The sequence below is a fragment of the Dictyobacter arantiisoli genome (genome assembly GCF_008326305.1).
Classification (GTDB): Bacteria; Chloroflexota; Ktedonobacteria; order Ktedonobacterales; family Ktedonobacteraceae; genus Dictyobacter; species Dictyobacter arantiisoli.
The window spans coordinates 1-55,086 of the sequence record NZ_BIXY01000046.1; the positions used below are offsets into that span (position 1 = coordinate 1).

The window sequence follows — 55,086 nt, forward strand, 5'->3', positions numbered from 1 at the left end:
GAAAACGATCATCACCCTCCTTTTCGTGGTAGTATATCGCAGAAAGACAGGCTCCTTCTCACCCACCTCTGCAGATACGATGAGGGAAAACAGGGCCGGGTCTCGATGACGGAAAACCATACACCCTGCCTGCTGACGGAGTCTGGGTACGGATCCTGGCGTGCTTGCAAGCGTTTTTTTGGGTGCACTACCATACCGCTTCATGAAGAGGAATGAAGGCGAGAGGAGCCATCCGTAGGAACCACCCTTCACGGGTGGAGGGCCACGACGCTCTCGCACTGGCACTCCTTCCCGCCTGCTCTGGTGCGGCTTTGGGGCGTGATGGCAATGCCCCTCCACCCGTGAAGGGTGGCTTCTACGGATGCATCGGCATTCCATGGTAACCATCTTTGTCGCGACTGATCTCAAACTGCGCCGTGCCCGTGCCCGCATTCGGGATGTAGAGGAGCGTGGCAAGCCCCTGGCCGAATTCGAAGGCTGCCGACACTTCGTCGAGATTGGTGAGCGGCGCTGGGGCCTGGCACAGCAACAGGCTGCCGACTGTATTCTCGACATTCATCATACCTTCTCCTACGATGCTTTTTTTCATGCTAGTATCTTGTCCTGATGTCGTTGATTAATAACGTGGTGATACCTTCCTGGTAGGCCCATGTGCCGGTGGCCTGGATGTGGGCGCTCAGGGGCGCAAATGTGCCGCTAAAGTGGCCCAATTTTTGTAGATCGCTGGCACTGGCCTGGATACCACCAGCTTGTAATGCGCTGGTATACGCCTGGATATCCATCTGCCAGAGTTGGCTGCGCTGTGGATGGAGCTCTAACAGATAGCTGGCGATTTGTAGCCCTTTCAGGTCGAAGTCCCCATTATAATAGATGTGTGCGCTGTCAGTATTGGTGACGAGCATTTTTATGAGTTTGATGGCAGCGAAACTCGGCCAGCCAGCAGTACAGATGATGGTGGGCCAGTGTGTACTGTTTTGTCTGCTTGCTTGCTCGGCAAGGAGGCTGGCGACCAGTTCTTCAAAGACCTGGGGATTTTCGAGTACAAAGATGGTTGGTTGGGCTGCACGACAGGTTTGCCATTGCGTGAGCTGGCTGAGCGGCAAAAGCAGGGTACGCGCTCCTGCGGCGCTGATAAGTTGATCCGTTGTCCCGGCTGGATAGGTGGCGCTGGCGAGGTTAAAGACCGCGACAGAGGATGAGATGGTGTCGACCAGCAGGTTGGCCTCTTGATAAAGCTGTAGCTCCTGTTCACGGCCCTGTAAGCCAGCGGTCATATTTTGACCATAGAGATCGGACAGGGCCAGTAAAAAGAGCCGTCCGGCTGGTTGTGGGGCGTCGAGATAATGGGGATTCCCGCTGATGCTCTGGGCAAAGATGGCGAGGCGCATTGGCTGATCGGGTGTTGGTAGCTGGTTGATAGCTTCGGTGATACTTTTGATGAGCTTGAGTTGCTGCTGTTGTTCGTCGGAGGGGCTGTTTTTGTAGCGTGCGAAGAGCCATGGCAGGCCATGCGATCCTTGTTGGAGCCAGCTAGCGCCACGCGTGGTATCCGATAGGGCATGTTGTATCGCCAGTAGTTGTTGATAAAATTGTGCCTGCTGGTCTGCTCTGGCTGCGCGCTGCTGAGGCCGAGTGATAAGTTCCTGTGCTGGAAAGGCTGCGACGAGCATTTCTGGCAGGGTACAGCTAAAGCCGCTGTTTTGCAGGGCTGTGTCGATATCGCGGAGCCTGACTTTGATATTGTCTGTATAAGAGGGCGGTCTGGCAAGAAAGCTTGCCAGCTCACGCCGTTCCACCTGGGTACTTGCTGTTAACACCACCTGACCCCCTACCTGTCCCTGTTCCACATATTTTTGGCGTAGTAGCTCTAGCAAGCGTGCCAGGGCGGCTTGCTGGAAAAACGTTGCGGCACGTTCAGCACATGCAATACGCCTGGCCCGTTCGCCTGCTTCGCCAGATATCAATGTTGCTCCTCTCCGGTGGATAGCGCCTGTTGATCCGCTTGACGATCACTCCAGAAGGAGGCCGAGGCGGTGGCGACGGGTGAACCTTTTTCATGGATCATCAGGTAGCGGGCGCTGGCGGCGATGCGGGAGCCGGTCCCGCTAACCTGTGGCCCGGTCATGATCCATTGAAAATCCTGCGAGACCAGGAATTCCATGATGCGCCGGGTATTAGCGGCGCTGACCTTGTCAAAGGCTTCATCCAGGGAGAGCAGGCGAGGTGCGCCTGGGGCGGCATTGCGATAGAGTGCGCCCAGCGCGGCGAAGAGGGGCACATAGAGCGCGAAGAGCTGTTCCGCGCCACTTCTGGTGCCCGCCACGCGATCAGTCAGGCGCTGGCGCTGTCCGCCAATCGGTGTGACCCAGACATCGAAATGGAACCATTCGCGATAATCGAAGACTTGCTCAAGGGCCTCCATAAAGTTGGTATCGGGATGTTCCTGTTGTCTGAGGCGTACCGCTTCAATTTCTCTCCTGAAGGCACTCATCAGCGTCTCAGACTCTTCACGGGTCAGAGTCTGGGCCGACTTGCGGAGCAGGCGATACTGCTGGGCGAGATGGCTACCCAGGCGGGTCATATCATAATCGTGCGGTGGCTTCCATTGCAGGGAATAGTGCTCTCCAATCATGGGCAGGTTGCTGAGGACTTGATTGATTTCCTGTACCCATTCTTCAGCTTCGAGGATCTGACTGCGGATCGTCTCGGCGATCTCCTGTAGCAGGAAATCCTCGAATAGCTGGCGTTCTTCCGCTCCCAGTAGCGTGCGTTGAAGCTCGATACGTTCACTCAGGATCTCCAGTAGATCAATTGGGCGGCTTCTGTTTTCGTTGAGAAAGTGGACCTGTCCCTGATCATCCATGTCGGGTCCATATTCGAGCAAGATTGATTGTTCGTGATTGAAAGTACGCGAGAGCGCGCTGTAGGCTTCACGGTATTCATTTTCGAGGGGGTCTTTGCGTGCGGCGGCCTCGCTCTCGCGCTGGATCTCTCCCAATAGTTGTTGAGCGGCTTGCATAGAGTTCTTATTTTCATCAGTGATCGCTTGCAGGATGTGCAGCAGTTGTTCGACAGGATACGCGTTCAGGCTGGCTGATAGATAGCTTTGTTTCTCCTGACGGCTCTGTTGGGCAAGCTCTAATTGTTCCTCGAACTCGCTGAGCGTGGTAGAGAGATTGTTGAGGCGTTCGTCGATGCGGGTATGGTTGAGCCGCGCCGTTTCGAGTTCGCTGCTAAGGATGTTGAGGCGTTCACGTAAGCGATGCAGGCGTTCGCTCAGCTCCTCTGCATCAGCGGCAGCGGCGATCTGTTGGAGTTCGCTCTGTTCCGCCTGGATCTGTAGTGCCTGCGTGCGTACGCGTTCATAGAGGCTGCTGACATTGCTGGCATTGGCCTCGGCCCGCTCCAGGGCTGCCCGTTCGCTGTGATATTCACGCCAGATGTGCCCGATGGCATTGAGCTGATTGAGGACGGTCTGGGCCTGATTTTTTAAGCGAATCATAGCGAGGAGCGCGATCTGGATGCGTCTGGGATCGCTGATTAGCGCATGGTTGCCTTCGCTGCTCTGTTCCAGTTTTACCAGCAGCGCATTGTAGCGTTGCCGCAACTCTTGCGTTTGTTGGTGGGCTTTTTGATATTTTTCGCGGCTATTTTCCAATGTCAGGCGTGTCTGCGTCAGTTCGGGATAGGATGTTTCCAGGCCGCTCTGTGAGAAGAGCTTGCGCAGTTGAGATTGTTGGGTCTGGATCTGTTCTATCTGTTGTTCATAGGCGATCAGCCGGGTGATGATCTCGTTTAAATCGGCTTCCAGCCGGGCTTTGTGGATATCGAGAGCGGCGATTTCGCGCTGGCGCGCCCGGATACGCGTCGCCTGTCCAATATATTTTGCCAGACCTGGACCAGCCTGTCCTTTCAATAAACCGTGCGTCCACTGTCCAGAGTCGTCTAGATGGAAGTTACCCTCCGTGGTTGAACCCGTGGCGTATTGGAGCACTTTGAGCAGGTGATCGGTAAGCATTTCCCAGTGTGTGATATCGGCGCGGCCGGATAAGGCGGGATCAAGGCGGAGCAATTGCCGCTGATTGCCAGCTGGATGGTTGTTCTCCGCATATTTGTGTTGGATAGTGAGCAGGTCCAGGCGGCTATCGCTGAGCCCCTCGGCACTTAATAGACTGTCCGCCTGGGATATCTGAGTGGGGGATATCACCAACGCATCAAGGAGTCCAGCATCTTCTAATGCTTGCTCGACATGACCGGCATCCACTTCGGACGTTCCGGGAACGAAGTCGAGGAGGGCATAGAGAGGGATGGCTGTGATGCCGTGCTGACTGAGGCTGGCGCGGGCCTGCTGGCGGCGTTCCGAACTGGTGGGCGTGTATTCTGGTTCAGCCAGCTTTTGCTGATAGCGTTCCTGGAAGGCAGCGATTTCTTGTTGTTTGCCACCGACCAGCATCTGAAGCTCACTGAGTTCGCCCTGTGCCGTGTCCAGTGCTTCAGCCAGATCATTTTCGAGCGTCTCAATCAACGTGCGATAGGCTGTCAGGGCAGTGGAAATCTGCGCGACAGCGATCTGTGTGGAGGTCTCTTCTTCATCGCGAGCCTCTTCGGTCGAGCTATCAATCTCGGCCAGCATTTCGGAGAGTCTCTCGTCAGTGATAAAGGGGATGAGCAGATTATGGAGTGTCTGGCAGGCTGTTTCACAGCGATCCCATGCATCCTGGAAGTGCCGTCGGGCCTCATCGAGTTCCTGGAAACGGGTGCCCTCCAGATTGCGGGCGTTTTGGACCTGCGCATCGAGTTTCTCGCCCTGTTTCTGGAGGTCTTCCAGCCGTTGCAGCCAGTGAATACGCTCCTCCGTGATTTCTCCGCTCAGTGTGTGCAAAGCTCTAGGAATCTCTGGCGCATGCTGAGATTCCGCTGTGCAGGCGGCGAGTTGCTGTTGAGCTTCATCTAATTGAAAGACTGCCAGTTCCCACCAGGCTTCATCGCGAGCGATCGTGGTCAGGGTTTGTAACTGGCGTTGATTATCCATGTTAAGTTGCTCAAAGTGGGTCTGTTGTTGTGCGAGATGCGTGCTGATTTCGCGAATGGATTGTTGCGCGGCGGCACGATTTTGTTCCTGGAGCTTGAGCTGAATCTCGATTTCCTGGAGACGTTCACGCACCGCTGTCAATTGGGTTGCTACCTGTAATCCTTCGCTGGCTTCCAGGGCATTGATCTGTCCGCTGACCTGCGATTGTTCAGTTTTTCGCTCCTCGATCAGGTCAGCGGCCTGGGTAAGGTCATTGCTGGCGTTACGTAGATCGCGACGCAGGCGATTGACACGTTGTAGGATCGCGTCTTCAGCCAGTTGTGCGACTATATATTCGCAGGCCGCCAGACGGGTGCGGGCCAGTGCCAGTTGTTGACGGCTGCCATGAATACGGTCGGCAGAATTATAGGCTTCTTGAATATGTTCAATCTCATTCTGGATCGCGTCGATGCGTTCGATTGTGCCGATGACGCGTGAGGTGGTTTCACCAGGAATCTTGCGCAGCGACATTTTCAAATAGTCATGCACACGTGAAAAGTTCAGTTCAGTACTTAGATTCGGTCGGCGCAGCACCAGCAACAGATTGATAAGCTTTTCAAAGTCTTTGATATCCTCATAACCAAAGACATAGCGTGCCACCTGTCGTTCATAATCTGCCTGTGAATCGCAGATAATGCCATGGCCTTCCATAACCTGCTTAAAGCGCAAGTGATCGTACGCACGCTGCTCATGGTGATTCCCGGTTTCATAGACCGTGTCCAGTTCATGGCCCAGTCGTGAACCGTCCGTGATCAAGAAGCGCAGGGGGCGGATACGTTCTGTCGTATTCGCGTTGCCAGCAATGCTCACCCCGATGGTCAAAAAGCGCGTCGAGATCCGATCTCCATTTTCCCAGCGCTGGCGTATCTCCGGGGCGATAGGAGGATGTTCATCGTCGCACCATTCAAATTCCAGGGCGATATAGGCAGTGCGGCGTTCGTGGCTAAAGGGCGTGGCTGATTCGGTACCACCAAGCACATAATATTCGATCCGTCGTTCTCGTCCACCAAAGGTATCCAGACGATTGGGGCGCAGATCGCCATCCAGGCCAAGGGGCAGGGCGGCTGTCAGGACGGTTGATTTGCCGCTGGCATTTTCGCCAGCCAGAAAGACACGTCCGTGGGGAATCTCGAATTCCTGTCGCCCATAAAGCCAGAAATTTGTCAGGATGATACGGCGCAGGCGATAGCCCTTCGGGCCGCCATCCAGAGCTTGAAGCATAGTGACGAAGGTGGTGATTTGCGCCTCGGCGCTGGTAGCCCGGCTGCCATTGCTGCCGGGTGCCTGAGCTACAAAATCCTCAAATGTTTTTTGCATCTATCTTATCTATCCTTGTCTTATCTCAGTGAAGTATCCCTAAACTACCTATGTGCTATCCGCTTAAAGCTCTAATGGGCCTGAGGCGCCTGATCTTTTTTTCGTTTTGTGTTTGCCTTGTTGCGCGTACGGGGATTACTCTTTTCCTGTTCTTCAAATTTATCGTAGCTGGCTTTAAAGCGAGCCGCCGTTGGGAGGATGAGCAGGTGTCCACTGGCATCTGGTCCGCGCATTACGCCAAGCTGACGCATTTTGCGATAGACATCGTTCAGCAGGCTTTGGGCGCTTTTATGGCGCGCCTCATTGCCCCAATTTTCTCCATATCGTTCACGTACCGCATCAAAAAGCTGGACCATATCCTCGGTGGCGACGACGACACAACCATAGGAGTCGGGCGTATTCCATGTGCCGCTGCGAACCTGTTCGCGCAACGCGTTACAGAGCAAGAGAGCGATTTGATCGTTGCTTCCATAGGGTGTGAGCAGGTTTACCGGGCCGCTGGAGCTACCAGCCGGGCGCACAATACAGGCGTAGTCGCGCTGAAGATCTAAGAGCCAGCCAAAAGTATTCAAGAGTTCTTCTGCGATCTGTGAGCTTTGCTGTTGCAGGGCATGAAAGGCTACTGGATCATCAAATTTACAGAAGGCCGGACCAAGCAAGAGGACGCGCCAGGCACGCGCCAGCGGTTGTGTCGTATCATTTTCGGCGATGTACGTCGGTTGGATGCTTGTATGTGGATCATTGAGTCGTTGGGCCACTTGCGTCACGCGCCGGGCATCCAACGAGGAAACGAGCGAGCGTGCAATATCAGTAAATTCATACAGCACATCGGCATCGGGGGATTGTTCCACCCATTCACGCGTCTGTCCATCCACCAGTTGTAGTCCTCCCAACCCTTCAAGATAGTTCAACGCCCGCTGAATGCTATAGCGATCCCCGGGGCGGCGAAAATCGAATGGCTCATTGCCTTCCGCCTCCTGAGCCGATTGCTCTTGAATTTGTTCCGCCAGGTGTGAGAGCAGAAATTGCTGATCATTGCCGCGTCCACTTAGCTGACGCTGTTCGGCATACCAGAGAATCCAGGTCAGGCAGGCAAAGTCACGTGGCTCTTTGATGCGTTCATAGAGATAGCCCGGCGTGGTTGTGCTCAGAGTGCGAATCAAGCGCATCACCGTGCTGCTACGCTGAATGCGCCAGCCTGTATGTCGATCATGCCAGCTTTGCAAACGATGATAATGATGTTGGACCAGGCGAAAATGATCTCCTTGTGTGGAGAGCAAGACCCTGTGTTCCAGCAGCGTCACATGTGCTTTAATGATATCGCTGCTGGCTGGCTGTGTATTATCCCTGGCAAGCATGGTACGTTGGCTTGTGATTGGTTCCTGCGCTAACTCTTCTTGTTGTATTGCCTGAACTTCCTGTGGCACTTGTTCGACCATTCCCAATCCTCTCTACGTCTGTGTCCTGTAACTGTGGAGCTAAATGGCTAAATTTATTCTATCTGCCCGTCTTGTTCTGGCACATAGCTGTCGGGCCGCGTTGTACCGGCGCGTCGTTCCAGAAGGTAACGCGGCAGAAACACCAGGCCATCAGTGGCCTGGAGGAGCGTATAGGTGGTTTCACGTGGATTGAGCAGTACCACGACACTGTTATCCGGGGCGCGAAATTGCTGTTCATGATGGCTCAGGCAGCTATCGATCACTTCCAGGAGCAGATCGCGCATGGCTGGTTCTAGGATGGGCTGTGCGCCGATGTCGAGTTGGGTTGAGGAGAAAAGGCGTGCGAAATATTCGCGTTGTTCCTGGATTTTTTGTTCATACTGCACAATCAAATGGCGGATAATGGTGCGATTATCAATGATGGGATCTTCATGCGGCAGTTCGTTGCGTCCCGCGCGATTGACTGGTCGCAGATAGAGTATTTTACGAGGATCATCCAGCCAGGCCGAGGTTTGATCCTGTTGATAGCTATCGCTGGGTGTTCCGGCCAGCCCTTCTGGGAGATGCATGGGGAGCTGATTGGCAAAGGCGAGAGCAAAGAGCTGTTGCGCCGTCTCGCCATCCCGGGCGCGCAGGAGTTGATGGGCCAGGGTATTAAGCTGATTGGCATAGTTGGCATTTGGACGGGCCGCCGCAGCCAGGGCTGCCGCACGCCGAACCACCTTATCCACCTCGGCCAGCGCATTGCGACGGAATGAATCGGCGTTTTTGCCTGGTGCAAACCAGAGTACCAGCGCATCCATCTGATGGCGAGCATCCTGTTCTATCTCTTCAAGCGGGCGCATCTGTTCCATGTTGAGAGCGGGTGGATCAAGATGGGCGGCGATGATGCTGATCAGGCGTTCTTGCTGGCCTGAGACATGCCATACGCGTATCTGCTCGCGAATGCGGGGACCATAGTGGGTCAGTGCCTGTGCGAAACCATGCACATAGGCCACCACAGCCGCTTTATACTGTTGATAGGCCTCAATTTCAGGCTTGCTGAGTTGCGAGGCACTGATCATATTTGCCAGATACTGGGCGGCTTCCCGCGCCATCGTATTCCAGATCTCAAAGGCGCGCTGCCATTCCTCTGCCAGCTCTCGCGTCTGAGTGGTTGTCAGGGACGCTGCTGGCAATTGTAGGGTCTCGTCAACGCGTTGTAAGGCTTGCCAGAGTCGATCCAGATCACCCTGGCGCAGAGAACCACTGGCGGCGTTTGCACGCGCCTGCTCGGCCAGAAACGTCTCGATAGACATTGCTTCAGGGGTAGCCTGATAGAGCAAGGCAGGCGAAAGGAAACTGGCGATAGAGGTAGCACGACTTGAATCGTAAATAGTGGTCACATTGCCCCATTCTTTCAGGGCCGTCAGATCATTCTGACATTGTTCAAGTGTATAAGTAGGGTCAAGCTGCTCGCGTACCGCATCCCGCACCTCGTGGGCTGTCAACTGGTAGCGATAGAGATTACGATGGCTGTGCCAGAAGGTGCGCATGATATGGCGATACCAGTTGACACGATTCGATGAAACCAGATAACTGAATATGGGCAATCTGTCGGTAAGATTAAATGCTGTTGTGGATATATTGTTTTCTGCCGTAATATCTATAGTTGACAAATCTCTAAACGCCCTTTCCACCATCCTATATTATTATTGCCGTGCCGCTGTGCTTATCCAGGCTAACCATCTTGAAGCCTTATTATATCATGCTTCCTGAATGGTTTGGCAATAGGAATTACTACCTATTTTTGGATTGATCGAGGCGAGCCTACGGATATAGGTTTTTTGGGATGAAACAAGATATGCAAAGAAAGCCCGACCGCAAGGGATCGGGCCTTCTGTTATACCGTACAGCCCTCGATCAGCGCACCTTGACCTTGAATATCAATGGTTCGCCCATCTCTGCCATTGGCTCGCAGATCCCCTATGTACACATCCTGTTCTATTATCATTAATACATGTGGTAGGGAGCCCGTCTATCTGTGATCCTTGCGGATAACGGGCTTGCGACTGGTGTTTGAACACGTCGTTAACGTTAACAGCCTATACTGTTTCATTGTGAAGAATAGAGAGCAATTCTTTTAGTATGAGCGCGTTATCTACATCGGCGGTCAACTCTTCAAACCAGGGCGTAGCGCCTTTCAGCTGTGAGGTGATGCGTGTATAGGTGGGGCCAACCTCAATATGCGCGATTTCATCCCAGGCCAGCATATCCTCCTCCTCGTTATTGGGGTGGATATGAGTGATGCCTTCCTCATTGAGGATCAGATTGCCGAATTCTAAATCCTCGCCGAGGTTATAGAGTTCAAGCATGCCGGGCCGGCGATAATCGGTGTAGGCTTGTTCAATCTCATCGCACAGTTGCATACGTTGCTGCACTTTTGGTTCAAAGATGATCACAATATCTTTATCAGTCATAAATGAGAGATTGTCGCGTGAGACTCGTTGGGGATGTTTGGGGTCCAGTGTCCCACGCATCAGGCTCTCAATCTCGTCCCAGCGTAGCGCATAGGCATGGTTACGTCCCTCCAGACACACAAAACCATCCTCAAAGATATGAACCTGTTCACGTTGATGATATTGATATTCACGTAGATTGCGCCATCCCTGTAAAAAGCAGCCAAAGAGTACAACCAGACTAATTACTCCGATTGCCCCGATTGAGCGCAATGTTGGTGGATCGCTTAAAGTCGACTGTAATGGAATTTTACGTAGTGCATCAATTAAAAAGAAGAGCCCCAGCAGGCTCACTGCAAACCAGACAATGGCGTTAACGAGTACACGTGTGCCGCTGGTGGTCGATTGGGCATAAGATGAGCATCGTGGACCCAGGTTATGATCGCTGGCTAATTGTTGGACTTCCGCATAGAAGGGTGGGGAAGATTCGCTATCGACATTCTGAGTATCTTGCTGTGACTTCACGCTTTGCCTAGCCTCCGTTCGTAAGACCTACCATTTGTCGTATTATAGCACTATCAATCTATTGCATATATGATGGGTATTACTTTGAGTCTGGAAACGAGCTATCTGTTATGCGTGTAAGCAAGCAAGCGAGGGAGGGAAGGAGGGGCGGGATTGCCGCCCAGCCCTCTTGCTTTTCAATGGATGATAGGAAGTTGGTCGAGGCGCTCAGGAGGGATTAGTGGCGAATTGGTAGCCAATGCCAGGTTTGGTTATGATGTAGCGCGGATGAGCGGGATCAGGTTCGATCTTGCGGCGCAGGCGGTTGACGTTGACCTGAAGCATGTGGCTTTCGCCGACATATTCGTTGCCCCAGACATGTTCGAGCAGGAGATCCTGCGTGATGACACGGCCCGCATTTTGGATCAGATAGGATAAGATGCGGTATTCCGTTGGGGTGAGGATGATTTCTTGTTCGTGAATGGTGACTTTGCGCTGGGCGTAGTCGATGGTTACATCGCCAATGGTGGTAATGGTGCGAACGGCATGGGGCTGCTCGGGTGTTAAGAAGTTAGTACGACGTAGCACAGCGCGGACGCGAGCCAGTAATTCTTCGATACTAAACGGCTTCGTCAAATAATCATCCGCGCCCAGATCGAGTCCCTTGACTTTATCGCTATCCTGACCGCGTGCGGTAATAATGATGATCGGCACAGCAGAGAACTCGCGTACCTGCTGGCACACGGTCAGCCCATCCATTTTAGGCATCATGACATCCAGCAGGACGAGATCAGGATGGCTCTGCTCAATCTGTGTCAATGCCTCCTGTCCATCCCTGGCTGAGATCACATCGTAGCCATCGAATTCCAGGTTACGCGAAACGAGGCGTAACAACTGTGGATCGTCATCGGCTGTTAAAATAGTGGTTTTTTTTGAGGTCATCGAACTCAATCCTTTACTGTATTGTGTATTAAGTATGTGTTTTGGGCCAGCGTTGTCTCTGTGGTGCGTGGTAAAATCACAGAGAAGGTGCTTCCGCTTCCCAATGTGCTTTCCGCCCAGATCGTACCGTGATGCAATTCTATAATATGTTTACTGATCGTTAAGCCCAGACCCAGCCCATGTATCTCATGGATCAGATTCATCTCGATCCGATGCAGGCGTTCAAAAATACGTTCCAACTGGTCAGGAGGAATGCCGTTGCCATAATCGCGAATGGTTACGGAAAGCAGTTCAGAAGTGTCTGCGCGGCCATTTAGTGATGGCTTCAAGTGCTTGCTCACTTGCTCCCTCTGTACAGGCATGATGGTAATATCGATAGGACTGCCAGTCGGTGAATATTTAAATGCATTATCCAGCAGGTTCTTAAAGGCTGTATGCAGGCGTGGCTGTTCGGCCAGGACCAGATAATCTTCAGCCGTTGTCGTGCCATCCGCCTGTATTTGCCGCAGGTTCACGGCATGCTCACGTTGCAGGATAGCTTGTTCCTGTTCAACCTCTTCTGTTACTGTCCGCAAGAGCTGGAACAGGTCTACCAGGGCCGGTCGTATGATCACTGATCCATTTTCCAGTTGCGTCAGTTCCAGGATACGATCAATTGTTTGAGCCAGACGGTCGCTACCCTCATTGATGCTGTGCAGGAAGTCGAGACGTTCCTCTGGTGTGATCATCTGGTCATACAGTAAGAGGGAGGTAACATATCCTTTAATGATCGCCAGGGGACTGCGTAGCTCGTGGCTGAGAGTGGCGAGCAGTTCCGTCGGCAAAAAGACATCAGGACTGTTGATTGGGAGTGTGGTTCCTTCCTGCGCTGCTTCTTCCTGATGCTGTGTCATATTTTTTCCCCCAGCATTGTCTGTGGCTTGCAGATGTTTGACGCTGGTTATAAGCTATTGAGCGTGATGATGTCAAAAAGAATTGCCAGTCCGACATCTCCATGCTCAGGTTCAAAAAGCCAGCGTGATGGGCAGAAAGAGGTACAAACCCCTTGTCATGTCATACGCTTGTGCTCTACTATAGATTATAGATGGCTACACTGCAAAGGGGAAGTGCAAAATGGCTTTGTTGCGTCACAATGTAATCACAATGCCTGGAAAAGAGAAGTTTTATGGGACAATTCAAGCAGAAGACTGCTTCTTCCGAGGCGGATCGTTTTGAAGCTTTAAGCCGTATCAGTATCGCTTTGATGAGTGAGCGCGATGAGGCCAGTCTTCTCCATCTTATTGCTCAGACAGCGGTTGACTTAACTGGAGCGACCTATGCTGCCTTTACGTTGCGTCCTACCAACGAGCAAGGTGAGATCACCGCACCTTCTGAAGGCAGCCTCTTTTATCTGGCTGCTATTGTAGGGGTCACCGAGGAGGAAAATGAGTATTTCCGCCATTTGCGCCTCGGGGGAGAAGGATTACTGGGTCCCATTTTCAGGCATGGTGTTGCAGTGCGAATCGGGAATATTCCACGCCTGATGCATGAGAGTACGACAGAATATGGTGTCAGGCGGAATGAGGCGCGGGCGGCGGCCTTTGAGTTTGCCCATGGGCAGGTGCCAGCGGATGGATTACGAACGATTGGCATGCCTCATGGTCATCCGACGATGTGTAGTTTTCTGGGTGTGCCACTGTTGAATCGGGATCAAGTCGTACTGGGCGGGCTGTTGTTGGGACATCCCGAGCCGGAGCAGTTTACCGAAAATGATGAGCGTTTACTGGTCGGCATGGCGGCTCAGGCAGCGGTGGCTCTGGAAAATACGCGCCTCTATCAGGCGACCTATATGCAGGCGCAAGAGGTGAATGCGGTCTTTCAAGAGATTGCTGATGGTGTGACGCTGGTCGACCAGAATAGTTGCATTGTGCGCGAGAATGCCCGTGCCCGGCACATGCGTGAGCGTCTCCTGAAGGATGGTCATACGCAGGCGCTGGAAGAGATGTTGTATGCCCCGGCGGCCAGAGCATTAGCGGGACAGCCTGCTAATACTCTCTCGGTGCAGGTTCCTGATGATCATCAGGAGAAGCGTGAATATGTTGTCAGAGCAACCCCGCTCCACTTTCCAGAATTTACACGCCGTTCGGCTCCTCTGGGTAATTTGTCCCAGAAGCAGCGTACCAAGCTATTCCCACAGGCCGTTGTAGTATGGCATGATGTGACGGAAGCACAGCGTCTCATGCTAGAACAACGCATTCATGCGGAGACCGAGGCACAACGCTCATTGTTACAGACGATATTGGATGAACTGCCCAGTAGCGTCTATCTGGTGCGTGGGAAAGATGCCCGCCTGGTCCTGGCAAACCAGGCGGCTAAAACCGTCTGGGGAGCGGAATGGCCGCGCGATAAGCCAATGCAAGAGTTCTTAGACGAGAATCAGATCAGCATTTTTATGGATGATGGCCGTCCTTTGCCGTTTGCACAACTAGCAACCTTGCGGGCCGTGCAAAAGCGCGAAACCATCTATCAGCACCAGGAAGTCATTCATTATGCGGATGGGACAACCCTCCCCGTCCTGGTCAATGCGATTGCTCTGGCGGAGGGTAAGCTCACTATCAACCATCATGCCAGCCCTGCTGATAGATCAGGCGTTAGCGAAGACGAAATTGCAGCGATTGTCGTTCATCAGGATGTCTCGGCATTAAAAGAAGCAGAACGTCTGAAGGATGACTTCATTGGGATTGCGGCTCACGAGTTGCGTACACCGCTGGCGATCCTGCGGGGAGCCGCGCAGATGCTGGTTGTACAGACCTTGCGTGGCAATGGATCGACGTTAGAGGCCTGGCAAATGGAATCCTTACAAGATATTGACCAATCCACAATGCGTCTGGTCGAGCTAACTGAAGATCTATTGGATGTCACACGCTTACATGCTGGACGTCTGGAACTCCACCTGGAACCCTCCGATATGGTCGCGCTTACACGGCGCGTGTTGAAGCGTATTCAGGCAAGCACGCAACATCATCAATTACAGATGACCAGTCTGACCGATTATCTGATTGCCAATGCTGATCAGCGCCGTATCGAGCAGGTATTGGCCAACATTATTAATAATGCGATTAAATATAGCCCCGCTGGTGGTCTCATTGAAATTGAGATTACGCAAGATGCCGCGCAACAGGTAGGATATATAGCTATCAAAGATCATGGAATTGGGATTCCACTTCAGCAGCAGGCGCACATCTTTGGACGTTTTGTGCGTGCTGATAACGCTCGTAATATCAGTGGTACAGGACTGGGATTATATCTTTGTCGGGAGCTGATCGAGCGGCATGAAGGGCGAATCTGGTTTGAGTCGCGAGAAAACCAGGGAAGCACCTTCCATATTGCATTACCGTTGCTTGTGGATCTTGACAGGTAAGCATATGTTGGGGTACTGGAAATGGGTGTGATATGGGTATGAACACGACGCGGATGCTCGTCTCGTACGGCCAAGCGCACCCGTAGGCTCAGATCCCATCATGTCAGCGCGTTGGGGCGAGAGGGTGGTACGTGAACGGGAAAGCGCACCTCGGTTGCGACCTCGGCACGCACCTACATCGCTCCCATTTCATGGTTCAGGGTGCTCCTATAGGAGCATGGCTTATTGAAGCGTATTGCCCTCTTCCCTCCTGCCTACCAGCGAGCATTGCTGACAATGGCGTCAGTATATGCTATATCAGGAGAATGCTTAGTTATAGTGTAGGGATCAGCTTGACTGTGAATCATCAATAGTGTACTACTTATATGCTTAGTAGTGTGTCGATTGATAAAAGTACCTGAGCTTTTTAGGGATGGTATCCTTTGTTTGTTTCCTTATTCTGAGACTTCTTAGGATGACGATACTATGACACAACACAATAGACGCCCTTTGTTTCGCGAACATGCCCTACAACACTACATGCAAAGGCGCGAAGAAGATGTCCTGCCACGCATTGTGTCTCCACCTGTCTTTCTCATTGTCTGGATTCTTTTTGCGCTGGTGATCGCAGGTGGTGTGATTTCCTGGCTCGCGCGTGTGCCTGTCTATGTGAATGGGACTGGTATTGTGCAGTCAGGTGAGCAGAGGGTGAATGCACAACAGAGCGTTGTGAATGTGCTGATCTTTGTACCGGTCGATGCCAGTAACCATGTGCGAGCCGGGATACCTGGAAAAGCACAATTTAGCTCATCCGGACAACATTATGATGGCACTATCACAAGCATAGAGCCATTGGTGTTGAGCCCGGAAGCTATTCAGACGCATTATAAATTGGGATGTAGCGTGGCGCAAATGGTAACCGAGCCGTCGGTTGCAGCCCATATGCGTGTGCTTGTGCCAGCCAATGATCGTTTGTTTTCCGGCACCCCTCTTCAGGCGCAATTGCAGACCGGCACACAACGCTTGCTCTCTTTATTGCCTGTTTTTGATGGTTTGATGGGAGGTTCCTAAATGCAACCTATGGCAGAACAAAACGGCGCTTCACAGGAGCCTCGAGGTCCTAGAGATGAGCAGGCACAATCAAATAAGGCTGTCCGGACGCGTGCTCGGGGCATTTTGGCCCTTTTCCCTCATCCAGGCGATTGGGAAGAACGCTTCAGGTTCTTGCGCCAGAAAAAAGTTCCTGTAATTACACAGATGAATATTGTTGAGTGTGGGGCGGCCTGTCTGGCGATGCTGCTTTGCTATTATGGCCGCAAAACGAGCGTCAATGATATTCGCAGACAATATGACATCGGGCGAGATGGGCTTTCCGCCCGCGTGATCGTCCAGGCAGCCCGCAACTATGGCTTACGGGTGCGTGCTATCTCTATCCAACAAAACGATTTCCGCTTCGTGACCTTGCCAGCGATTGTGCATTGGGAATTCAATCATTTTATTGTGGTCGAGCGTTGGACTCCCCAATACGTGGACGTGATAGATCCTTCCTCGGGACGCAAGCGCCTGACCGCTGAACAGTTCAATGATGGTTTCACTGGCGTTATCCTGATGATGGAGCCTGGCACTAATTTTTCTCACCAGGGGGACAAACGCACGTTTACCCTGCGTTCGTATGGTGCTCAATATATCAAACGCGCTCCCGGCGTGCTGATACAGGTCTTCCTGGCTTCCTTATTGCTTCAGGGTTTTGGTCTGGTCGTGCCATTATTGACCAAAGTAATTATTGATCAGATCTTACCACTGCATCTTACCACCGTGATGCCCATTCTGGGACTGGGTATGATTGTATTGATCATTGGGGAAAGTCTGGTTCTCTTCTTACGCGCTTTACTGGTCATTTACTTGCAGAATCGTATTGATACCAAGATGTTGCCCAATTTTTTTGAGCATCTGCTGCATCTGCCACTGGACTTTTTCCAGCAACGTTCCAGTGGAGATATGATGACACGTGTTTCCAGTAATAGTGTGGTACGTCAGCTGATCAGTACTCAATTAGTTGCCAGCCTGTTGGATGGCGCACTGGTGATTGTCTATATGTTTGTGCTTTTCTGGCAGTCCTGGTCGTTTGGGGTGCTGGTACTGGCGATTGGTTTTATTCAGATTATTCTCATGCTGGCGTCTAATCGGACGATTCTCCGTTTTTCCAAGCAAGAATTGGAGGCGGCCGGTAAAGCTCAGGGATATGTGACAGAGCTACTGATGAGCGTTGAAACTGTCAAATCTGCTGGTTATGAAATGCAAGCCTTTCAGCAATGGGCTAACAATTTCTATAATCAATTGAATATTGCTAATCGTCTTAACACCTATACCTCGATTGTGGATTCTTTTATGTCGTTATTACAAATTCTCTCACCGCTCTTGCTGCTCTGGCTGGGGACTATCCAGGTATTGAATGGAACGATGCAATTAGGTACTATGCTGGCGCTCAATGTGCTGGCGGCGACCTTCCTGGCTCCTTTGACCGCGCTGGTGGAAAGCATGAGCCATGTACAGATTGCGCGTACCCATATCGAGCGTATCGGAGATGTCTATGACGCGAAGACTGAGCAGGATATCCTGTCCGTCGAGCCGCCTCCCAGGTTGACCGGACATATTGAGCTTGATCATACGAGTTTTCGCTATAATCCACAACTTCCGCAAGTATTGAGCGATTTATCGTTAGTGATCGAGCCGGGACAACGGGTCGCGCTTGTGGGACAGACTGGATCAGGCAAGAGTACACTGGGAAAATTACTGCTCGGTTTGTATGAACCGACCAGCGGCGAGATTCGCTTTGATGATATTCCACTCCAGAAAATGAACTATCAGGCGGTGCGTGAGCAAATGGGTGTCGTGATCCAGGATGCCGCTATCTTCAGTGGCTCGATTCGTCAGAATATTACGTTTGCACATCCTGATGTGACGCTGGAAGAAGTCATGGAGGCAGCTCGCCTGGCCTGTTTACATGATGATATTGACGTGATGCCAATGCGCTATGAGACATTTGTGGCGGAGGGTGGGAATGCATTGTCAGGTGGACAGCGCCAGCGCCTGGCCCTGGCACGTGCTCTTGTTCATCGTCCGCGCATTCTCCTGCTGGATGAAGCGACCAGCTCACTGGATGTAGTCACCGAGCGTACCGTGGAGCAGAATCTTGCGCAACTTGCCTGTACCCAGATCATCATCGCGCATCGCCTGAGTACTGTTCGTCATGCCGACCTGATCCTGGTGTTGGACAGAGGACGCATCGTCGAGCGCGGTACTCATCATGAACTGTTGCGCCAGGATGGCTATTATGCCGAACTGGTGTATAGCCAGATGGAGGAGAACGAAGAGGAAGAGCAACCTTTTTAAGCTTGATACGTAGTTGGGATTAGAATTATTTTCATCTCAAGTACGCTCCGCACTTATCTTTTAAGAGCGCGACAGGCCATGAAAAGGAATGAGCTATGAATGGACAGGAATCCATCTTACAGCCTCAAAAGCAGGCAGCGGATCCGCTGCCCGCAGAGGCATATAAGCCGCGGCAATCCCGCATCACGCGTAAGTTACCTGCCGATGTATCCGAACAGAATTTTCAACAGTTCCCCAATCAGATACCCATTCCTCCGGCTTCCCGAGAAGCTACCGTGGCAGCAGCGCCGCCGCCCTACGAGTCGCAGTATGAGACCGGCTATCGGGACAATCCAGTATTCAGCCATCCACAAAGTGAGAAAATCCGTCCAACCGTGAATGGTCCACGCGAAAAGTGGTTCTATCTGTTGGCAGGCATTGTCATTGGCATCATCTGTACCCTGGTATTCTCAGGTATGAGTGATGTTTTTGTGTTTATCGTGATAACCGCACTGGCTGCGCTGGCTATCTGGACCTTTACTGGCAGCAAACCGATGCTTGAAGAGGCTCCTCGCACTTTTCCAGTTCAGGGAATGGCAACCCTGAATATCCATAATGCGGTTGGATCTGTTACTGTTCATCGTGGCGAGACAAATCATATCGTAGTCAAGGCGCGTAAGAAGGCCAGTGGGCGTTTCTCCCAGTTAGAAAATGTCACGCTTTCTTACTTGCAGCAAGGCGATCAGCTTACGATCAAGCAGGAGCAACTGTTGACGAGCAATCTTGCGCAACTCACACCAGTCCAGTTTGAACTGGATATACAGGTCCCGCAGCAATGTAACCTTGCTGTACAGCAGGATATCGGCAAAGTCATCGTGGAAGGTGTGGATGGTCAGCATCAGCTTAAAGTCGGGATTGGCTCGATTCTTATGCGCGCCGTTCATGCTCAACAACAAACAAGCTGTGTAACAGAAATAGGCTCCATCGACGTATCAGTCATCCTCGATCCACAGGGACATTACAGCTATCACACGTACATAGGGAGCGTCAAAGTCACCATGCCCTTTACAACCGCCTTTGAAGTGCGCGCCAAAACTGGCATTGGCTCCTTTGACAATCAATTTGGGACCATCATGGCTGGCAACGCGCCGCGCGCCAATCTAGAGTTACAATCTGACATCGGCTCAATTAACCTTCACATGAGCCGGGATCAGATATGAGAATGACGGCAGGCAAGATATTTCATCCTGCCTGCCGTCATCCTTGTCTGGACTGATGATAGCTCTTAGAGAGCGGGAACGGAGACTTCGGTCGCCTCGGTCTCAGTTGGTGTACTGGATTGGGTTGGCAGCGTGCCTGAGCGGCGGCGAATACCCTCCACAATCACATACAGCGTGGGTACCAGCAGCAGAGTCAGAACGGTGGAGGAGGTCAAACCACCGATCACAACAATTGCCAGCGGTTGCGAAATGAAGCCACCACTTGAGCCACCGATGCCCAATGCCATTGGCATCAGAGCCAGGATTGTCGCAATTGCAGTCATCAGGATAGGGCGCAGACGATGGCGTCCACCAGCGATCACGGCTGTACGTGCATCCATGCCCTGAGTGCGATATTGTCGTACCAGGTCAAGCAAGACGATGGCATTGGTCACTACGATACCCACCAGCATCAGGAAGCCAATCAAGGCTGCCGCGCCGAGGGGGATACGGGTGATCAGCAGGAGGACGAACGAGCCGGTAGCCGCGAATGGGATGGAGATCAGCAGGATGATCGGCTGCAGCAGGCTGCGGAAGGTTGCGACCATGATACAGTAGACCAGCACAATTGCCACGGCCAGGGCCAGGAACAGGCTGCTAAAGGTATCCGATTGCTGTGAGGTGACACCGCCCAGTGAGTAGCTGGCACCATCTGGCAATTTCAACTTCGAGAGCTGGCTCTGTACTTTTGTGCTGACCGCACCCACATTGGTATCCGTAATTGTGGCTGTAATCGAGGCGGTACGGGTACCGTTGATATGGGTCACCTGGGTTGGTCCAGGAGTATCTGTCACATTTGCCAGATCGCTTACTTTCGCACTTCCCAGGGTCGTTGGAATGGTTAGATTTTTGATTTTAGCAATCGTTGTGACAGGGGTACCATAGTAGAGGTTAACATTCAACTGGCTATTGTTGATTGTCACCGACGTGACATTGGATGTACCACTATAGATTGAGCGCAGGTTGAGCGCTACCTGCGAGGCTGTCATGCCATATTTCGCAGCCTTTTGAGGATCGACGTTCACCTCGATCTGTGGAGCGGCGGTAGCCAGATTACTGGCGACATCACGTAAGCCAGAGATCTTCCCAACTTCATTTTTGACCTGATCAGCGGCGCTACTCAAGGTATTCGCATCATTTGCCTTCACATCAACTTCCAGATTGGAAGAGCTGAAGCCCGCCGAACCGCTGGAGAACATGATCGTACCAGCATCTTTGACATTCGCCAGTTGATCACGGACCGTCTTCTCAAAATTGGTCTGATTGACCCCATCTTTGGTCGTCAGAGCGATGGTGGCTGAGTTCGTGCCGCCTCCGCCTGTAAAGCTGGAGAAGCCGCCACCAGAGCCGACTACTGTCTGTCGTGTCTGGATACCAGAGATGCCAGTCAGGACATTTTCAACCTTTTTGGCTGCATCATCCGTGGTGCTCAAACTGGTGGCCGGAGGCAGCGTAATACTGATTGAATAGGTGTTGGATGAGGATGATCCAAAGAGATTGGTTTGCAGGCGGCTGGTAAGTCCGAAGGTCACAATCAGTACCGCCAGTGCCACAACCAGGGTGGTTGCACGTTGCCAGTTGCGCCCAGTAACCCAGCCCACCAGGCGAGTATAGCCACGCTCCAGGAATGTCTCTTTCTCTTCTTTGACTTCATGGCCGGGCTTCGGCGATTTCAGGAACCAGTATGCCAGCACCGGAATAATCGTCAGAGCCACGAAGAGCGAGGCCAGGAGCGAGATGGTAACTGCTACTGAGAAGGAGTTGAACATTTCACCGACAATACCGCTGGTAAAGGCGATAGGCAGGAAAACTGCCACCGTCGTGAGGGTGGATGCTGTAACCGCGCCCGCAACCTCACGCACTGCGGCTGGAATGGCTTTATCCTTTGGCTCACCTTGCTGCAAGTGTCGATAGATATTTTCCAATACTACAATCGAGTCGTCGACCACACGTCCAATCGCGATAGTCAGACCACCCAGGGTCAGGATATTCAGGGTATAGTTGCCGAGATAGATACCAATCAAGGCGATAACGATTGAGAGTGGTAGTGAGATAGCTGTCACCAGCGTCGAGCGAATCGACAGCAGGAAGAGCAGGATGACGATGATCGCGAAGACCGCGCCAATCAAACCTTCACGTACCAGATCATTGATGGATTGTGTGATCGAAGGAGCCTGATCTGAAATGATCGAGACGTTGGCATTATGCCCTAATTTTGTTTGTAGATCCTTAACTTGATCACGAACTGCATGTGAGATAGTAACGGTATTGCCACTGGATGTCTTGACAATGGAGAGACCCAGGCTAGGCTTGCCATTGGTCCGTGTCAGCGAAGTTGACGGAGCCACTACCTCTGCCACCGTAGCCACATCTTTCAAGCGAACTGGTGTAACTGCAGCACCAGCACCCGCACCGGCCGCGCCAGCACCCGCGCCAGCACCCGCGCCAGCACCCGCGCCAGCCGCGCCGGCACCCGCGCCAGGAAAGCCACTTGCGCCAGCCGCACCGGCACCCGCGCCAGCTGCTCCTGTCATGCCTGCGCTGCTTGTTGAGATGTTTGATTTTGATCCTACGATGAGGTTTTTAAGATCATCTAACGAGGTGAAGGTATTGCCAACCTTAATCGGCACAGTCTTGCCATTGGCAGTCACATCACCGGCGGGCAAGGTCATATTGTTGGCCTGCAACGCGCCTGAAACTGCTGTCGCACTGATGCCGGCCGCCTTGAGCTTGTCGGGGTCCAACGTAATGTTCACAACTTCATTGTGTACACCCGTCACATTTACCGTACCCACGCCATTAATCTTCTCAAGGCTTGGCACGATATCCTGTTTTAACTGTGTCGCCAGCGTCTGTGCGTCTGCATCGGAGGTCACTGCCAGTTGGATGATTGGCAATGAAGAGATGCTGAACGCTTGTACCGAAGGAGTCACATTGGTTGGGAGGGTGGATTGAGATTGTGAAATGCGTTGATTTAATGTCTGAGTCGCTTTGTCAATATCGGTTCCATAGTTAAAAGAGACCTCGATAATTGAGGTGCTTTCATTTGAATAAGAAGTGATCGTCTGAACACCATCAATGCCCTGAAAGTTCTGTTCGAGTGGATCAGTGACCGCACTTTCTACAATTGATGGAGATGCACCTGCATAGACTGAAACCACTGATACCGTTGGAAACGATATCGAGGGAAACAGCTCTTCCTTAAGAGACGGTATAATAATACCACCAAAGATTAAGATAGCGATTGTTGCCAGGGCAACAATGCTCTTATTTGCCAGGCTGATCCTTGATAAGAAGGACATAGTGCTTCGGGCTCCTTTTGGATCTCTGTTTTTATTTTTATTTACTTAATAAACGTTTAGTAAGTTGTCTTCCCAGAAGACGTTATTGTTGAGCTAACCAGGTTATCTATGTGCAATATGTGCCATATTTATGTATCATTACTTCTTGTGCTGATACCATCGAGCAGGCAATGGACAATCATCGTGGCTGTCGCCGTAGTCGACATTGGAGCAGCTTCTTGCTGCTGCTGACCTTTGCGAATATGTCGTCCTACCTGAATTCCCATAACCATGCCAAAAAAGATTTCTGCATAGTTTGAAGCCTGCAAATCCAAGGAGATTTCACCCGTATCAATAGCCTGCTGAAAGATCTCAGTCAGATAGAGTTGTTGGCGCAGAGCTTTTTGAAAAGGTTTTCTATCTTTTGGTTTTTCGCCGCCGTACTCCTCATAATCCCTCAACAACGTAAATGCATTACTAATTTGAAAGGACGAAAAAGCTTCTGCTATGTAGATAAGTTTCTGGCGTAATTTGGGGATAGCTGTGGCCCCATGAAAGATTTGATCGGTCCAGTTCATCATCGAATGTTCAATGACATTCAGAAACAACTCTTGCTTTCCTTTGGGAAAGTAATAATAGAGTGCGGCCGCCGTAACTTTAACTTCCTCGGCGATATCCTTCATGGATACCCCTTTAAAGCCCCGGGCGAGAAAGAGCCGTTCCGCGACGTCCAGAATGCGACGTTGTGTTTCTGGATCTCGCTGTACCTGTCGCTTTTCCATCCTGGCACTTTCTAGTTTCAAATTACACTCGTTTCTCTGCTTGCTGACTTTACACTTTTCAGCAAACGCGCATCGGCGCGGCTTGCTGCATTCATCTGACCGAATGGCACAATCACAACTTAATGAACGTTAAGTAAGCCATTTATTACTATACGCGTGCCTCATCCTCTTTGTCAATATGCTTAGACATTTTTCCAGAGCATTTCAATGCTCATGCGCAGGGCAGGACACCTGATCCAACGTCTATGAGAGGAACATAAAGTGTTTTTTCTATCCTGGAGGTGTTGTCATAGCAATGAGTTTTATCCTGCACAAGAAATTTTGTAGAATATATTCTTATTCAAAATGGAGTTACTATTACAGTATGTTTTGTGTTATACTATCATTGAATATAGGCGTAACACTCCAATTGTTGGGGCGTTACGGGGTCTCTGTCCTTTAGGGTGAAAGCGGGGTACAGGGCGACAGCCCCAGACGGAGCGCGCTGGCATGCATGCCAGGGGCATGACAGTCCTCGCCATTATTTCCTTCCCCCATCACCCGGAAGGATAAAGAGGCGCGTTACGTTTATGATATACAGTGCATGATGGAGGAGGAATGAGATGGCAGCGAATGAACCTGGTGCAATATGGATGCCGAACGGCAATGCCTTTCTGGGGCGTACCGGCTTGCAACCACGCTATGTAATTTTACATGGGACGGCCGGTGGAGTCAGTGCACAGAATATTGCCACCTACTTTGCCTCAACCCAGGGAAGTGATAATCCAGTCAGCAGTCATTATGTAATCGGGCAAGACGGTACAGTAGTTCAATGCATTTCGGAGTCAGACGGTGCATGGGCTAATGGAGTCTTGTCAACCGGCCATGCAGCTTTTTGGGACCCCTCGATTAATCCCAACAACCTGACCATTTCTATTGAACACTGCAAACCCTCCCTCGATAATTCAGATGCCTTAACCCCTCAGCAGCAGGCAGCCAGTTTTAAATTAATCTATGACATTTGCCAGCGCTGGCAAATTCCCTTGCATAATGCCAATGCATCAGGAGGCATTACAGGACATTTTTCAATAGATCCTGTAAATCGTAGTAATTGCCCGGGGCCTTATCCCTGGAACGCTTTGTGGGCGTATCTGGATGCGCAAGGAGCACAGACTGTGAATATTGATCTCAACACACCAGGCGTGGAAGGCTTTTTTGTCGCGGCTTCCAATGGGCGTTGGCTCTGTAGCCCGAATGGTCATTATATTGGTGGCGCGATTTTGTCGTTTTATCGACGTTTTGGCAATGGCGGCCTATGTGGTATTACCTATCTTGGCTTGCCATTGACGAATGAAATTGCGGTCAGCGGTCATCCCGGTGTGGTTTATCAGCGGTTTGAGCGTGGAGCGCTGGCGTATGATCCCAAACATGTGCTCGACTCTCCTCCTGGCGCTGGGGATGTCTATTGTATGCATGTTGATAAAGGTATTGGCATGTTTCCTGCGCCAAAATCAGTGCAAACTTCAGCCGTGACCGCCACCGATTCCACTTCCATTCCAATCCCTGTCACGGCAGGCACAAAGTTCCCTGCACAGGTAACGGCGCAACCCCACGCGAACGGACAGGATGCTAGCGGTACACATGATGCCAACGTAGGATAATCCAGCTTTTCCACATTTATAAGGAACAGAAGAGGACGGGAATAATGCATGCTCTCTCCCTGTCCTCTCTCCTGTCATTCCCTGGTAGGTGGGATGGGCAGTATATAGCCACTGTTGCAAATAAGATAGGAACATGAGAAACTATAATTATGCATTTTTAGTCGCATTGCTGTATGAGTGCTGAGAAAAATAGGCAGGCATACGGCATATTTGATGCAGGTGGTAATTTGTCGTCTAACATAACGAATACATAAAAAAGGAGAGCAGATCATCGTGGACTGCTCATCCATCTCGATACAGGGGAGCAGTTGTCATGGATAACATCGGTATTATTCTGATTGGGTTTGTAGCTTTACTACTTGTTATTGTCGTGATTAATATCATTTATAGTATGTCAGGTGCTGGCCCCCTTAAAAGCCAATCCCGCAAGAAGCGCACGAATTATAATTATTCGCGCAATGATGCGCGCCCAAAATCGCGCAACGACTATCATCATGAGCATGAGAATGCGCGCATGCGTCGTCCAAACGAAGCCCCCGCGCAGCGCCATTATCAAACGAGTCGCCAGCCTGAGCGTGCACAATCCCATCCTGAGCACCATACAGCCAACCGGAGTCGCTAACTGGCGGGAATTATTGGGGTATCACTTGTGTACTGGGATATTTGGATAAAAGCTTGAGTTTGCTATTCGCATCCCTTATACTATCTTCATGGTATAAAATACATGTATCCGCTTTATCGATGCGTGAATATAGCCTTACTATATTTATGTATTTTTCTGTCTGGTTGCGCCTATGCAGCTTTTCTCGCTAGATGTCGCCAGTTGTGTACAGTCTGGCACATTTCTGGTTACTGGCATATGCAGAGGCGAGAACTGGCCTATCTGATCCCGGCGCTAAGATTTTTCACACTGTGTGCGGTTTCGTTGTTGTTGAGGAGAAGGGTTTGTGGATATCTTTCGGAACTCCGTTTGCATCTTATTCCTGAATGCATGCCTCATTGTACCTCCCTGGGCCGTAAGGCAGACGCTTGCTCATCTTTATTATCCAGTGTTGTTCATCTGCGCTGCTATACTAGATATAGCAGATAGGTGTACATGCTCATGGCTATCCATCCTTCCGGATGGTGGTGGAAGAGGGAAGGTGGAAGGACTGTCATGCCCCCGGCATGCCTGCCATCGCGCTCCGTCAGGGGCTGCCGTCCCCATAGGTGCGAACAGAAGCGGGATTGTTAAGGGTTGCACCCTTAATCTGGGGCCCGATCTCTTCCCTCCCTCTCGCCGCCGCGTGCGGCGGCGAAGAAAAGAAGAAAAAGGGGTATTTTGGGGACACCCCAAACCCCGGCAAAGGGCTGGCCGCCCTTTGCAATCCCGCTTGAAAAGCCTTATCTTCGCACCTATGGGCTACCGTCCCTGCACCCTGCTTTCTACTCTAAAGGATGGAGACCCATACTCATATATAGCACAGAGAAAGGAAGCGCGCTTCCTCCCCATGCAAGCTGGCAGGGGGTTCTGCGCGATTGTAGCTATGAAACCGAGTAAACGTCCTTGTACATATTGTCGACGGCTAACAGCCCTGAGTTGTCCTGAATGTAGCGTGTCTTGTTGTCCGGCATGCGGGGCCAACCTCTGCCCATTATGTGTGCGTATCACCCTGGTGCAGATTGAGCAAACATTAAGGAAGCGCCTGGTCCCCTGGCAGTACGTCGATGTGACCATGATGCCTATTCGCCGCATGATCGTGGTCAGCGTCGAAGACCATCCCCAACGCTGTTCCATTCCGCTTTAGCTATTATTCTATTTATCATATATACGATGTATTATTCTGACGATTCCAACAAAAAAGGATTGTATCGATGCAGATACAATCCTTTTTTGTTGAGATGAGTGCTTAGTCGCTCCACTTCCAGTCGCGCACTTCAGGCATATCCTGAAGATTCTCACGTACATAGTCGTGGTGTTTGTTCAGGATATCTTCGCATTCCGCAATTAAGGCCGGTGCGAGATTCTTGACGCGTGGGGCACGCTTCAACGCCTCGATACAGAGATGATAGCGGCTCATGCCGTTTTTGACGACCATATCAAATGGGGTCGTGGTTGTGCCTTCTTCCATAAAGCCACGCACATGGAAGCGCGAGACATTGGTGCGACCATGGATGACCTCGTGAATCGCACGCTGGTAGCCGTGGAAGGCGAAGACGACTGGTTTATCTTCGGTGAAGTTTTCCACAAACGCGGTTTCATCGATACCGTGAGGATGGAAGAAGGGTGGATAGAGCGCCATGAGATCGATGACATTGACGACACGGACCTTGAGCTCTGGAATATGATGGCGCAGCCACCAGGTAGCCGCGATGGTTTCCTGGGTCGGAATATCCCCGGCGCAGGCCAGTACGACATCTGGTTCGAGTTGCTCATCATTACTGGCCCACTGCCAGATTGACATTCCACGCTCACAGTGCTCGATGGCCTCATCCAGGCTCATATATTGCAATTGTGGCTGCTTGTCAATCACTATCAGATTGACATGGCTTTTGCTCTGAAAGCAATGCCGGGCAATCGCAAGCAGGCTGTTGGCATCGGGTGGTAGATAGATACGGGCGATCGAGCCTTTCTTGGAGAGGACGGTATCAATCAGGCCAGGACCTTGATGACTGAAGCCGTTGTGGTCGTTACGCCAGCAGGTTGAGGTCAACAGGATATTAAGGGATGAAATGGGTGAACGCCAGGGAAGTTTGATCCCTTCCTGCAACCATTTGGTGTGCTGTACTGTCATCGAGTCAGAAACCATGGCGAAGGCTTCGTAGGTCGCGAATAGTCCATGGCGGCCAGTCAGTAGATAGCCCTCAAGCCAGCCCTGACAGAGGTGCTCGCTCAATACTTCCATGACACGCCCATCGGGAGAGATATGATCGTCGTCGCTGACAATCTTTCCAACCGAGCAGCGATTTTCCACTTCAAAGACATCCCCCAGGCGGTTTGAGTTGGTTTCATCGGGACAGAAGAGGCGGAAGTTCTTTTGCTCTGCGTTCCGCGTAAAGATGTCCCGCATGTATTTGCCAAGCTGGCGCGTAGATTCCGCGAAGGTTGTGGCTGGCTGCTGCACGGTGAGCGCGTAGTCCTTTATTTCAGGCAAAGCGAGTTCTACAAGCATTTTTCCACCGTTGGCATGTGGATTAGCACCCATGCGTCGCTCCCCTTTGGGAGCCAGCTCAGCCAGTTCAGGTACTAAGCGTCCATTCGCGTCGAATAACTCTTCGGGGTGATAGCTACGCAGCCAGTTCTCCAGAATCTTCAGATGCTCGGGATTTTTCTGGACATCAGAGACCGGGACCTGATGGGCGCGGAAGGTGCCTTCAATCTGTTTGTCATCCACAACTTTGGGTCCGGTCCAACCCTTGGGGGTACGCATGATGATTGCAGGCCATTTGGGGCGGTTGCTGAAACCATTTTGACGTGCATCTTGCTGATAAGCGCGAATTTTTGTGTAACAGGTATCCAGTGTCTCAGCCATGATCTGATGGACTGCGTTAGGATCATCGCCCTCGACGATAAAAACTTCATAGCCATGGGCTGTGAGCAGATCCTTTACATCTTCAATATCTTCCCGACCCAGGACCGTCGGTCCTGAAATCTTATATCCATTGAGATGCAGGATGGGCAAAACGGCCCCATCGCGAGCGGGATTCAGGAATTTTATGCCCTTCCAGGCACCCTCCAGAGGACCAGTTTCGGCTTCGCCATCTCCTACTACTGCGATAGCCAGCAAGTCAGGATTATCAAAGACCGCGCCAAAGGCATGAGAGAGTACATAACCCAGTTCACCGCCTTCATGGATTGAGCCCGGCGTTGGCACGCTTACATGGCTGGGAACACCGCCTGGAGACGAAAACTGGCGGAACAGCTTCCGCATCCCTTGTGCATCCTCAGTAATCTGAGGATAAATCTCGCTATACGTGCCTTCGAGGTACACATTAGCCAGTAGAGCTGGCCCACCATGTCCCGGGCCTGCCAGATAAATTGCATTGGCATCGTGTTCTCTAATTAATCTGTTTGCATGCACATATATAAAATTAAGCCCTGGCGAGGTGCCCCAGTGTCCCAGTAATCTGGGCTTAATATGATCAGGGCGGAGTTCCTCGCGCAAAAGCGGATTTTCCTTTAGATAGATCTGTCCAATGGTGAGGTAATTGGCTGCCTGCCAGTATTTATTCATGCGCTCAAGTATCTCAGGTTCGAGATATTGTTTGACAGCTTCCACCTGGTTAGCCATAATAGTTATCCTCCTATCGAAATTTCTTTGATTAATTTGCTTTATCCTTTTTCGCTTGATTGGACCTACATGTAAGATACTCTTGTGTCATCACATTAGTGTCACAGCGCATCACAGACCCGTCACAAATATCTCACAAAGGCTTAAATTGCGAAAAAAAGGTTTTTCCAGAGAAAATAGCACAATATACTTTCTTCAGAGAGTGTCAGAGGCTTTCTATCCTTTCGGGGGATTGAGAGGAGGGGGAGTTTGCGAGGACACCTCGCGCTCCGTCATGGGCTGCCGCCCCTGCACCCCGCTTTCACCCACAAGGACGGAGAGCCGTGTCAGCTTCCCGTGGCCTCCACGGTTTCTGTGCATGAGTTTTCGCACCTGCGGTGCTCAAACATCTTTTTAGTGTGTGGTGCAGGAAAGGTGCTGTGCACCTTTCCTGCACTACACAATAAAAAGATGTTTGAGCATCGCAGGTGCGAAAACTCATGCACAGAGACCGTGGAGAGCAGGGAAGTCCGACACACTCTTAGAGCTGGCATAAGCAAACGAAGAGAAAGGAAATATAAGTGGATAAATATGTAGCAGCTAAAGAAAATCTTTCAACTATACAACAACAACAAATTCGAGAGCAGTTTAACTCAATCGTACAAACTCTTTATCCAGATCTTGGTAGTGATGTGTTCCGTGTTTTTGAAGAGCCCGGCACATTATTATGCCCTCGCCCAACTACACACATAGAAAAAGGATGGAGCGCTCCGGTCAATATCTGGTCGTGGCTCCCATTGACCATCGCTGAGTCAATAAATCCTGATTTAGCTCCCGAGTATCTGGTGAATGTAGCACTGGCAGTCGAATTTTTTGTGGCCGCGTTTGATCTCTTACAAACAATTGAGGAAAAGAGATCGACTCTATTCTTAATAGAAAGAGGGCCATTTTTACTTTTTAATGTAGTAACTGCGTTATTGGCACTATCACAACAAACTCTTCTCTTAGTCACCCCCCATGTACCACAAGCGGCCGCCCTATTATCCCTCCTGCAACTCATACAGAACGGCACCAGCGCTGCCACCACTTATTTTTATCAAGTATCTAATCAAGCTGATCCTCTATTTGATAATAGTATCCACTCCTCATATGAGACATTTCTAAGCCTGGCTTGCCACATCGGTGCCATATCTGCCAATGCCACCTCAAAACTCTGTTCGGACTTTACACAGCTAGGAGTATTACTTGGTACGCTCCTAACAATAGAGGAGGAGAACCAGCAAGTAGATCACGATACACGCAGCAAGATCCAGTCATTACTCGCTGAGATAGAAGAGCACATCGCGTTTTCACCTTCATTGCGTCTGGTACTTCAGGATATACTACAAAGTCAGCTTTAAATTTTGCTATCACTATTCATCAGCAAATATTCCTACTGTGATTAATGAGACACGACGACATGCTTTTTTACTTCATTAAGAGAAGAGGCAACAGAGGTAGTAACAATAGCACCGGCTTGCAATAATGCTTCAATACATTGAAATCCCAATCCGCCTGTATAATCACGAGCCTTAAATGCTGCCAATTCACCAACAGATAAGGATGGCAAGGTAGAAATATCAGAAACACAGTCGGTCTGTGAGGGTTCAGTGACTAAAATTACAGCTAAACCGCGCCGCGCTGCTTGCACTGCTTCCTGGAGTAAGCCAAGGTTTCCAGGCCCAATAGCAGTAGGACATACAATTAAAAGCGAGACTTGCTGTAGTCGATCATGGACTTGTTGTAATATCTCTGGAGAGATGGGAGCATAAGGCTGCTCAGTGAGCACTTCTCGTGCGAGACGCAAGGCCAGTGCATGATCACTATCCCCAATGTGTAAAGCCCCAGCACTAAAAGGGATTTGCGCATCGGCCAGCGCACGCATCATTAACGCGCCAGAGCCACCACCTGCGATTACATGCACCATAGGGAACGGCTCATGTTCCAATGTCACCGGCACATCAACCAGGGTAGGTGGCAATACACTGAGATGTTCAGAGCCTCGTAAAATACCTACCCGTACCTGAATACCATAGACACGACTCAATAAATCAGGCTCTAGCACTTCTGCCGGGCTGGCATCAGCGACCACACCGCGTTGAAATAGCAAGAGGCGCGGAAAATAGCGAGCTGCCAGATTCAAATCGTGCATTGCGGCAAGCACCGTTACTCCACGTTCACGATTCAGTCGCTGTACCAGTTCTAATGTCTCAATCTGATACTTGATATCCAGATGAGAAGTCGGCTCATCTAGCAGCAACGCCAATGGTTGCTGGGCCAGCGCCATGGCTATCGTTACACGCTGACGCTCACCACCACTCAACTCATTAAAAACCCGTCCCGCCAGAGAGGAAACACCGGTTACCTGCATAGCATCCTGTATAATAGCTTGATCCTGGGACTGGCGTGAACCCCAAAATGAGGAGATAAATGGTGTCCTCCCAAGGCTTACCATATGCTCAACCGTAAAATCGAATGGCATATGCAATTCCTGTGGCACGACCGCGACACGTCGAGCCACCTGACGCTGCTTCCATTGAGAGAGTGCCCGACCCTCAAGTAAGACCTGGCCCTGCTGAGGCGTTAAAACACCGCTCAGGAGACGCAACAACGTCGTTTTTCCCGAACCATTAGGTCCCAGCAGTCCAATAAATTCTCCCGCCAGCACCTGCATTGAGACATCATAGAGTAACACCTGCTGCTGCGTATAACCAAATGTCACATGCTGCACCTGGAGCAAAGGGGATTGGCCCCAAGTTGCGATCAACTTTTCTACCATTTATATTCCCGCTTATTGTTTCGTAAGAGGAAGAGAAAAAAAGGACCTCCTACCAGGGCCGTAAAAATACCGACAGGGAGCACCGTTGGAGCCAGTACACTGCGGGCCAGAAGATCCGCCAGTATCATAAAAATAGCCCCGGCCAGCGCGGAAGCTGGTATCAAAATACGATGGCGCGGTCCAAGTAAGAGTCTCATGAGATGTGGTGTCACCAGGCCAACAAAGCCGATTAAACCGCTAATTGAGACGGCTGCTGCAGTTAATAAAGAAGCAACTATCACAATCAGAAACTTTGATAGTTCAACAGGTAAGCCTAAATGGGCAGCCGCCTCTTCTCCTAATGCGAAAACGTCCAATACTCTTCCCAGAGCCATTGCGCCACAAAGAGAGAGGAGAACTATCACAGCTACCAGACCCAACGGTCCCCAACCCACCAGGGCAATACCACCGGAAAGCCAGTTAAATAAGCCTAAAATACGTCCAAAATTATCGGAGGGCCAGAGATTTAAGATTAGCGTCTGACATGCCGTCAAAAGTGCATTTACTACTACACCAGCCAATAATAACATTACTACTGGTGTCTGTTGATTAGAACGAGCCAGAGCATACACCAGCAGGACTGTTAGCAAAGCGCCTATAAACGCCAGAACAGGAGTCAAAGAAAAGAAGGTGCCATAGACGGTATCAAAAGGCAAGACAAAGGCAATCGTCGCGCCAAGCGCGGCGCCGGAAGAGGTGCCGATCAAATAAGGATCGGCCAGAGGATTTCGTAGCATACCTTGAAACAAGGCACCGGCAACTGCAAGAGCTGCACCAACCAGAGCAGCACCCAGTACTACAGGTAAACGCACCTGGAGCAGGATAATCGCCAAAACTGGATCCCAATACGCAAAAAAATGAAATATTCCAGTATTATTTAATACAATTTGTATAATTGTCAAAAAAGGAATAGAGACAGAACCAAAACTGATTGCAACCAGCATTGTCACCAGAAGCGCGACAATTAAAAATACAAATACAACCGGCGTGGCAAGACGACGTGCAGGCCTGATTACCATCTTCATATACAGAAACGCTCACTTTATAATTCAAAAGCGCGAAGGAAGGTGAGCCCTTCATCCTTCCCTATTCTGCCCACTCAAAGCGGGTCAACAGATGAAGACGCTATTAACTTTAAACTTTACCAGAGTATATCGGCACTCATACATAAAGTCAAGAAAAGAGAGTAGCGGAAGCGCCTGCTTAGCGCTCAGACCCAATAGAGAGAGGCTATCAACCAGTGTAGCCCAATTGGCAGAGATAATCACCACCTGAACCTGTACAGAAGGCCAGTTGACACTGATACAAGAAAGGATGATACTTTTATTATTGAGTAGTCGCCCTGGCATACTATGATGTGTGAGCAGCAGGGGGATGGAACCAGCCACAGCGTTCACAGGGGAGCCAATGGCGTTTCTACGTTTTCCTATCTTCCACGTGAAGGATTATATACTATGGCAATTGAAAAAGCACTTTTTCGGCAAGTGATGGGCCGCTTTACTACTGGCGTGACGGTTGTTACGACGAGCAGTCAAGGGGTTCTCGCTGGACTTACCGTGAATTCATTCTGTTCTGTTTCTCTTAATCCACCACTTGTTCTTATCTGTATTGATACAAGGAGTACCACCCTTCCTCTTTTCCGTGAGAGTAATATCTTCGCAGTCAATATACTGACAGCCCAACAGGAACAATGGTCTCGCGGCTTCGCAACCAACAGCTCCGAACGTTTTGAGCATTTCTGCCATGCCCCATATCATACAGCCTCAACTGGCGCACCAGTAATTGATGATGTGTTGGCATTTGTCGATGCTCGTATTGTGGCAGAATATCCAGCCGGAGATCATGTGATTTTCATCGGCCAGGTTGAAGCAATCGGCATGGCTGATCAAGCAGCATTTGTAGATGACCATGGGCAAGCAGGCGAGGAAATTCCTGGTTTTAATGGCCCTATTGGACAAGAAGATGATAATCCTCTGCTCTATTACGCAGGGCAATATCGCCATTTAGAATCCCAATTTCATGAACCCAGCCTGGAAGAAAACCAGGAGAAACATGTTGAAGAGCCAGCCAGAGGCCGGTAAAACGCGCTCCTTACATAAATTACAACAACGCATTCGCACATGCCAACTTTGCCAGCAACAGGGATATATACCCGTCGCACATCCAATTGTAAGTGGACAAGCTACCAACCGCATAATGGTAATCGGACAGGCACCTGGACATCGTTCAGTTGAGCAAGATTTGCCATTCAGTGGACCAGCTGGACGTATCTTACAAACGTGGTTAGAGATGGCGGGATTCCCGGCTGGCTATCTGCATGAGCACACCTACTTAAGTTCACTCACTCGTTGTGACCCTGGTCCCAATATCCGTGGCAATGGAGACCGCAAGCCATCCCCTGCTGAAATGGCTCTTTGCCGTCCCTATCTTGATGCAGAACTGCTCCTACTGCATCCCCAAATAGTACTGCTGGTTGGGACTATGGCCATCGAAGCATTTTTAGGCAAAACAACCCTCGAACATTGCGTTGGCACCTATCAAAAGCGCCAGGATACCTATTACTTACCTCTGCCACATCCCTCAGGGGTTAGCCGCTGGCTCAATGATCCCGAACACAAAAAATTGCACCAGCAGGCATTACATATCCTTGCTCACTGGCGCAATCGCTACAATTTATGATGAAATACCATTAACGCGGCTTCCAGGATGCACATGCACTAGCAGAGGATCAACATGTCATCCGCATTAAAGATGTCTGTTAGAAGAATAGATTAATGCTGATGGGTATCAGAATAATCAGCATTATCAGCACGCTGGCGCATATCATATTCATGGACGCCCTTCTTCAGAGTGCCCAATGCCAGAGTCGCACAGGTAGGACGTGTCATCACTACTTCGCGCCCAAGCTGGTTCATGAGATCCTCAAAGGTGATATTCTCAATCTCTGCCGGGCTTAATCCCTGGACCATTTCAGTAACATATGAAGCTGCAGCCCGACTGATAGTACAACCCTCACCATCCCAGGCGATTTCAGCGAGCTTACCATCTTCTCCGAAGCGAGCCTGCATAGAAATAACATCCGCGCAACCGGGATTGCCACCATTCAAATTAACATCGGGATGTTCAATTTCTCCCTGATTGCGTGGATTCTCATAATGATCCAACAGAAAATCAATAGCTTCTTGGCGATTCATATTCTCTCCCCTTTGGAGGATGTAGTAATAAGGGCTCAAATGACGTGCGCCCCACTCCGTCCCACATTATAGCATGTGACTCATTCGATCGACGTAGCTTCTGGTTTTTGCCAATATCCAGACATCGCTACTGCTCATAATCAGTCAGATATACTACATCATACTTTACCTACTAAGTAAACACGCTACATGCATTGGCTTATTCCATAGCTGATCATTAAACACTCCATTTAACCAGGCAACTGTACTGTGGCATGCCCAATTTGTATGAGTCGTTCCGCCAATCCGGTATTGCGCCAGGCCACACGATCATTCTGTATCGCATATTCTAACGCAGCAGGTTGACCAACCAGCACGCAAAAGCGTTTGGCACGCGTAATTGCTGTGTAGAGCAAATTACGCTGCAGTAACATATGATGCTCACGCACCAACGGTAAAACTACCGCCGGATATTCACTCCCCTGGCTCTTATGAACAGTGACAGCGTATGCCAGCACCAATTCATCCAGTTCATGAAAGGCATATTCGACCAGCAAGGGTCCAGCCTCTTCAGCAAACTCGACATTGACGATGAGATTCTCTTTGTCAATGCGACGAATAAAACCGACATCCCCATTGAAGACACCCTTATCATAATTGTTCTTCGTCTGCATGACCTTGTCTCCAATACAGAAAAGACGGTCGGCCCACTCAACTCGCGCCACTGCATTGGGATTGAGCTGAGCCTGCAAACACTGATTCAAAAGCTCCACACCGACCGCCCCCTTATACATTGGAGCCAGCACCTGAATATCTGAGATCGCATTAAAATGATATCTCGCTGGTAAGCGTTTTTGTACCAGATCGACAATCAATTGCTGGGCACGATAGGGATCATCCTCACGCATAAAAAAGAAATCGCTGCTGGCTGCACTCTTTAAACCAGGCACAATACCACTATTAATTTGATGCGCGGTAACAATGATTTGACTTTGCCTGGCCTGACGAAAAAGATCCATCAAGCGCACGGCTGGCAGGGCTTCGCTTCGCAACAGATCCCGTAAAACATTTCCAGGTCCCACGGATGGCAGTTGATCGGCATCGCCCACAAGCAAGATATGTGCAGTATGCGGCAGCGCTTTGAGCAAGTTATAAAACAGCAAAATATCCACCATCGAAAACTCATCCACAATCACAAATTGATAGGGCAAAGGATTATCTTCGTTGCGTTGATAGCTATTATCATGGGGAGCATATTCTAATAAACGATGCAGTGTTTTTGCCTGTACTCCGGTAGCTTCGGTCATACGTTTGGCGGCCCGACCAGTAGGGGCTGCCAGGGCAAAATCCACTTTGCGCGTCCGCAATAACATCAACAAGGCACGTAAGGAGGTAGATTTACCCGTACCGGGGCCACCCGTGAGGATCGAAACCTTCTGCTGATAAGCAACCTGTACAGCCTCACGTTGGCGATCAGTCAATTCCATATGGCGGAGTTCTTTGAGACGATTGAAAACGATCTCCCATTGCTTCTGAGACGTGGGAGGCAAACTGCTTGGCGAGCGTTGCAAAATACGCAGAAGGCGCATTGATCCATTCTCGGCATACCAGAAAGGGCCATAATAAATGCGCAATTGCTGCCTGGAAGCCGGAGTATCTCCCATTCCTTGATCATGTACCTCTACTGCAGGAGTAAGATCGGCAGGGCCAATCTGAGCAGCCGAAATCGATGAAGGGACTGGCTCAATAAACACATCCTGTTCTGAATGCAATTGCTCCATCGCTGCTTGCAGGGTCTCCTGTGGTACCTGAAGGATATGCGAGGCACGCTGAAGCAAATCATCTTCCAACAGAAAACAATGTCCATCGTCGTTTGCCGCTCGCGTGAGCACATATTTTAATCCGCTCGCCAGGCGCGGTATGCTATCGTGGGGCAAGCCTAATTTCACCGCAATATCATCAGCCGTGCGGAAGCCAATCCCTTGTACCTCCTGGGCCAGTTGATAGGGATTTTCACGAACAACTCGAATGGATTCGCGGCCATATTGTTTGTATACACGTGTTGCTACATTTACCGATACATCATGAGACTGCAAGAAAAGATGGAGTTCTTTGATATCTGACTGCTCTAACCAGGCTTTCTCAATGCGCTCGCTATCTTTCGAGCTAATCCCCTTCACCTGACGTAACATTTCAGGTTGCTGCTCAATAATAGCTAATGTCTGCTCGCCGAAGTGATCAACAATCGCCTGAGCCTTCTTTGGCCCGATACCTTTGATCAAACCAGAACCTAAATAGCGGATCATACCATCCGTCGAGGCTGGGAGGCGCTGCACAAAGCTCTCCACACGCAACTGGCGACCGTAACGCGAATCACTCTCCCACTCACCTTCTACCGACAACAACTCTCCCGGATGCACCCCTGGCAAGACACCAACAATAGTGGTTAAATCATCACGAAAAAGACGCCCTCGATCATTCAAACGAAAGCGAGCAACCGTATACTGATTTTCTTCATTGTGAAAAACGATATTTTCAACTGAACCTTCAAGCTTTGGCATATAACAGCATTCCACACAAAACAAATCAAGGGAATAAATAATACCCGTCTATCATAACATAGGACAGCTAGCGCCGTCGAACTCACCATCCGGCCCTTCCGGCCTGCGAAACAGCCAGGAGAAAAGGCGGGCTCCAATCTGGAACCTGCCTCTATGATTTTTATGTTTAGCTTCTTTTGTTGAGAACAACCACATCCTTTGATACATCGGGAAGGATATCGGAAGTTAATTCTGTCGCAGCTTTTTGGTCGGCCGCCTGTTGTGCAGCAATCTTATTCGACTCGATACGTGGACGCCAGCTACGCTGATATTCAGCCATAACATATGAGCCGATCACAGCAATTGCTGCAATGGCCTGAGCAATTAAAGACTCAACATTGGGGAATACCGCGAACCATAATCCCATCCAGCCTGGAATAGGAACATTTATTGGAGTCGTGGAAATCCAGTGGGCCAACTGCATCTCCTGGATGCTTTCACCAACCATCACGATCAAGACAACGCCCAGCATCACGCCAGTCAGCACAAGCATCTTTTTATAGGGCAACTTGTGATGCGCCATAAACGTCAGGATACCAACAATGGCCGTGAAGAATAAACCAACGGCGACACCCTCTAACACCACCTGCGATCCAACCTGCAAGCGCAGGCTCTGCAAGAAAAGAACGACCTCAAAGCCTTCACGATACATCGCTGAAAAACCGAGCAGCGCCAATCCAAAGGTAGTGCCCGAACGATCTTCATTAGCATTCTGCATCAAGGAGCGGCGGCGCTTGTTATGCATTGAAATCCAACCGGTCCAATAAAATTTATGGAAGAACCAGTTCATAACAACAAGCAACACAACAATCGCTAAGAGACCCGTCGCAGCCTGAATATCTAATGCCGGTGCACTGACAGCACTTAAAATGGCAATCGCGATAAACCAGGTGGCAATCGTCGCAAGAAATCCAATCCCTGATCCCGCCGCAATTGGCTTGCGGTACTCAGTATTCGCTTTAACGAGGCTTGCAGTAAGGGCGGACAAAACCAGGATAGCTTCAAGCCCTTCACGAAATACGAGAATACCCGTATTGACAATCACTGCGTTTCGATCCAAATGAGGAGTCAACGGATCAGGATTCCCAGACGCGACAATTCCTTGCCAGACAAGGACGCCGACCACAATCAGTCCAGCCACACACAGGAGAATCTTCAAAATACTGAGCCATGTGCTCTTCTTTGATGGCTGCTTCAGAGGGCTGCTCGCCATATCAATCTATTCCTCTCAACCAAATTAATCCTCGACGTAACACATGCTATAGATTTATAACCTGCTACATCCTCTATGCAAATAGGCCTATCCAAAGGATAGAGTTTATTCAGTTTGTGCTAATATACCTACCTACAAAACTGGTAGCATTCCACCCAGCACCACTATTAGGCACTACTAATATCCTAGTACTCTACTAGGATATTAGCATGCTGTGCCATAGATAGTCAAGATCATAGAGGGGAAAATTCAGTCGACATTTAGCGTTGTATTCCTCTGGATTGGATGTCATTTTGGTTAAAACACGTCCTGCAATATAGTATACTTTCTAGAGTAGATGGGTCAGGCTATTGTAGCCACTAAAAGACTAGGTTATAATGTGAAAGATCACCATTTACACTTTCTTCTTATGTAGGATTTGTCTCAATAAGGCAGATAGGCAAAAATATGATTGGAAAAGTTACCTATCGCCAGCAATTTACACGCTGCGGAAAACAACGCTGCCGTAAATGTAAAGAAGGCTCCGGACATGGGCCATACTGGTACGCGTACTGGAGTGAAAATGGACGTACTGTTAGTAAGTACATCGGCATTCAATTACCTGAAAATGCACAAAAAGACCAATCTTTAACACTTAATACAGCAACGCTTTCTCCACAAGATGTAACTCCTGTGCTCCGTGTCTACCTTCTCGGTCAGTTCCGCATTGAGCGAAAAAGCACGTCTGAAGAATGGCAGGGGGTCGATGGTCGGCTCTGGCATCGCCGTCGCGCACGCGCCCTTCTTGGTTGTCTGCTCAGTAGTCCGAATAGGCGTCTGGGCCGCGAACAGGTCATGAATCTGCTCTGGCCCGACCTGGATGTCGATATTGCGGCCAATCGGCTTAATGGTGCTGTCCACGAACTAAGACAAATGCTGGAACCAGATCTCACACGTCCCGCCAATTCACAATTGCTACGCCTGGAACGCGATGTGCTTGAACTTGCCAATGCGAACCAGATCTGGGTCGATGCAGAAGCATTTGAGCTATTAATCAAGGAAGCAGATACCTCAACGGATCCAGTGCGCAGCCGGCAATTACAGGAGGAGGCTGCAGCGCTTTACCGTGGCAGCTATTTTCTTGAAGAGCTCTATGCAGAATGGGCCACTATACGTCGCGACGCCTTACATCGAGCCTGGGTAGGCCTCTTACTCAATCTGGCACAGAGTCAGGCCCATCATGAAGAATACGCCAGCGCCATTGAAACGCTGGATCGCCTGCGTGCTGCTGATTCTACCAACGAAACAGCTCTCCAACATTTGATGATGCTCCTGACACAACGTGACCGCCGTGGTGAAGCACTACAGGTCTATCGTCAATATGAGGCAATGCTTGCGCGCGAAGAAGAGAGTGAGCCATTACCAGAAACGACAGAACTATATGAAAAGCTACGCCGAGGGCACATACCAGCCCTTTATACCCACACTCCTCCCAAAAGTGAACCTTTAAAGATTGAAACATTCAAAGATGAAACGGCCCAGAGAGCATCCCCCACTCCGCTACAAGATGTTCACGCTCAGCCAGAACTCTCTTTTACCAGACCGATATTTCAATTAGGACGCCATAATCAAAGTCCTCTTATTGGGCGTGAACATGAATTCCAGACGCTTCTTCAGGTCATGCACGATTTAGAAAAATATACACATGCAATGGAAAGCGCATATCCCATCGCTAAAGCAAAAGATCCATTTGTATCTCAAAACGTCCAGGCTGCCTCAACATCACGGCCGCGCCATACACACTTTGTCTTACTGCGTGGTGAATCAGGCATAGGAAAGACCAGACTGGCAGAAGAGCTGAGCCTTGAAGCCTATAAGCTTGGTTGGACCGTAGCCTGGAGCCGCTCCTATGAACAGGAAAGTTCCATCCCCTATCATCCCTGGACCGACCTGTTACGTACCCTTTTTAAGAGTACTGCAGCCTTCAAGGAACTGGTCAATCATCCTAGAGAGGACACGATACTTCAGGAACTGACAAAATCTTCACTCAAGCTGGACCGTTTAAGTGCCTTTCTGCCGGATCTCGAGATTATCAATCAGGCCGGGACAAATACGAAATCACCACTTGCCATTTCCCATGAACAGGAACGCATTCATCTCTGGGAGGCCGCACTTGGACTCATCAGTACATTTAGTAAGCAACGCCCACTATTATTAGTACTTGATGATCTGCATTGGGCGGATGATAGCAGTATTGATCTACTGACCTATCTCATTCATCATCTCCAGGATCACTGCATTTTGCTTATTGGAACGTGTCGTGAAGGCGAGCTTGCCCCACAACATAAACTTCGTTCATTGATCTCAGATCTACAACGCGAACAGGCGATTACCATCGTTCCAGTGTTGCCTCTTACCCATACTCAGATTGGGACGATGGTCTCCTATTTGCCACAGGATATTGTCCAAAGTATTCAATCACAGGCATCTGGTAATCCTTTTTTTGCTGAAGAACTTGCTCGCTACATTGGGTCCTCTTATCCAGAAGAGACTGATCAAACAGAAGCAGTTGAGAAAAGGGTGCCTGGCAGTTCGCTTTATAGCAGCACATCTCCCACTTCCTATCCCCATTCGCGACAGAATGATGTTGCAAACCAGACAGATCGCGACTATGTCGATCCCACCATATCGCTCCCAGAGGGCATCGCAGCTGTGCTGGAACGTCGCCTGGGTAGACTGAGCAGTGGATGCCAACAATTGCTAGGGAAAGTCGCCGTGATTGGTGGCTCATTCGAACTACGCCAGCTACTCCCTCTGGCAACCGAGTATGATGAAGATACCGTCCTCGATTTGCTAGAAGAGGCGCTTAACGCGGGCCTGCTTATCGAAGAAGGAACAGGAGCGAATATTCACTATCATTTCTGGCATCCACTCATTATTAGCCACCTCTATAGCCGACTCTCGGCGGCGCGTCGGGCCCAACTCCATCGGCGGATTGCTGAAACTATCAAAACAACCACGATCAATCAACCAGAGAAAAAAGCGGCGATGATTGTCTACCATCTAAACAAAGGTGGTGGTGATGCCGCTACATTGGCATACTATGCCGAATTGGCCGGGAATCAAGCTTATACCCTGGCAGCGTATACAGAAGCACAACAATATTATGTACAAGTCTTTCAAGCACTGACCAATGACGAACAGCTCTATACCTCCACACATCCAGATGTACATCAAGATATTCAGCATATCATCAAACGTGATGTTGACCAGTTGCCCTTCACAGCGCCCTTGAAGCTCTGCCACATACTGGAGCTGGTTGCTGAATGTGGCACTATTCTGGGTGATTTTGCGTTAGGCCGGCAGGTCTATGAATATATCCTTGCTTTACGCACCAGTAACCGTTTCCAGCAACATATCTATGCATCCCTTCCAGTTAACGCAAGAGAAGATTTGAGAAAAAAAGAAGCCCAGATTCAAAGTTTGCTCTGGCGGGAAATTGGCAATACCTGGACCTTTACCAGTGAATATGAACAGGCGTATCTCTGTTATGAACGAGGAAAAGAAGCCATGGTGCAGGCAGGTATATCCAATGGTGCCGCCTGGGCCTGTCTCCATCTCCAATATGGAGCTCTGCTCCGTTTGGAAGGCGATTACCATCAAGCTCGCCGCTATTTACAAGAAGCCCTCATCATGCTTGAAGGTATTGTCCATACCCCGTTGACTTCCTCCCTGGAAGGGAATAAAAACTATGCGAAACAGAAACAGATATCCCATCATCAAAACATCTTGACGCCACATGCTGAACAACCTGCCGATTATCCACTCTCACGTATTGAGCGGGCTTTAACCGGAAATCCACTTGAAATCGGCTATGCCCACGAACGCCTGGGTATTGTCGCCGCCAGTCTGGGTGAAGTAAATAGCGCGCTGGAACATCTACATACAGCGCTGGCTATTTATGAGCAGAGTGAGCTCATTTCAGAAATGGCTCGCCTCTGTGGCAACCTTGGAGCCGTCAACATCCTGAAAGGGGCCCACGATGCCGCACGGACCTATATGAAACGCTCATTAGAATTAGCGGAACGGAGCAGCGATATACCCAATATAACTTTTGTCACCCACAATTTAGGAGATGTGGCTCAACGCTCAGGAGCCTTACAGGAAGCAGAAACCTGGTTTACACAAAGCCTGAGTCTGGCCAAGCGTATCAATGATCGTGAACGCATCAGTTGGAGTAACATTGCATTGGCCTCTGTGCAAACAGATATGGGAAAAATACCAGAAGCGGTAAATAGTATCCTGCACGCCTTAAACATCAGCCGTGCCATTAAGAACCAACGCTGCATCCGCTATGCCTTGATTGGTCTGGCAGACCTACGCATTACTCAATGTTTCGCTACGCAACGGATAACGGATGAAAACGAACGCCATCAATACCAACAGAGACTACTGACACGCGCCAAAACAACGCTGCAGCGTTCGATTGCATTGGACGGCATCGAGATAGAAAACCTTATCGATGGAAAACATCTACTTGCCCTCGTGCATTTCCTGTTAGGAGATCTCGACCGTGCACAGGAGATTGCACAGCAGACGCTCAAAGATGCACAGGGACACGAGACAACTCGTATTATTGAGCGAGCTTACCGCCTGCTTGGGCGCATCTATATGGCCCAGGAGCACCCCCAACAGGCCAGCTATTACTTTCAGGAAGCAATCCAGATCTGCCAGCAACATGGCCTAAAACTTGATTACGCGCGTACGCTTCACTACTATGGTGCCTTATTGTTGCAACAGAATACACACGGACAAAACAACAGGACCGGGTATACTACCAATTATCAACAGGGCTTACGCTACCTACACGATGCGCGCCTAATTTTCAAAGAATGCCATGCAACTATTGATCTGGCTACAACAGAGCAGTTGCTGGCAAGTTACAGTAATTCATATACAGCACAAGTAATCTCTTGAACCTGTGTTGCAAGGAATAGTGGACGAGATATATAAACAATAGACAGCACTGTGAGCAAGGTCAGCACAGCGGCTCAAGCAGCCAGTTTATCCCATCCAATCAATTGAACAAAACCCTGCCCGGGGGCAATAGAAAACACACGACGTGTCTTCGTAGAGAGGTCAACAGACCAGAGCTGATAGGTATGTCCTGCGCTCATCCCACCAACCACCATGCCAGTGCCAGTTGGGGACAATGCAATACTATCATCACAAACAGATCCAATGATCATTGTGCCATAGCAAAGCTCCTGTGTACCATCATCTACAATAGCTTCAAGTACTGGCTGCTTTGAAGAGGCCTTTTTAATAGTGAAGCGAGCAGTATCCTCCTCCCAGTCAACATACAGTAATGACCACATATTTGACGCCTCTTTTGTATATCCGATTGGCGTTCCATCCAGATGCAAGGAAAAATCTTGTACAGGATATTTATAAGACTGGTGTACATACACTTTTTTGTGGACACCGATACCTTTGACATAATAGATATTTTCAGAAACCGGATCCATCCAAAAGGTCATGGATGAGGCATTAAAGACAATGGCTTCTACCTGGCTTCCGACAATATCAACATTGATACGATATAAAGTTTTCTGGTACACATAATACAGAAAATGGTTACGGTAAAAAGCCAATTTATCAATTCTGATAGCACCGAAATGTTTGATCTGAGAAGCATGCTGATCTTTCACATTCACTTTCCAGAGTAAGCCATCTTCCCTTGCCACAAAAAGACTTGTATCATCAGTTGACCAGATTGCATTGAGGCCACGACCTGGAAAAGAATAACGTGAACCGGAAAGCAAGACATAGATTGTCTGCTGGCGCACTTGATCATATGCGTGATACACAAAATCATCCCCTGCGTGTGACACTCCGTCCACGACGGTAGTGGGTGAAGAGGACAAGAGTTGCGTCGATTTCCTGGCTGATAGATTGTAGTTATCCACAATCAACCGTTTTCCATCCATCGAATGATACGCCATCAGGACAGAAGACCAATTTTTATCCTTATGTAACGATGTAGTTGTACGTACCGATGCCGATAGGGCTGTTGCAGCCACCGGTCGCTTTGCCACATTACTGGATGGATTTTGGGTAAAGGCGATATTTTCCGCATGAGTGAAAATTTGCAATGAAGCAATTACGAGTACCACTGCTACTGTCAGCGCTGAAATGACACTCCATTTGGAGTGCCCATACATTGGAGCAGTACCTTCCTCACGCAAATTCTTTTCCCATATATCAGTATGCAGAGGAGTATGAATAGCAGGAAACACTTTGTGAGGTGTGAATGCATCTGGCAGTGGCTCAGCACGCAGCGACTCCAGAATTGAGGAAGTTGTCGAAGGTACGCTGACTTCATCTTCAATCAGAACATTGTGCAATATATGCCGTTGCCAATCTTGTGTCTTACGGGCGACAGCCAGCGCCTTCTGGCAGGTTGGACAAAAATGCACATGTTCTGCCAGTTGCATGATTTGTTTACTATCTTGCGAATTCTCATTATAATTTCCAGATATCCCACCTGAAGCATATTGCAAAGCATCAAGTTCAGCAAGCATTTGGATGCATCTGGCACTCTGCGCGCATAATGGAAAACTAGAACTATAGAGGTCAGGATACCTATCCTTCATCAACTTCCTTCCTGATCGAGACGATTGTATATGCGTTGAAACGCGTGCCGGGCACGCGATAGCCGGCTGCGCACAGCAGACAGTGAATCTTGGAGCGTTTCCGCAATTTCATTGTATGAGAAACCTTCAGCATCTAGCAACAAACAGGTAACAGAAGACTCCGGCAATTGTGCCAGGACACGGCGTACCAGTTCACGCTGAACAACGCCCTCTTCAAATTGCTCATCGCTGACCAGGAAATCTTCCCCCTGCTCATCAAAGGCAGTATCATCATTTCCCTGTGGCGTGGGGAATGGGACCATCTTGATATGTTTGTGGTGTCGCCATTCACTACGCACCAGATTAAGCGCAATACGGTAAAGCCAGGGAGCAAAACGCAATTCTTTTCCCTCCATACGAGGTAAAGCCCGATACGCTGCCAGGAAAGTATCCTGACAAATATCTTGCGTTAATTGGACATCCTGAGTCATACCATAAATCATGCGCCTGATGCGCGGCTCATACAACTTGACCAGAGACTCAAAAGCTGTCAGTGAGCCATGGCAAGCCTCGCTCACTAGCTGGGCCTCATTTTCCACTACATTCATTTAATCCTGTTGCCCACGTAGAGTTGCTGAATTCAGTCCCCTACAAAGAATAATACAAAACTCACAGTTTTTGTCTCATCAGAAAGGTCTTTTTTTATAACAATAAGCACATATATCTCTTAGTATGTACTTTTTTTTACAATAAAAATATGAAATAGTTCACATTTTTATTGATTAATCACAAATCTGGCTGGTTGCTTTCACGTTCTACTACACTTTGTACACTATCATACATCTGTAATAAGAAAGTAACAAGGTTTTGCTTTTTTACTGACAGAGGCGCATCTCCTGACCGTCTTAATAAGGTTGATCCAACGTGCTCCGCGTTGGCTGTCTGTGAGCTGGCACTCACACTAATCAAATCATCACCCATGCGCCAGAAGGCATCCAGATAGGTATCCAGGTCCAGAGGAGCAGTTTCAGCGAGTGAAACTGCTCCCTCAAGAGACTGAGCTTCATCCTGATGCGCAGGCTCGGCCTTCTCAATACGCCTGGCACGTAAGTCCTGCAACACCTGCTCTTTTGTATGACCCCGCAGGGTAAAGAGCACAAAGGGATCATCATCAAACTGCTCGGCCATAATGTAATAGACGGCTGCAATGTGTTTACAAGGATTGGCCCAATCAGGACACGAACAACTGGTTCTCAGATCCTGTTGCGCGGTAGGAAATAATGGCAGGTTCACCACTTGAAAAATCGACTCAATATCCTGAGGCATCTCTCCTGCCAACAACCGGGCGGCAAAGATAGCCTGTGAGGCCAGTTCAGTTGTTACCCTGGACCACTGTGCTTCAGTAAATGGGGTCAGGCGTATTTCGATCTTATAAGGGGTACGCAGCGATCCCTGCACGCGAGCATGCACACTACCTGACTGCACATCGATAGAGAGAACTTGTCCCTGACGAGCATAACTCCGTCCGCGAGTCAGACGTGTTCCCATGCCAAGAGCTTCCAGCGAGGCTAACCAACGCCTGGACCACCATGTTGATCCAATCGCCCCACGTTCGTTCCTAGTTTTTATGCCACCGGCGACTTTCCTTGGCTTCCCATAAGAATAATAATCCCAATTGACGCCATCATGTGTATCGTAATCATCACCCATAATCTACTCCACAATTGCAGCCCGATCCAGAGTAAACAACTCCACTAACTGATCAGTAGATAATTCAGTTAACCAATTTTCTCCACTACCGACAATTTGCTCTGCCAGAGCGCGTTTTTGTTCTATCAATTGATCAATACGCTCTTCCATGGTGCCCTGACAGATAAATTTATGGACCTGAACGTTTTTTTGCTGTCCGATACGAAAAGCTCGATCCGTTGCCTGGTTCTCAACAGCGGGATTCCACCAGCGGTCAAAATGGAACACATGGTTGGCAGCCGTCAGATTCAATCCGACACCACCAGCCTTCAACGAGAGAATAAAGAGCGGCACACCACGCCGTTCTTCCTGAAAACGTTGTACCAGTTGATCGCGTTGTTTCTTCGTTGTCCCTCCATGTAAGAAAAGCGTCTCAACCCCTAACGTTTCCTGCAAATATTGTCGTAATAAACCACCCATCTCGGCATATTGTGTAAAGATTAACGCCTTATCTCCCTCAGACAACACCTCCTCTAGCATCTCACGCAGACGTTCCAACTTCCCTGAGCGAGCAACCAGACGGCTATGATCGCTCAAATACTGAGCCGGATGATTACAAACCTGCTTCAATCTGGTCAGGGTTGCCAGAATAAGACCTTTACGCTCTATCCCATCCGCATGCTCAATTTTCTCCATCATATCCTGGACGACCGCTTCATACAAAGATGCCTGTTCGCGAGTGAGATTACAGTACACCTTCATCTCCATTTTCTCTGGCAAATCTTGAATGATATCTTTATCAGTCTTCAGGCGGCGCAGCACAAACGGTTGAATTAAACGTCGCAGAGCAGCCGACCGCTCAGGATCATGTGAACGCTCAATCGGCCAGGCAAATTGCTTACGGAAAGCAGTATTTGATCCCAGATAGCCAGGATTCAAAAAATCCATAATGGACCAGAGTTCAGACAAACGATTCTCGACTGGCGTCCCCGTAAGGGCAACGCGATGGTTCCCACGCAAAGCCTTAATGGCCTGTGTCTGTCTGGCTCCTTCATTTTTAATATTTTGTGCCTCATCCAGAATTATGCTATCCCACTGAATTTCTGATAACTGTTCCTGATCACGCAATGCCAGTGCATAGGTTGTAATCACCAGAGTATGCTTGCGCACCTCGTCTGCAAAATCCGAGCCAGTAAAACGCTCAAGCCCATGGTGTACCATCACCGATAGTGAAGGGGCAAAACGCTGCACTTCATGTTGCCAGTTTCCTACTACTGACATCGGACAAATAATTAAAGCCGGTTGTCGGGAGGAACTATCGGCTCCTTCACGTTCGTGCAACAGGCTGGCGATAATTTGAATGGTCTTGCCCATCCCCATATCATCGGCCAGACATCCACCAAATCCGCACTGCCGCAAAAAGGTCAACCACGAAACACCCTTCTCTTGATAACATCGTAATTTTCCCGAAAATGTGACAGGAACAGGAATATTGGCTAAAGGAATACGCTGTTCCAGGCGTTCAAGCACATCGTTGATCCATCCCTGGGCCTCAACCTCCTCTGCCAGGCCACCAGATAGTGTATGCTCATCGGCCAGACGAGCATGCAGGATATCATTCAAAGATATTTCCCGCTGCCTACCATTTTTATCAAAAAGCGTCAGCGCTTTTTTGATATCATCAGGATTAAACTCAACCCATTCCCCACGGACATTGATCAGAGGCAACTTTAAATTGACGAGTTGTTGGAAAGCAGTTAAGGAGAGAGTCTGCTCGCCAATAGCAATTTGCCAATCGTAATTCATGATACTTTCCATGCCCATCAGACCCGAAGAGATCGTTGCGCCAGATGGTGATTGAATGCGCAGACGTGCTTTGATGCGACCACGCTTTTGCCACCAGGATGGCACCAGGACCCCAAAGCCGCGTTCCTCCAACAGAGGAGCGCTCTCACACAAAAAATGATAAGCCTGTTCTGTATTCAATAAGAGCGCAGTAGGGCGGGCTTGTTTCATACCCTGCTCCAGCAAGGGAAATAAACGTACTGCACGCCCCAAATCTTCGAGCAAGAGCTCCTGGGGCAATTGAATGGCATGCTTTGAGAGGGTAAGTTTGGAGGAACGTTCGCGCCAGACTTGCTCGGCTGCGACTAACAGGCTGGGATCATCTCGTGACTGTAAATAAAAATGCAGCGTCCAGGTATCCTTCAAGGAAGGATTATTCTCAGGAGGGGTTTCTAATTTAAAGCAGGTACGGAAAGAGGCATTGGATGAAAAAACACGCTCTGGTTCCAGCCAGCGCTGTAGCTGTTCAGCAAAAGGAACAAGCACGTCTGCTTGAGCCTCAAGCGTGGATTGGGAGGAAACCAACGCTGCCAGCCAGCGTTGAGCCAGCTGAGTACTTGCAGAGGATAACAATTGTGCCAGACGTTTGTCAGCACTTAATGCTTTGCGTACATAAGCATTTACACAGTGATTGAGAAAAGCAAGAATGAGATTCTGTATGAGCCCGGCATCATACGTCCCTGGTGGCAAAAACGACCAGCACACTGGTGGCATAGCCTTTGTCAGAAGATGGAGTCGCGCAGTCTCGGCCTGTCCCAGATGTATACGCCAACAAGCTTTCCCATGGTCCCGGCTGGGACTTAACTGAAAACCTGGCACATAGCATTCCCGCGTGATCAAATCAAAGGCAAAATAGGAAACTTCTTGCCAGAAGCGCAGCGAACTGCCAGGCAGTACACCAGCAAGCTGAGCCTGTGGATAAGCAAGCAGCAAATTGAAAGCCTGTCCCACAGTATAAGTCAGTGTATCGATCTGCCAGGACTGTAATGTTACCGCAGATGAAGGTGCTAATGGTTCATCTAATAGTAACTCCGGCGACGAAAGCGGGCCGGTTTTCCCAGTGGGTAATCGGAGCGTCGCACGAGCAGGCTCACCGCTATCCAGAATACCAGGAAGCAGTGCTTTTAAATCAGCAGAAGAAAGTGTAAAAGGATGGGAAGGAAGTTCAACAGTATTCTGTCGTTTTCGTGAGGTACGTGATCTCGCGGCAGCCATTGCAGACGACTCTGCCCAGAGATGAATGCGCCCCTCTTCTTCCAACGTATCCCAAAAAGCATGCACAACAAACATTTTTATCACTTTGTCATCTGTAAATGGTGAGTAAGACAATGCCTCTCATTACTTGATCGGATATTCTTTTTGTTTGCATATCACATCCTATCCTTTCTCGCTCACAATCAGCGGCATCCAAAAGGATGGGGGCTGACAACAAAAAACGTCAACCCACTATAGCTGACGTTTCTTGATGGCCAATTCGTTCTTCGTGCTTATCAATGTCCAAAGATAAGGTGGAGGGCAAGAGCGAATCCAGCAGAAGAAAGGAGAGAAAGTAACATATAAAGACGATATTTAGCGTGTATAGCTTTCTCATCGATTGCGATAGCTTTTGCACCACTTGATCTGCGATCTTGGTAGGATCTTTGCATTGTCCTTCCCCCTGATATGATAAAGTAGGAGGGTGACCTACTTACACAACATTTATAACTACAGTATATACGGTTTGAAGAAGTTTCTAGTTGTAGTTATTTTGAGTGTACACTATCAAGGCACAAAATACCAGGAATCAGCCAGCAGAATCATACCAAATGACTATATCCTTACATTTTCTTGATAAAAGTAACACTCCATATAACCAGACAAGCTACGAATGCGCCAGATGAGGAGATTCAGCCTCATCTGACAACTGAGTCCGCTCTTCACAGGGAGAGGAGGTTTCATCAACTTCTTTCGGAAGATAGACCCATTCGTAATTCATGTCTAACAATCTGCGTGTCTTCACAAACTCTCGCCCCTGTAAGAGGCGCACGGCTTGCTCACAGAGGGCGATGGCCTCGGCTGCTGAAGCGCGTGCAATGGCAGTGTAGGAGCCTAACACATCGTGTCGTTTCGCGGTGCGGAAAGAGGTATGAACTTTTTCTAGCGTCTCCGAAAACTCAATATGCAGTTCCTCATTCCACTCCTGCTGCTCAACCAGTGTCACAGCCTTACTTAAGAGACGAGCACAGGCATCCACAGCTTTATTGTAATCAGCATTCCGACAATCCAGTAGCGCCTTGAGGATGCGTTGCTCATCCTCCACATCCAGCGCAACCACCGAAAAAATACTCGCTTCACCGCCCATTTCATGAATATCATTAGCCAGCTGGCGAAAATGCTTTTCGACCTCATCGGAATGTGGCAATAAATACACGGAATTCTGCAAAGCATAGGCACCAAGATTTTGTAGCCGTCGCCAGACCCATACGCGTTTTTGAGACGGTTCGCTCGGTACTCGATAAGTTAATTGTAGCCAACGCATCACTCCATGCTCTTGCATACGTGTTTACTCCCACTAGAAACAAACGTATAGTCTCTGTATCAAGCGTTACTAATCACTGCTATCGTACTCTAAAGAAAGAAGCGAAGTCAAGCGTTCCTGGAGCTCGCTTCAGATCAAAGATCATACCCAGCAACTACTCAGAACAGAAGGTCATCTGAGCTGTTCAACCGCTCATGTAGCTCTATCATAGCAACTGGTTAACTGCGAAGGATAACTTTTTTTTCGTACAAAAAAGTATATTATCCATATCCTGAAATGGAAGGAAAAGATGACGAAAAAATGCAACAGCAGTTGCAAAGCATGAGCAAAACATGCTAGTTCTATAAATCTCCTGCACATCCTTTCTGACACTCATACTATACCATGTGCTACACTCAGCTTTTTTGAAATTTCACATGAATATTTCGTATTTTAATGGTAGCCATGGTAGCCATGGTAGCTATGGAACGCGGCAACGACCTCTTTATAAAAGAGACGGCTCAAAAGACCGCAATATAAGATGAGATTCTAAACTTTCTTAGCATAACAGCTAAATTCATCACCAAAACCCTTTCTAAAGCCTGCTTCATTTCATATAATTAGAGTGGACAATATTAGATGGCAAACAAAATCAAAAATATGAAAAGTAAGTAGATACTTCATCCCCCCGTAGATAACAAATCTATAGCGGACATGGACATTGAAACTGTAATGCCACTGTTCTACAATGAAGTAGTTGGCCCGGAAAGTCTCCACACAGTCCATTTGTATTGAGGAGGATATATCGGCATGAGTAATAATCTTTTCCAAGACACGGATTCAATTCTATCTGAAGAACGTATTTTTCCCCCTACCCCAGAGATGGTTGCCAACGCAAATATCACCGCATACATGAAAAGCAAGGGATTCGAAGACTACGAGGCATTTTACAAGTGGTCATTGGATAATCGCTTTGAGTTCTGGGATGATATGGCAAAAGAGCTGCACTGGTTTGAACCATGGCAGACAACATTTGAGTGGACGACGAAACCATTCTTCAAATGGTTTGTCGGTGGCAAATTTAATATTGTCTACAACTGCCTCGACCGCTATATGGATACTCCCATACGCCACAAAGTAGCCTTCCATTGGGAGGGGGATAATGGCGATACACGCAGCATTACGTATGAGCAGTTGTATATCGAAACGAACCGCATGGCAAAGGGTCTACAAAATATTGGGGTGCAGAAGGGTGATCGCGTCGCTATTTACATGCCAGCAGTGTTAGAGCAGATCGTTGCGGTACTCGCGGTAGCTCGTCTGGGAGCTGTTCATACGGTGGTTTTCGGCGGTTTTGCTGCCAGTGCCTTACGCGATCGCATTATTGATGCCGAAGCAAAAGTGGTGATTACAGCGGATGGCAACTATCGTGGCGGGAAACTCATCCAACTGAAACACATTGCAGATGAGGCAGTGTCTGAGACCCCGACAATTGAAAAAGTGGTTGTTTTCAATCACCAGAACCTCGATGTGCCCATGCAAAAGGGACGTGATATTTACTGGCATGATCTCCTGACTGACGTACCAGTGGACACCGTGGTGCCTTGTGAGCCAATGGATAGCGAGGACCCTCTCTATATCCTCTACACCAGTGGCAGTACTGGTAAACCAAAGGGCATCGTCCATGTCCAGGCCGGTTACGCGGTCGGCACCTATGCCACTACAAAGTTCGTCTTCGATATTAAGGATGACGATGTGTATTGGTGTACCGCTGATGTAGGCTGGGTCACCGGGCATAGCTATATCATTTATGGCCCATTGATGAATGGCGTCACAAGTGTCCTCTTTGAAGGGACACCATCCTATCCAAAACCTGATCGTTGGTGGGGTGTCGCAGAACGCTTCAACGTTTCAATTCTCTATACCTCTCCGACGGGTATTCGTGGTCTGATGCGCTTTGGAGAAGAATGGCCAGCAAAACACGATCTTTCTCATTTACGTCTCCTGGGTTCAGTCGGCGAGCCGATCAATCCAGAAGCCTGGATGTGGTATCGCCATAATATTGGACACGATACACTGCCTATCATGGATACCTGGTGGCAGACCGAGACAGGTTCAATACTGATCAGTCCAACCATCATTCAGCCCTTAAAACCGGGGAGCGCCACACGGCCGTTACCTACGATTGAAGCCGATGTGGTCGATAAAAATGGCAACTCCGTTGGATTGGGCAAAGGTGGTTTCCTGGTTATCCGCCATCCATGGCCGAGTCTGATGCGTACTATTTATAAAGATCCCGCACGTTATCAGACCTACTGGGATACGTTACCAAACGTCTATTTCGCCGGAGATGCAGCGACAATCGATAACCATGGCTATATTCGCGTGCAGGGCCGCGTAGATGATGTCATTAAAGTCAGTGGACATCGCCTGGGATCAATGGAAATCGAATCCAGTCTGGTTAGCCATCCAGCGGTTGCTGAAGTGGCAGCCATTGGCAAGCCAGATGAGCTCAAAGGTGAGCATGTTAAGGTCTTCGTCATTCTCAAGAATGGCATTGAACCATCCGAGGAACTGGCAAAAGAACTCAAATTACATGTTCGTACGACCGTTGGCGCGCTGGCGGTACCCGAAGAACTAGAGTTTACTCCCAGTCTCCCGAAGACACGCTCTGGTAAAATTATGCGCCGCGTCATTCGAGCACGTGAACTGGGTGAACCCATCGGCGATATCAGTACCCTGGATTCTTAATCCTGGCCGGGAAACTTTCACCTGAGCACAAAGCGGGCTGACAGAAACTGCTGTCTGTTACCCACATATTTCTATTCAAGTGTGAGTTCAGAAGCCAGGTGAATTCCTTCTACAAGCGTTTGGATGTATAGCCAACCTTTCCAGAGGGTTTTCCAGCCTGGCTCTCCGTCTCC

At 49.5% G+C, this 55,086-nt stretch carries 34 protein-coding genes; 14 read left to right on the forward strand and 20 right to left on the reverse strand.

Going from position 1 to position 55,086, the window contains the following annotated elements; all coding sequences use genetic code 11:
• The first annotated feature begins 361 nt into the window (after window positions 1-361).
• Window positions 362-607, forward strand: a complete 246-nt coding sequence (locus tag F1593_RS15620; protein WP_149402496.1) for a hypothetical protein — start codon at window positions 362-364, stop codon at window positions 605-607.
• Here F1593_RS15620 and F1593_RS15625 read toward each other — a convergent pair.
• From F1593_RS15625 to F1593_RS15640, 4 genes are all read right to left on the reverse strand, one after another.
• Window positions 591-1,964, reverse strand: a complete 1,374-nt coding sequence (locus F1593_RS15625; protein WP_172632146.1) for a TIGR02679 family protein — start codon at window positions 1,962-1,964, stop codon at window positions 591-593. The genes F1593_RS15620 and F1593_RS15625 overlap by 17 nt on opposite strands.
• On the reverse strand, window positions 1,961-6,388 hold the full coding sequence (locus tag F1593_RS15630) for a TIGR02680 family protein (protein ID WP_149402498.1): 4,428 nt from the start codon (window positions 6,386-6,388) through the stop codon (window positions 1,961-1,963). Before F1593_RS15630 ends, F1593_RS15625 begins: the two co-directional genes overlap by 4 nt.
• Before the next feature lie 71 nt (window positions 6,389-6,459).
• Window positions 6,460-7,827 (reverse strand): TIGR02678 family protein, encoded by a 1,368-nt coding sequence (locus F1593_RS15635; RefSeq protein ID WP_149402499.1) that lies wholly within the window; start codon window positions 7,825-7,827, stop codon window positions 6,460-6,462.
• Between the two features lie 53 nt (window positions 7,828-7,880).
• On the reverse strand, window positions 7,881-9,485 hold the full coding sequence (locus F1593_RS15640) for a DUF2397 family protein (protein WP_172632147.1): 1,605 nt from the start codon (window positions 9,483-9,485) through the stop codon (window positions 7,881-7,883).
• A 173-nt stretch (window positions 9,486-9,658) separates the two neighbouring features.
• Here F1593_RS15640 and F1593_RS28370 point away from each other — a divergent pair, with 173 nt between their 5' ends.
• Window positions 9,659-9,823, forward strand: coding sequence for a hypothetical protein (locus tag F1593_RS28370; RefSeq protein ID WP_172632148.1), 165 nt, complete (start codon window positions 9,659-9,661; stop codon window positions 9,821-9,823).
• 88 nt (window positions 9,824-9,911) lie between these two features.
• Here the strand turns inward: F1593_RS28370 and F1593_RS15645 are convergent, their stop codons facing one another.
• From F1593_RS15645 to F1593_RS15655, 3 genes are all read right to left on the reverse strand, one after another.
• Window positions 9,912-10,790: a DUF6585 family protein gene (locus F1593_RS15645; protein ID WP_149402501.1), complete on the reverse strand. Its 879-nt coding sequence runs from the start codon at window positions 10,788-10,790 to the stop codon at window positions 9,912-9,914.
• 207 nt (window positions 10,791-10,997) lie between these two features.
• Window positions 10,998-11,711: a response regulator transcription factor gene (locus F1593_RS15650; protein WP_149402502.1), complete on the reverse strand. Its 714-nt coding sequence runs from the start codon at window positions 11,709-11,711 to the stop codon at window positions 10,998-11,000.
• A gap of 5 nt (window positions 11,712-11,716) precedes the next feature.
• Complete coding sequence (locus F1593_RS15655; protein WP_149402503.1) at window positions 11,717-12,604, reverse strand: sensor histidine kinase; 888 nt, start codon at window positions 12,602-12,604, stop codon at window positions 11,717-11,719.
• 272 nt (window positions 12,605-12,876) lie between these two features.
• Here F1593_RS15655 and F1593_RS15660 point away from each other — a divergent pair, with 272 nt between their 5' ends.
• The 4 genes from F1593_RS15660 (at window position 12,877) to F1593_RS15675 (ending at window position 19,682) form a co-directional block, all read left to right on the forward strand.
• Complete coding sequence (locus F1593_RS15660) at window positions 12,877-15,111, forward strand: sensor histidine kinase (RefSeq protein WP_149402504.1); 2,235 nt, start codon at window positions 12,877-12,879, stop codon at window positions 15,109-15,111.
• A gap of 465 nt (window positions 15,112-15,576) precedes the next feature.
• A complete protein-coding gene (locus F1593_RS15665) occupies window positions 15,577-16,161 on the forward strand; it encodes a hypothetical protein (RefSeq protein ID WP_149402505.1) in 585 nt (194 codons plus the stop codon).
• Window positions 16,162-18,483: a peptidase domain-containing ABC transporter gene (locus tag F1593_RS15670; RefSeq protein WP_216368878.1), complete on the forward strand. Its 2,322-nt coding sequence runs from the start codon at window positions 16,162-16,164 to the stop codon at window positions 18,481-18,483.
• Between the two features lie 95 nt (window positions 18,484-18,578).
• Entirely contained in the window at window positions 18,579-19,682 is a 1,104-nt protein-coding gene (locus tag F1593_RS15675; protein WP_149402506.1) for a DUF4097 family beta strand repeat-containing protein, read from the forward strand.
• A 65-nt stretch (window positions 19,683-19,747) separates the two neighbouring features.
• Here F1593_RS15675 and F1593_RS15680 read toward each other — a convergent pair whose 3' ends face one another.
• Together F1593_RS15680 and F1593_RS15685 are read right to left on the reverse strand one after the other, a co-directional pair.
• Entirely contained in the window at window positions 19,748-23,023 is a 3,276-nt protein-coding gene (locus F1593_RS15680) for an efflux RND transporter permease subunit (protein ID WP_149402507.1), read from the reverse strand.
• Between the two features lie 128 nt (window positions 23,024-23,151).
• Complete coding sequence (locus tag F1593_RS15685) at window positions 23,152-23,784, reverse strand: TetR/AcrR family transcriptional regulator (protein ID WP_149402508.1); 633 nt, start codon at window positions 23,782-23,784, stop codon at window positions 23,152-23,154.
• A gap of 602 nt (window positions 23,785-24,386) precedes the next feature.
• On the opposite strand from F1593_RS15685, the gene F1593_RS15690 reads away from it, so the two are divergent.
• The 3 genes from F1593_RS15690 to F1593_RS15700 all read left to right on the forward strand — a co-directional run bounded on the left by F1593_RS15690 (window position 24,387) and on the right by F1593_RS15700 (window position 27,211).
• Window positions 24,387-25,424 (forward strand): peptidoglycan recognition protein family protein, encoded by a 1,038-nt coding sequence (locus tag F1593_RS15690; protein WP_149402509.1) that lies wholly within the window; start codon window positions 24,387-24,389, stop codon window positions 25,422-25,424.
• Window positions 25,425-25,737: 313 nt separating this feature from the next.
• A complete protein-coding gene (locus tag F1593_RS15695; protein ID WP_149402510.1) occupies window positions 25,738-26,046 on the forward strand; it encodes a hypothetical protein in 309 nt (102 codons plus the stop codon).
• Window positions 26,047-26,950: 904 nt separating this feature from the next.
• Window positions 26,951-27,211, forward strand: coding sequence for a hypothetical protein (locus F1593_RS15700; RefSeq protein WP_149402511.1), 261 nt, complete (start codon window positions 26,951-26,953; stop codon window positions 27,209-27,211).
• A gap of 102 nt (window positions 27,212-27,313) precedes the next feature.
• Here F1593_RS15700 and F1593_RS15705 read toward each other — a convergent pair whose 3' ends face one another.
• Entirely contained in the window at window positions 27,314-29,695 is a 2,382-nt protein-coding gene (locus F1593_RS15705) for a phosphoketolase family protein (protein ID WP_149402512.1), read from the reverse strand.
• Between the two features lie 560 nt (window positions 29,696-30,255).
• Between F1593_RS15705 and F1593_RS15710 the strand changes: the two genes are divergently transcribed.
• Window positions 30,256-31,074 (forward strand): hypothetical protein, encoded by an 819-nt coding sequence (locus F1593_RS15710; RefSeq protein ID WP_149402513.1) that lies wholly within the window; start codon window positions 30,256-30,258, stop codon window positions 31,072-31,074.
• Between the two features lie 41 nt (window positions 31,075-31,115).
• On the opposite strand, the gene F1593_RS15715 is transcribed toward F1593_RS15710, so the two are convergent.
• Together F1593_RS15715 and F1593_RS15720 are read right to left on the reverse strand one after the other, a co-directional pair.
• The gene (locus tag F1593_RS15715) at window positions 31,116-32,435 is read right to left on the reverse strand and encodes an ABC transporter ATP-binding protein (protein ID WP_172632150.1); all 1,320 of its coding nucleotides are present in this window, start codon (window positions 32,433-32,435) and stop codon (window positions 31,116-31,118) included.
• Window positions 32,436-32,485: 50 nt separating this feature from the next.
• Window positions 32,486-33,556, reverse strand: a complete 1,071-nt coding sequence (locus tag F1593_RS15720; protein ID WP_216368879.1) for a FecCD family ABC transporter permease — start codon at window positions 33,554-33,556, stop codon at window positions 32,486-32,488.
• A 429-nt stretch (window positions 33,557-33,985) separates the two neighbouring features.
• On the opposite strand from F1593_RS15720, the gene F1593_RS15725 reads away from it, so the two are divergent.
• Window positions 33,986-34,612 (forward strand): flavin reductase family protein, encoded by a 627-nt coding sequence (locus F1593_RS15725; RefSeq protein ID WP_172632151.1) that lies wholly within the window; start codon window positions 33,986-33,988, stop codon window positions 34,610-34,612.
• Window positions 34,584-35,210, forward strand: coding sequence for a uracil-DNA glycosylase family protein (locus F1593_RS15730; protein WP_172632152.1), 627 nt, complete (start codon window positions 34,584-34,586; stop codon window positions 35,208-35,210). Before F1593_RS15725 ends, F1593_RS15730 begins: the two co-directional genes overlap by 29 nt.
• A 92-nt stretch (window positions 35,211-35,302) precedes the next feature.
• Here the strand turns inward: F1593_RS15730 and F1593_RS15735 are convergent, their stop codons facing one another.
• The 3 genes from F1593_RS15735 to F1593_RS15745 all read right to left on the reverse strand — a co-directional run bounded on the left by F1593_RS15735 (window position 35,303) and on the right by F1593_RS15745 (window position 39,517).
• The gene (locus F1593_RS15735) at window positions 35,303-35,725 is read right to left on the reverse strand and encodes an iron-sulfur cluster assembly scaffold protein (RefSeq protein WP_149402517.1); all 423 of its coding nucleotides are present in this window, start codon (window positions 35,723-35,725) and stop codon (window positions 35,303-35,305) included.
• A 230-nt stretch (window positions 35,726-35,955) separates the two neighbouring features.
• Window positions 35,956-38,265, reverse strand: a complete 2,310-nt coding sequence (gene recD2 / locus F1593_RS15740; RefSeq protein ID WP_149402518.1) for an SF1B family DNA helicase RecD2 — start codon at window positions 38,263-38,265, stop codon at window positions 35,956-35,958.
• Between the two features lie 166 nt (window positions 38,266-38,431).
• Window positions 38,432-39,517, reverse strand: coding sequence for an FTR1 family iron permease (locus F1593_RS15745; RefSeq protein WP_149402519.1), 1,086 nt, complete (start codon window positions 39,515-39,517; stop codon window positions 38,432-38,434).
• A 435-nt stretch (window positions 39,518-39,952) separates the two neighbouring features.
• Between F1593_RS15745 and F1593_RS15750 the strand changes: the two genes are divergently transcribed.
• Window positions 39,953-44,473 (forward strand): DUF6788 family protein, encoded by a 4,521-nt coding sequence (locus F1593_RS15750; RefSeq protein ID WP_308483044.1) that lies wholly within the window; start codon window positions 39,953-39,955, stop codon window positions 44,471-44,473.
• A 74-nt stretch (window positions 44,474-44,547) separates the two neighbouring features.
• Here F1593_RS15750 and F1593_RS15755 read toward each other — a convergent pair whose 3' ends face one another.
• The 5 genes from F1593_RS15755 to F1593_RS15775 all read right to left on the reverse strand — a co-directional run bounded on the left by F1593_RS15755 (window position 44,548) and on the right by F1593_RS15775 (window position 52,201).
• Window positions 44,548-46,152, reverse strand: coding sequence for a hypothetical protein (locus tag F1593_RS15755; protein ID WP_149402521.1), 1,605 nt, complete (start codon window positions 46,150-46,152; stop codon window positions 44,548-44,550).
• On the reverse strand, window positions 46,152-46,739 hold the full coding sequence (locus F1593_RS15760; protein WP_149402522.1) for an RNA polymerase sigma factor: 588 nt from the start codon (window positions 46,737-46,739) through the stop codon (window positions 46,152-46,154). The genes F1593_RS15755 and F1593_RS15760 overlap by 1 nt, the downstream gene beginning before the upstream one ends.
• A 178-nt stretch (window positions 46,740-46,917) precedes the next feature.
• Window positions 46,918-47,841, reverse strand: a complete 924-nt coding sequence (locus F1593_RS15765; RefSeq protein ID WP_149402523.1) for an SWIM zinc finger family protein — start codon at window positions 47,839-47,841, stop codon at window positions 46,918-46,920.
• 3 nt (window positions 47,842-47,844) lie between these two features.
• Window positions 47,845-50,955, reverse strand: coding sequence for a DEAD/DEAH box helicase (locus F1593_RS15770; RefSeq protein WP_149402524.1), 3,111 nt, complete (start codon window positions 50,953-50,955; stop codon window positions 47,845-47,847).
• A gap of 571 nt (window positions 50,956-51,526) precedes the next feature.
• Window positions 51,527-52,201 (reverse strand): Chromate resistance protein ChrB, encoded by a 675-nt coding sequence (locus F1593_RS15775; protein WP_149402525.1) that lies wholly within the window; start codon window positions 52,199-52,201, stop codon window positions 51,527-51,529.
• A 771-nt stretch (window positions 52,202-52,972) separates the two neighbouring features.
• Between F1593_RS15775 and acs the strand changes: the two genes are divergently transcribed.
• Window positions 52,973-54,913, forward strand: coding sequence for an acetate--CoA ligase (gene acs, locus F1593_RS15780; RefSeq protein WP_149402526.1), 1,941 nt, complete (start codon window positions 52,973-52,975; stop codon window positions 54,911-54,913).
• The last annotated feature ends 173 nt before the right edge of the window (window positions 54,914-55,086 follow it).

Excerpts from the sequence above, each read along its gene's own strand:
- F1593_RS15620 (WP_149402496.1), top strand. The coding sequence starts at position 362 with ATGCATCGGCATTCCATGGTAACCATCTTTGTCGCGACTGATCTCAAA.
- F1593_RS15630 (WP_149402498.1), bottom strand. The coding sequence starts at position 6,388 with ATGCAAAAAACATTTGAGGATTTTGTAGCTCAGGCACCCGGCAGCAAT.
- F1593_RS15635 (WP_149402499.1), bottom strand. The coding sequence starts at position 7,827 with ATGGTCGAACAAGTGCCACAGGAAGTTCAGGCAATACAACAAGAAGAG.
- F1593_RS28370 (WP_172632148.1), top strand. The coding sequence starts at position 9,659 with ATGAAACAAGATATGCAAAGAAAGCCCGACCGCAAGGGATCGGGCCTT.
- F1593_RS15650 (WP_149402502.1), bottom strand. The coding sequence starts at position 11,711 with ATGACCTCAAAAAAAACCACTATTTTAACAGCCGATGACGATCCACAG.
- F1593_RS15655 (WP_149402503.1), bottom strand. The coding sequence starts at position 12,604 with ATGACACAGCATCAGGAAGAAGCAGCGCAGGAAGGAACCACACTCCCA.
- F1593_RS15660 (WP_149402504.1), top strand. The coding sequence starts at position 12,877 with ATGGGACAATTCAAGCAGAAGACTGCTTCTTCCGAGGCGGATCGTTTT.
- F1593_RS15665 (WP_149402505.1), top strand. The coding sequence starts at position 15,577 with ATGACACAACACAATAGACGCCCTTTGTTTCGCGAACATGCCCTACAA.
- F1593_RS15670 (WP_216368878.1), top strand. The coding sequence starts at position 16,162 with ATGCAACCTATGGCAGAACAAAACGGCGCTTCACAGGAGCCTCGAGGT.
- F1593_RS15675 (WP_149402506.1), top strand. The coding sequence starts at position 18,579 with ATGAATGGACAGGAATCCATCTTACAGCCTCAAAAGCAGGCAGCGGAT.
- F1593_RS15680 (WP_149402507.1), bottom strand. The coding sequence starts at position 23,023 with ATGTCCTTCTTATCAAGGATCAGCCTGGCAAATAAGAGCATTGTTGCC.
- F1593_RS15685 (WP_149402508.1), bottom strand. The coding sequence starts at position 23,784 with ATGGAAAAGCGACAGGTACAGCGAGATCCAGAAACACAACGTCGCATT.
- F1593_RS15690 (WP_149402509.1), top strand. The coding sequence starts at position 24,387 with ATGGCAGCGAATGAACCTGGTGCAATATGGATGCCGAACGGCAATGCC.
- F1593_RS15695 (WP_149402510.1), top strand. The coding sequence starts at position 25,738 with ATGGATAACATCGGTATTATTCTGATTGGGTTTGTAGCTTTACTACTT.
- F1593_RS15700 (WP_149402511.1), top strand. The coding sequence starts at position 26,951 with ATGAAACCGAGTAAACGTCCTTGTACATATTGTCGACGGCTAACAGCC.
- F1593_RS15705 (WP_149402512.1), bottom strand. The coding sequence starts at position 29,695 with ATGGCTAACCAGGTGGAAGCTGTCAAACAATATCTCGAACCTGAGATA.
- F1593_RS15720 (WP_216368879.1), bottom strand. The coding sequence starts at position 33,556 with ATGAAGATGGTAATCAGGCCTGCACGTCGTCTTGCCACGCCGGTTGTA.
- F1593_RS15725 (WP_172632151.1), top strand. The coding sequence starts at position 33,986 with ATGGCAATTGAAAAAGCACTTTTTCGGCAAGTGATGGGCCGCTTTACT.
- F1593_RS15730 (WP_172632152.1), top strand. The coding sequence starts at position 34,584 with ATGTTGAAGAGCCAGCCAGAGGCCGGTAAAACGCGCTCCTTACATAAA.
- F1593_RS15735 (WP_149402517.1), bottom strand. The coding sequence starts at position 35,725 with ATGAATCGCCAAGAAGCTATTGATTTTCTGTTGGATCATTATGAGAAT.
- recD2 (WP_149402518.1), bottom strand. The coding sequence starts at position 38,265 with ATGCCAAAGCTTGAAGGTTCAGTTGAAAATATCGTTTTTCACAATGAA.
- F1593_RS15745 (WP_149402519.1), bottom strand. The coding sequence starts at position 39,517 with ATGGCGAGCAGCCCTCTGAAGCAGCCATCAAAGAAGAGCACATGGCTC.
- F1593_RS15755 (WP_149402521.1), bottom strand. The coding sequence starts at position 46,152 with ATGAAGGATAGGTATCCTGACCTCTATAGTTCTAGTTTTCCATTATGC.
- F1593_RS15760 (WP_149402522.1), bottom strand. The coding sequence starts at position 46,739 with ATGAATGTAGTGGAAAATGAGGCCCAGCTAGTGAGCGAGGCTTGCCAT.
- F1593_RS15765 (WP_149402523.1), bottom strand. The coding sequence starts at position 47,841 with ATGGGTGATGATTACGATACACATGATGGCGTCAATTGGGATTATTAT.
- F1593_RS15770 (WP_149402524.1), bottom strand. The coding sequence starts at position 50,955 with ATGTTTGTTGTGCATGCTTTTTGGGATACGTTGGAAGAAGAGGGGCGC.
- F1593_RS15775 (WP_149402525.1), bottom strand. The coding sequence starts at position 52,201 with ATGCAAGAGCATGGAGTGATGCGTTGGCTACAATTAACTTATCGAGTA.
- acs (WP_149402526.1), top strand. The coding sequence starts at position 52,973 with ATGAGTAATAATCTTTTCCAAGACACGGATTCAATTCTATCTGAAGAA.